The organism is Moritella sp. F3 (assembly GCF_015082335.1).
GTDB lineage: Bacteria > Pseudomonadota > Gammaproteobacteria > Enterobacterales > Moritellaceae > Moritella.
This window is the reverse complement of the sequence record NZ_BLRL01000003.1, coordinates 1-57671: the sequence shown is the minus strand read 5'-3', so window position 1 is coordinate 57671 and position 57671 is coordinate 1. Positions and strand designations below refer to the sequence as shown.

General features: G+C 41.0%; 51 protein-coding genes and 7 tRNA genes (1 of these 58 running past the window's edge). 18 read left to right on the top strand and 40 right to left on the bottom strand.

Features of this window, described 5'->3' with window-relative positions; genetic code table 11:
- On the bottom strand, positions 1 to 251 hold the 5' end (the start) of the coding sequence (locus JFU56_RS06540; protein ID WP_198436497.1) for a PP2C family protein-serine/threonine phosphatase. 1009 nt of this gene lie to the left of the window's left edge; only the first 251 of its 1260 coding nucleotides appear in the window; the start codon lies at positions 249 to 251; the stop codon falls past the left edge of the window.
- A gap of 242 nt (positions 252 to 493) precedes the next feature.
- Between JFU56_RS06540 and JFU56_RS06535 the strand changes: the two genes are divergently transcribed.
- Together JFU56_RS06535 and JFU56_RS06530 are read left to right on the top strand one after the other, a co-directional pair.
- The gene (locus JFU56_RS06535; protein WP_198436496.1) at positions 494 to 1495 is read left to right on the top strand and encodes a hypothetical protein; all 1002 of its coding nucleotides are present in this window, start codon (positions 494 to 496) and stop codon (positions 1493 to 1495) included.
- A 223-nt stretch (positions 1496 to 1718) separates the two neighbouring features.
- Positions 1719 to 6581, top strand: coding sequence for a calcium-binding protein (locus JFU56_RS06530; RefSeq protein ID WP_198436495.1), 4863 nt, complete (start codon positions 1719 to 1721; stop codon positions 6579 to 6581).
- Between the two features lie 92 nt (positions 6582 to 6673).
- Here JFU56_RS06530 and JFU56_RS06525 read toward each other — a convergent pair whose 3' ends face one another.
- From JFU56_RS06525 to JFU56_RS06515, 3 genes are all read right to left on the bottom strand, one after another.
- Positions 6674 to 7510: a hypothetical protein gene (locus tag JFU56_RS06525; protein ID WP_198436494.1), complete on the bottom strand. Its 837-nt coding sequence runs from the start codon at positions 7508 to 7510 to the stop codon at positions 6674 to 6676.
- Between the two features lie 268 nt (positions 7511 to 7778).
- Entirely contained in the window at positions 7779 to 9074 is a 1296-nt protein-coding gene (locus tag JFU56_RS06520) for an HlyD family type I secretion periplasmic adaptor subunit (RefSeq protein ID WP_198436493.1), read from the bottom strand.
- The gene (locus JFU56_RS06515) at positions 9067 to 10773 is read right to left on the bottom strand and encodes a type I secretion system permease/ATPase (protein ID WP_198436492.1); all 1707 of its coding nucleotides are present in this window, start codon (positions 10771 to 10773) and stop codon (positions 9067 to 9069) included. The genes JFU56_RS06520 and JFU56_RS06515 overlap by 8 nt, the downstream gene beginning before the upstream one ends.
- Positions 10774 to 11010: 237 nt before the next feature.
- Between JFU56_RS06515 and JFU56_RS06510 the strand changes: the two genes are divergently transcribed.
- Entirely contained in the window at positions 11011 to 12750 is a 1740-nt protein-coding gene (locus JFU56_RS06510) for a DUF3131 domain-containing protein (RefSeq protein ID WP_198436491.1), read from the top strand.
- 99 nt (positions 12751 to 12849) lie between these two features.
- The gene (locus JFU56_RS06505; protein ID WP_198436490.1) at positions 12850 to 13656 is read left to right on the top strand and encodes a glycoside hydrolase family 16 protein; all 807 of its coding nucleotides are present in this window, start codon (positions 12850 to 12852) and stop codon (positions 13654 to 13656) included.
- Positions 13657 to 13669: 13 nt separating this feature from the next.
- Here JFU56_RS06505 and JFU56_RS06500 read toward each other — a convergent pair whose 3' ends face one another.
- From JFU56_RS06500 to JFU56_RS06460, 9 genes are all read right to left on the bottom strand, one after another.
- Positions 13670 to 14527: a hypothetical protein gene (locus JFU56_RS06500; RefSeq protein WP_198436489.1), complete on the bottom strand. Its 858-nt coding sequence runs from the start codon at positions 14525 to 14527 to the stop codon at positions 13670 to 13672.
- 158 nt (positions 14528 to 14685) lie between these two features.
- Positions 14686 to 16110: a YfcC family protein gene (locus tag JFU56_RS06495; protein ID WP_198436488.1), complete on the bottom strand. Its 1425-nt coding sequence runs from the start codon at positions 16108 to 16110 to the stop codon at positions 14686 to 14688.
- 243 nt (positions 16111 to 16353) lie between these two features.
- Positions 16354 to 16689, bottom strand: a complete 336-nt coding sequence (locus tag JFU56_RS06490) for a hypothetical protein (RefSeq protein ID WP_198436487.1) — start codon at positions 16687 to 16689, stop codon at positions 16354 to 16356.
- Positions 16690 to 16831: 142 nt separating this feature from the next.
- Positions 16832 to 16908, bottom strand: a tRNA-Pro gene (locus JFU56_RS06485).
- Positions 16909 to 16912: 4 nt separating this feature from the next.
- Positions 16913 to 16997 (bottom strand) — tRNA-Leu (locus JFU56_RS06480).
- A gap of 71 nt (positions 16998 to 17068) precedes the next feature.
- Positions 17069 to 17144 (bottom strand) — tRNA-His (locus JFU56_RS06475).
- Between the two features lie 48 nt (positions 17145 to 17192).
- A tRNA-Arg gene (locus JFU56_RS06470) sits at positions 17193 to 17269 on the bottom strand.
- Between the two features lies 1 nt (position 17270).
- Positions 17271 to 17347 (bottom strand) — tRNA-Pro (locus JFU56_RS06465).
- Between the two features lie 227 nt (positions 17348 to 17574).
- Complete coding sequence (locus JFU56_RS06460) at positions 17575 to 18168, bottom strand: NUDIX domain-containing protein (RefSeq protein WP_198436486.1); 594 nt, start codon at positions 18166 to 18168, stop codon at positions 17575 to 17577.
- A gap of 154 nt (positions 18169 to 18322) precedes the next feature.
- On the opposite strand from JFU56_RS06460, the gene folD reads away from it, so the two are divergent.
- Positions 18323 to 19180 carry a bifunctional methylenetetrahydrofolate dehydrogenase/methenyltetrahydrofolate cyclohydrolase FolD gene (gene folD, locus JFU56_RS06455; RefSeq protein WP_198436485.1) on the top strand — a complete coding sequence of 286 codons (858 nt, stop codon included), beginning with the start codon at positions 18323 to 18325 and terminating at the stop codon, positions 19178 to 19180.
- Positions 19181 to 19317: 137 nt separating this feature from the next.
- Here folD and JFU56_RS06450 read toward each other — a convergent pair whose 3' ends face one another.
- Both JFU56_RS06450 and cysS read right to left on the bottom strand, forming a co-directional pair.
- Entirely contained in the window at positions 19318 to 19791 is a 474-nt protein-coding gene (locus tag JFU56_RS06450) for an FKBP-type peptidyl-prolyl cis-trans isomerase (RefSeq protein WP_198436484.1), read from the bottom strand.
- A 110-nt stretch (positions 19792 to 19901) separates the two neighbouring features.
- Entirely contained in the window at positions 19902 to 21305 is a 1404-nt protein-coding gene (gene cysS / locus JFU56_RS06445; RefSeq protein ID WP_198436483.1) for a cysteine--tRNA ligase, read from the bottom strand.
- Between the two features lie 246 nt (positions 21306 to 21551).
- On the opposite strand from cysS, the gene JFU56_RS06440 reads away from it, so the two are divergent.
- Positions 21552 to 22049, top strand: a complete 498-nt coding sequence (locus tag JFU56_RS06440) for a peptidylprolyl isomerase (protein WP_198436482.1) — start codon at positions 21552 to 21554, stop codon at positions 22047 to 22049.
- Positions 22050 to 22127: 78 nt separating this feature from the next.
- Positions 22128 to 22862, top strand: coding sequence for a UDP-2,3-diacylglucosamine diphosphatase (locus JFU56_RS06435; protein WP_198436481.1), 735 nt, complete (start codon positions 22128 to 22130; stop codon positions 22860 to 22862).
- Positions 22863 to 23005: 143 nt separating this feature from the next.
- On the opposite strand, the gene purF is transcribed toward JFU56_RS06435, so the two are convergent.
- The 10 genes from purF to fabB form a co-directional block, all read right to left on the bottom strand.
- Positions 23006 to 24517, bottom strand: a complete 1512-nt coding sequence (gene purF / locus JFU56_RS06430; RefSeq protein WP_198436480.1) for an amidophosphoribosyltransferase — start codon at positions 24515 to 24517, stop codon at positions 23006 to 23008.
- 58 nt (positions 24518 to 24575) lie between these two features.
- A complete protein-coding gene (locus tag JFU56_RS06425; RefSeq protein ID WP_198436479.1) occupies positions 24576 to 25085 on the bottom strand; it encodes a CvpA family protein in 510 nt (169 codons plus the stop codon).
- A 104-nt stretch (positions 25086 to 25189) separates the two neighbouring features.
- A complete protein-coding gene (locus JFU56_RS06420; protein WP_198436478.1) occupies positions 25190 to 25795 on the bottom strand; it encodes an SPOR domain-containing protein in 606 nt (201 codons plus the stop codon).
- Between the two features lie 6 nt (positions 25796 to 25801).
- On the bottom strand, positions 25802 to 27127 hold the full coding sequence (folC, locus tag JFU56_RS06415) for a bifunctional tetrahydrofolate synthase/dihydrofolate synthase (RefSeq protein ID WP_198436477.1): 1326 nt from the start codon (positions 27125 to 27127) through the stop codon (positions 25802 to 25804).
- Between the two features lie 23 nt (positions 27128 to 27150).
- A complete protein-coding gene (accD, locus tag JFU56_RS06410; protein WP_198436476.1) occupies positions 27151 to 28107 on the bottom strand; it encodes an acetyl-CoA carboxylase, carboxyltransferase subunit beta in 957 nt (318 codons plus the stop codon).
- Positions 28108 to 28452: 345 nt separating this feature from the next.
- A complete protein-coding gene (gene truA, locus JFU56_RS06405) occupies positions 28453 to 29244 on the bottom strand; it encodes a tRNA pseudouridine(38-40) synthase TruA (protein WP_198436475.1) in 792 nt (263 codons plus the stop codon).
- A 209-nt stretch (positions 29245 to 29453) separates the two neighbouring features.
- Entirely contained in the window at positions 29454 to 31871 is a 2418-nt protein-coding gene (locus tag JFU56_RS06400; RefSeq protein WP_198436474.1) for a FimV/HubP family polar landmark protein, read from the bottom strand.
- 281 nt (positions 31872 to 32152) lie between these two features.
- A complete protein-coding gene (locus JFU56_RS06395; RefSeq protein ID WP_198436473.1) occupies positions 32153 to 33169 on the bottom strand; it encodes an aspartate-semialdehyde dehydrogenase in 1017 nt (338 codons plus the stop codon).
- Between the two features lie 17 nt (positions 33170 to 33186).
- A complete protein-coding gene (locus JFU56_RS06390; RefSeq protein ID WP_198436472.1) occupies positions 33187 to 34305 on the bottom strand; it encodes a 4-phosphoerythronate dehydrogenase in 1119 nt (372 codons plus the stop codon).
- Between the two features lie 149 nt (positions 34306 to 34454).
- A complete protein-coding gene (gene fabB, locus JFU56_RS06385; protein WP_198436471.1) occupies positions 34455 to 35672 on the bottom strand; it encodes a beta-ketoacyl-ACP synthase I in 1218 nt (405 codons plus the stop codon).
- 463 nt (positions 35673 to 36135) lie between these two features.
- Between fabB and JFU56_RS06380 the strand changes: the two genes are divergently transcribed.
- Together JFU56_RS06380 and JFU56_RS06375 are read left to right on the top strand one after the other, a co-directional pair.
- Positions 36136 to 37023 carry a PhnD/SsuA/transferrin family substrate-binding protein gene (locus tag JFU56_RS06380; protein ID WP_198436470.1) on the top strand — a complete coding sequence of 296 codons (888 nt, stop codon included), beginning with the start codon at positions 36136 to 36138 and terminating at the stop codon, positions 37021 to 37023.
- The gene (locus tag JFU56_RS06375; protein ID WP_198436469.1) at positions 37020 to 38846 is read left to right on the top strand and encodes an ATP-binding protein; all 1827 of its coding nucleotides are present in this window, start codon (positions 37020 to 37022) and stop codon (positions 38844 to 38846) included. The genes JFU56_RS06380 and JFU56_RS06375 overlap by 4 nt, the downstream gene beginning before the upstream one ends.
- Before the next feature lie 20 nt (positions 38847 to 38866).
- Here the strand turns inward: JFU56_RS06375 and nagZ are convergent, their stop codons facing one another.
- The 10 genes from nagZ to seqA all read right to left on the bottom strand — a co-directional run bounded on the left by nagZ (position 38867) and on the right by seqA (position 47131).
- Positions 38867 to 39880 carry a beta-N-acetylhexosaminidase gene (nagZ, locus tag JFU56_RS06370; RefSeq protein WP_198436468.1) on the bottom strand — a complete coding sequence of 338 codons (1014 nt, stop codon included), beginning with the start codon at positions 39878 to 39880 and terminating at the stop codon, positions 38867 to 38869.
- A gap of 21 nt (positions 39881 to 39901) precedes the next feature.
- Positions 39902 to 40822 (bottom strand): phosphotransferase, encoded by a 921-nt coding sequence (locus JFU56_RS06365; protein WP_198436467.1) that lies wholly within the window; start codon positions 40820 to 40822, stop codon positions 39902 to 39904.
- Positions 40823 to 40846: 24 nt separating this feature from the next.
- Positions 40847 to 41368 (bottom strand): penicillin-binding protein activator LpoB, encoded by a 522-nt coding sequence (locus JFU56_RS06360; protein WP_198436466.1) that lies wholly within the window; start codon positions 41366 to 41368, stop codon positions 40847 to 40849.
- Between the two features lie 177 nt (positions 41369 to 41545).
- Entirely contained in the window at positions 41546 to 41899 is a 354-nt protein-coding gene (gene hinT, locus JFU56_RS06355) for a purine nucleoside phosphoramidase (RefSeq protein ID WP_198436465.1), read from the bottom strand.
- 130 nt (positions 41900 to 42029) lie between these two features.
- On the bottom strand, positions 42030 to 42902 hold the full coding sequence (locus JFU56_RS06350; protein ID WP_198436464.1) for a 6-carboxytetrahydropterin synthase: 873 nt from the start codon (positions 42900 to 42902) through the stop codon (positions 42030 to 42032).
- A 117-nt stretch (positions 42903 to 43019) separates the two neighbouring features.
- Positions 43020 to 43412 carry a DUF2750 domain-containing protein gene (locus tag JFU56_RS06345; protein ID WP_198436463.1) on the bottom strand — a complete coding sequence of 131 codons (393 nt, stop codon included), beginning with the start codon at positions 43410 to 43412 and terminating at the stop codon, positions 43020 to 43022.
- A 197-nt stretch (positions 43413 to 43609) separates the two neighbouring features.
- A complete protein-coding gene (locus JFU56_RS06340) occupies positions 43610 to 44551 on the bottom strand; it encodes a 1-aminocyclopropane-1-carboxylate deaminase/D-cysteine desulfhydrase (RefSeq protein ID WP_198436462.1) in 942 nt (313 codons plus the stop codon).
- A gap of 26 nt (positions 44552 to 44577) precedes the next feature.
- Entirely contained in the window at positions 44578 to 45378 is an 801-nt protein-coding gene (locus JFU56_RS06335; RefSeq protein WP_198436461.1) for an ABC transporter ATP-binding protein, read from the bottom strand.
- Positions 45379 to 45386: 8 nt separating this feature from the next.
- Positions 45387 to 46406, bottom strand: a complete 1020-nt coding sequence (btuC, locus tag JFU56_RS06330; RefSeq protein WP_198436460.1) for a vitamin B12 ABC transporter permease BtuC — start codon at positions 46404 to 46406, stop codon at positions 45387 to 45389.
- Between the two features lie 98 nt (positions 46407 to 46504).
- Positions 46505 to 47131, bottom strand: a complete 627-nt coding sequence (gene seqA, locus JFU56_RS06325; protein WP_198436459.1) for a replication initiation negative regulator SeqA — start codon at positions 47129 to 47131, stop codon at positions 46505 to 46507.
- A 170-nt stretch (positions 47132 to 47301) separates the two neighbouring features.
- On the opposite strand from seqA, the gene JFU56_RS06320 reads away from it, so the two are divergent.
- The 5 genes from JFU56_RS06320 (at position 47302) to fur (ending at position 50007) form a co-directional block, all read left to right on the top strand.
- Positions 47302 to 48069 carry an alpha/beta fold hydrolase gene (locus JFU56_RS06320; RefSeq protein WP_198436458.1) on the top strand — a complete coding sequence of 256 codons (768 nt, stop codon included), beginning with the start codon at positions 47302 to 47304 and terminating at the stop codon, positions 48067 to 48069.
- A 70-nt stretch (positions 48070 to 48139) separates the two neighbouring features.
- Complete coding sequence (locus JFU56_RS06315) at positions 48140 to 48355, top strand: DUF2788 domain-containing protein (protein ID WP_019440968.1); 216 nt, start codon at positions 48140 to 48142, stop codon at positions 48353 to 48355.
- A gap of 36 nt (positions 48356 to 48391) precedes the next feature.
- Positions 48392 to 48664, top strand: coding sequence for a LexA regulated protein (ybfE, locus tag JFU56_RS06310; protein ID WP_198436457.1), 273 nt, complete (start codon positions 48392 to 48394; stop codon positions 48662 to 48664).
- A 32-nt stretch (positions 48665 to 48696) separates the two neighbouring features.
- Positions 48697 to 49224: a flavodoxin FldA gene (gene fldA / locus JFU56_RS06305; protein ID WP_198436456.1), complete on the top strand. Its 528-nt coding sequence runs from the start codon at positions 48697 to 48699 to the stop codon at positions 49222 to 49224.
- 357 nt (positions 49225 to 49581) lie between these two features.
- Complete coding sequence (gene fur / locus JFU56_RS06300) at positions 49582 to 50007, top strand: ferric iron uptake transcriptional regulator (protein ID WP_198436455.1); 426 nt, start codon at positions 49582 to 49584, stop codon at positions 50005 to 50007.
- Positions 50008 to 50134: 127 nt separating this feature from the next.
- Here fur and glnS read toward each other — a convergent pair whose 3' ends face one another.
- Positions 50135 to 51778, bottom strand: coding sequence for a glutamine--tRNA ligase (glnS, locus tag JFU56_RS06295; RefSeq protein WP_198436454.1), 1644 nt, complete (start codon positions 51776 to 51778; stop codon positions 50135 to 50137).
- Between the two features lie 220 nt (positions 51779 to 51998).
- Between glnS and JFU56_RS06290 the strand changes: the two genes are divergently transcribed.
- Positions 51999 to 52379 (top strand): type IV pilin protein, encoded by a 381-nt coding sequence (locus JFU56_RS06290; protein WP_198436453.1) that lies wholly within the window; start codon positions 51999 to 52001, stop codon positions 52377 to 52379.
- Between the two features lie 86 nt (positions 52380 to 52465).
- Here JFU56_RS06290 and rfaH read toward each other — a convergent pair whose 3' ends face one another.
- On the bottom strand, positions 52466 to 52984 hold the full coding sequence (gene rfaH, locus JFU56_RS06285; protein WP_198436452.1) for a transcription/translation regulatory transformer protein RfaH: 519 nt from the start codon (positions 52982 to 52984) through the stop codon (positions 52466 to 52468).
- A 331-nt stretch (positions 52985 to 53315) separates the two neighbouring features.
- Here rfaH and JFU56_RS06280 point away from each other — a divergent pair, with 331 nt between their 5' ends.
- The 3 genes from JFU56_RS06280 to JFU56_RS06270 all read left to right on the top strand — a co-directional run bounded on the left by JFU56_RS06280 (position 53316) and on the right by JFU56_RS06270 (position 56135).
- Positions 53316 to 54761, top strand: coding sequence for a peptide MFS transporter (locus JFU56_RS06280; RefSeq protein ID WP_198436451.1), 1446 nt, complete (start codon positions 53316 to 53318; stop codon positions 54759 to 54761).
- Positions 54762 to 54907: 146 nt separating this feature from the next.
- A complete protein-coding gene (locus JFU56_RS06275) occupies positions 54908 to 55453 on the top strand; it encodes a septation protein A (protein ID WP_198436450.1) in 546 nt (181 codons plus the stop codon).
- 292 nt (positions 55454 to 55745) lie between these two features.
- Entirely contained in the window at positions 55746 to 56135 is a 390-nt protein-coding gene (locus JFU56_RS06270; RefSeq protein WP_198436449.1) for a ComEA family DNA-binding protein, read from the top strand.
- Positions 56136 to 56261: 126 nt separating this feature from the next.
- Here JFU56_RS06270 and nadA read toward each other — a convergent pair whose 3' ends face one another.
- The 3 genes from nadA to JFU56_RS06255 all read right to left on the bottom strand — a co-directional run bounded on the left by nadA (position 56262) and on the right by JFU56_RS06255 (position 57671).
- Complete coding sequence (gene nadA, locus JFU56_RS06265) at positions 56262 to 57269, bottom strand: quinolinate synthase NadA (protein WP_198436856.1); 1008 nt, start codon at positions 57267 to 57269, stop codon at positions 56262 to 56264.
- A gap of 168 nt (positions 57270 to 57437) precedes the next feature.
- A tRNA-Lys gene (locus JFU56_RS06260) sits at positions 57438 to 57513 on the bottom strand.
- An 82-nt stretch (positions 57514 to 57595) separates the two neighbouring features.
- A tRNA-Val gene (locus tag JFU56_RS06255) sits at positions 57596 to 57671 on the bottom strand.

Below are 57671 nucleotides of genomic sequence, written 5' to 3'. Positions count from 1 at the left end.
CCTGATAATAATACGAAAAATATATAGCGATCGTAATCAGCAGACTTAAGCCTACTGCAAAGCTCAATACCATTCATATTTGGCATCATCCAATCACTCAATACGAATTGGATTTGCGGATTTTCAGCAAGAGTAGCTAATGCTTCAACCCCATCCATTGCGGTCATTACATGGTAACCACGTTTAATCAGGATTTGCTTCCAAACTAATAGCATGGTGCGGTTATCGTCAACTAACAGTATGTTTTTCATTGATAAACGGACCATCCTAACAAGCTAAAATAAATTAAAAATAAAACGTATTTCTATACCAAAAGTAATAATATCTAGTACATATTCTCAGTCTAGTTAAGCAGCTAATAGCTGCAGACAATTAGCACCAAAGTTTGATCTACGCCACAAAGATTTATGTTACGGATAAGATTAACTTGATGTTATTACTCAATTAATAAGAGGATAGGAACCTCTTTTGGAATTAAGCATGACACTTACAAATGCAAAAACGGTTAGCTCTCCTCACTTTCATCAGCTTTACCGCATATTCGACGGGCTATCAGACTGAGTCATCAAAACGAGCACCAGCTGCATCGTCCCCCAGTATTAGCCAGTCTGCGACATCAAGTTCCAGTAGCGAGGCGAGTAAAGAGGAAGACGAGTTAGACCTCATATGGCGTGGTGTAAGCAACTCATTCGCCTTACCTTTTGACTCATGGGCTTATCAAGAAGGCACTAACAATGACAGTTTGTTTCATGGTTTAAGCGGTAATGTCGCGCTTAACTTTCCATTGCTAAAAACAGAATCAGCTAACCTACCTGTCGATGTACAATCTGGGCCAACAAACACCAATGCAACCGCGACCTTGTCATTAAAATACAGTATTCTGGGTAATTGGTTTGTCTCAGGTACTGTGTATTATTACTTAGATCAAGACCAGCAACAGCCTTGGAATCCTGACTTTACTTACGTCTTTGGCTATAGTGATTGGCGCCCCTATACAGTCAGTCTTATGTATGCCAATTATGGTGGTAACCGCTTTAAATCAACACCAGGGCAAGCAGTGACGAATTTCGATCAGGGCACCTGGTCATTAGGCTGGAAGTTCCCGATCACCAAACCTTTTGTCAATTGGCTATCCTTTACTGATGAGGGGGCTATCGGCTGCCAAGCTAATTATAATTACACCAAAGAATTTTTTGACCTTGCTTCAACCAGTTACCAAGCTGACCATCAAACCATAAGCCTAGGCTGTAAGTACGCGATTATTGGTAATTGGTATGTGAATGCAACTGCGTTTTATTATTTTGATAGTGCACAAAAACAACCCTGGAATCCTGATTTCACCTATGGTTTTGGCTATTTTGATTGGCACCCAGGCACTATCACACTGCAATATAATAACTATTCAGGTAACCGATGGAATTCATCTGATCGTGCAGAAGGAACGGGCCGGTTTATTGACGGGGCAATTTCCATTTCATATTCATTTAGCTTCTAAATCCCAATTTTGTCTTCAATTCTTCAATTCTTCAATTCTTCAATTCTTCAATTCTTCAATTCTTCAATAGGATATTAGGACTATATTTTATATGCCTCACACTTTGCCTCTTACATTAAAAATATTCGCTACGATAGAATAATCCCTAACTATGTTTAGTAATGATGAGCAAATTTATATACCACATTGAGTAGATATTATTGAACAAATAGTAGGAGTTCATATGCAAGGAACAAATAGCGATGATGAAGTTGTTGGTACATCTGCGGATGACAGTATCAACGTACTAGCCGGTAATGATAACGTGGCAGCCAACGAAGGTGATGATTTTGTTACTGGTGGTGAGGGTAATGATAACCTAGCCGGTGGCGAAGGTAATGATACGATTTTTGGTGACATAGATTACGCATCTCTTGCCCCAGTAGAACCAAATTCAAATGATACTTGGGGTAATTCACAATCCATTTATAGCTTTACAGCGCCCACTGATAACACAGAACCAGTTGAAGAAATTAATCACAGTGTGCGGCTCGGTAATTACGTTGTTAATGATAGCAGTGCTATCACCGCAAAATTCACCCTAGAGCAACAAAACACATCCGTTTTAGTCAATCTCACCGACAGTGATGGTGCCATCATAACATCAGTTCCTGCAATCGTGAATAATCGTGGTGAACTCGAAATAGATCTGGATGTAACCGCCGCTCAAATAGGTAATGATGAGCTAATCACGTTTAGTATCTCCGAACCCGATGGTACACCAATTACCACTATTGAAAGTGTAGAATTCCTTGCTAATAATATTTATGACGATGCAATTAGTGGTGGTGAAGGTAACGATAGTTTATTTGGCCAACAAGGTTCGGACACTATACATGGCGGCTCTGGAGATGACTTGATTAGTGGTGGTATCAATGATGATAATTTATACGGCGATGACGGCGATGATTTACTACTCGGCGGTAATGGTGATGATACCTTAGATGGCGGCAGCGGAAATGACAGCCTGCTAGGCAGTGACGGTAATGATACGATCTCTGGCGGCGAAGGTAATGATTTACTACTTGGTGAACTCGGAGATGACATACTTTATGGGGGTTCTGGTGACGACACTCTCATCGGTGATGACGGTAGCGACCAACTTTTTGGCGGCATAGGCAATGATAAAGTCTATGGTGGTGCCGACAACGATACTATTTATGGGGGCCTTGGTGATGATGAGATTCAAGGCGACTCCGGTGATGATATTCTCGAGGGGAACGAGGGGAACGATATCATTTTAGGTGGCGCGGGCAACGATATTATTGATGGCGGTGCTGATGATGATTTGCTCCTTGGTGCTGAAGGTAATGATACGTTGCAAGGTGGTGAAGGTGATGACTTAGTATTTGGTGAAGTTGGTGATGATATCGTCATCGGCGGTGCCGGGAATGACCAGGTATATGGCGGCGAAGGTAACGACCAATTAACTGGTGGCGAAGGTAACGATCAGCTCTATGCTGGTACTGGCAATGACATAATTGATGGTGGTGCTGGTGATGATGTCCTTCATGCAAATGAAGGTGATGATGTCATTAACGGTGGTGCTGGTGACGATACCGTTTTTTCTGGCAGTGGTAATGATGTCATCACTACGGGTCTAGGTAATGACACTGTATTTGGTGAAACAGGTCATAACACGATTGATACTGGTGATGGTGACGATACTGTTTATAGCGAAAATGGTGATGATAACATCAACACAGGTACTGGCGATGATACTGTATTCGCTGGTGAAGGTGACAATGTTATTAGCACCGAACTTGGTGACGATACGATATATACAGCATCAGGGGCAGACTACATTGAAAGTGGCGATGGCAACGATATTGTTTATGCCGGAGCTGGCGATAATACGATTGATGCAGCTGATGGTGACGATAAAATATTTACAGAGTCAGGCGATGATAGCATTGAGGCAGGGGCTGGTGATGATGAAGTATACGCTGGCGGCGGTGTTGATATTATCAATGCAGGTACTGGTGATGACACTGTTTATGCCGGGGCTGGTAATGATCAAGTGCAAGGTAATCATGGTAACAACCGGCTCTACGGTGAAGATGGTAATGATGCGCTCACCGCAGGCAGCAATGCCAGTGCCCTATTTGGTGGTCAAGGCGATGACACATTAACGGGATCACAAGAATCAGACCAACTTTTCGGTGGTGCAAACAATGATGCCCTATTCGGCCAAGATGGCGATGACTATCTAGAAGGCAACGGAGGGGATGATAATTTAGAAGGGGGCGAAGGTAACGACACCATTATTGCCGGTAGCGGTGATGATATTCTCGTTGGTGGTACTGGTGATGATGTGCTTGTGGGTGGTACTGGTGATGATACGCTAACTGGTGATGCCGGCGATGATATCTTGGTTGGTGGTGAAGGCAATGATCTCTTAGATGGTGGTGCTGGTATTAGTGCTCTTTATGGGGAAGCTGGTGATGACACTTTAATCAGTGCCGAGCACGACGATGAACTCAGTGGTGGTGCCGGTAACGATATTATCACGGCCAATGCAGGTAACGACACAGTTTATGCCGGTACTGGACACGATGTTATCGATGCTGGTGACGGTGATGATACGATTTACGGTGATGCAGGTAATAATACCATCACGGCAGGCGCTGGTGACGATATGATATTTGGTGGCATTGACCAGGATACCATTGTGGCTGGCGATGGTGACGATACGATTTTTGGTGGCGATGGCAACGATACGCTCAATGCAGGAAGTGGCAATGATCATATCGATGCAGGAGCAGGTGCGGATACCCTACTCGGTGGCGACGGTAATGATGCTTTATTTGGCGGTGCAGGTAACGACACGCTTATTGGTGGTGACGGTTATGACTTCTTAGCTGGCGGTGATGGCGATGATATATTGGTTGATGATGGCCAAGATACGCTTTCAGGGGACGCTGGTAATGATACATTAACAGCGGCAGCAACAGGTAGTCACCACATATACGGCGGGGCTGGTGATGATACATTAATAGGCAGCGCGCAAGCAGATACGCTTCATGGTGGCGAAGATCAAGATACCATTCAATCTGGCGCGGGTGATGATGTGGTTTACGCTGGTTCGGGTGATGATACTGTTAACACCGGATTAGGTGATGATACCGTTTATGGTATGGATGGCAGTAATACTGTTGATCTTGGTGAAGGTAACAATACCTTATTTGGTGGTGCGGGCGCAGATACAGTCATCGCTGGCAGTGGTAACGACCAACTAATGGGTTCTGCAGGTAATGATCATTTATCAGCAGGTGCTGGTGACGATGAACTTGAAGGTGGTGACGGTAGTGATACGCTCATCGGTGATGAAGGTGACGATCTACTCCGCGGTGATGCTGGTAACGATACGCTAAGTGGTGGTGACGGCGCTGACAGACTATTCGCAGGCGCAGGTGATGACACCTTGTTTGGCGGCGCTGGCGCAGATGAACTACATGCCGACAGTGGCAATAACACCCTTTCAGGGGGGGATGATAACGATATCCTCTATGGCGCTGCAGGTAATGACTTATTACAAGGCGATGACGGCGATGACCGATTAGAAGGCTTTGCTGGTAACGATACGTTAGAAGGTGGCGCTGGTGACGATATCTTAACGGCAGGCACTGGTAATAATCAGCTTGATGGCGGAAGTGGCGACGACGTGCTCTCGAGTGAAGATGGTAATGATACGCTTATCGGTGGTGACGGCAACGATACTATCAATGCTGGTGATGGTAATAATAATATTATAGGTGGCTTAGGCAACGATATTATCACCGCGGGCAGTGGCAATGATATTATCTCAGGCGATGAGGGTAATGACATCATTAACGCCGGAAGTGGTGATAACCAAATCACTGGCGATAGTGGTAATGATACCATTACGGCCGGCGATGGTAATGATGCAATTAGTGGCGGTGCTGATAATGATCAAATCACCGTCAGTGGTGGTAATAACCAAATCCATGGTGATAGCGGCAACGATCAAATAAGAACAGGTTCGGGTAGTGATCAGCTATTTGGTGATGACGGTGATGATAAGCTCTACGCAGGTAGTGATGACGATCAGTTAGCAGGTGGAACTGGCAACGATAAGCTCTATGGTCAAAGTGGTAATGACCAACTCTCTGGTGACCTAGGTAACGATTACCTCAGTGGCGGTTCAGGCGACGATGTGTTACTCGGTGGTGAAGGTGATGATTATCTGCGTGGTGATAACAACAATGATATCTTATATGGCGGCGCTGGTAACGATACGCTAAAGGGCGGAAACCAAGATGATATCTTATTTGGTGAAGATGGAAATGATACCTTAGCCGGTGATAGCGGTAATGATCAACTCTTTGGTGAGACTGGTAATGATCAACTCTTCGGTGGGTCTGGAGAGGATCTCTTATCTGGCGATACTGGCGATGATAATCTTGACGGTGGCACTGGTAACGATAACCTTGATGGCGGTACCGGTGACGACCAGTTAACTGGCGGTAGCGGTGATGATATCCTCTTTGGTCAAACCGGGAATGACATCTTAGATGGTGGCACAGGCAGCGATCAACTATTTGCAGGCGCAGGTAATGATACGCTAGTCTTTGATATCACTGAAACAACCAATACCGATGGTTCAACGGTACACTTTAGTGGTGGCGCTGGTTTTGACGTATTAGCCGTTGGCAGTGATTCAGATAGCCAAATTATTGATATGACACAAACAGCCTTCCAAGAAATTGAAGGGGTGGTGGTCAACGCCAGTGACGCCCAACTGAAGATCTCGCTTGATAAAGTGCTACTTAACGACACCGCCGAAGTGAGCAATAGTCAATTTGTTTGTACAGGCGCTAACAAGCTAGATTTAAATGGCTTTAACTGGGAAGTATCAAGTAATAACGTCACGTTAAATGATGACCTACGCGATGCCTACGAAGCAAGTAACATCAATACAGACTCACTCTTTGGTTATACATTTGCCAATGATGAAGGTAAAGAAGTGACAATCTGGAGTGACAGTGAACAAGATAATATTAGCTTTAACGGTGCAGATGTTTAGCTACTCATAAGCAAATAACTCAGTCAGTAAACAAAAGGCGGTGATATTTAATCACCGCCTTTTTATCTCTTAACATTCAGTTTAAATTACACTTAACTATTCAGACATAACTTTCTATTCTTAGCGGTAATCAAGCTGTCATTGGAAATAACATAAAAAAAGTAATCATCATCCATCTCATTAGTCTGAATATAAGTACGGATATGATTTAGAATACTTTTAGCCTCGTTGTAACTATACAAATAGTCCTTGTCACACTCATTAACCACGTCTAAATCGACCTGTAAGCGATCAAACTGACTCATCAGATCATCAACCCGAGTCACATGTGCTGCTTGCTGAGCTTCACTGGCATAGCGTATTTCGAATTCTGCTTTCTGTTTTTCCCACGCTGCCACATCACCAACTTTCGCCAATACCTGCGCCTCTTGCTGCTGTAAACGTGCAGATTCTAAGTTCAATTGGTTACGGATAATAGCCAAACCAGCTTGCTCTGCGATCAAGATTTGTTGCTGCTCGGCAATACTTGATTCTAACTCCTTCTGAAAAGATCGACGTAAATCTTTTATATTTTTATCTTTACGTTTTAACTGTTTACTTTGATACGATGATTGTAACTGTAATTCATCAATCACTTTTTGCTGCGCAGCAAGTTCCTGCTTTTGTATTAAGAGCATTTTTTCCAACGTAACATATTCGGTTGACATTATCTGTTCATCGCCTTGCTGATTAGCTTTCAGTGAATCAATCGACGCTTGCTGCTCAGTAATAATATTGTTTTTAGTGGCGAGTAATGCCACATCATTATGACGCTCTGTATATTGCCATGCGGTCACGCCAACTAAGCCCAATAAAATAGCCACCGCCGTACCAGCAACAATTAGAGCTTGATTCATTGGCATTGATAAACGATTCTGTTTTTGTTTCATCTCGACGCCCCCATTAAGCGATATATAGTTGTTTTGTTTTACACTGCGGACAAAAATATGACTTAATATGAATGCTAGATTGGCAATTTTGACAGATCATATGTTTGCGATCTTTACTTAAATACATACATATCACCCCCACAGGCCCCAGCACATATCCGAGTAAAATACCGGCCACTAAATTACCTTTTTGATAGCCTATATAGGTCGATAACAAGAAAAAAAATAAATAAAACCCTAACCAAAATAACATGCTACATCCTTATAATTATGTTTCTCTAAACGCACGGTTATACGACGTAAATAAAGGCGCGGTAAAGTAATCCCATAACGTCCTTTCTTCCAACAGTATGAGTACTTCCGTTGGCATACCAGGGTACAAATTAATATGAGCAAGCGCCTTTAATTCCGCGCTATTTAATTTTACTTTAATCCGGTAACCTGTTTTACCGTCGTTGTTTTGTGGGATCCGATCTGCGGCAACATACACCACCTCCCCAGTCACAGGCGCTGTATTACGAATACTGTAAGCTGAAAGCCTGACTTTAGCTTTAAGGCCTTGCCTAACCATATCGATATCTTCTGACTTAACGATAGCATCGACAATTAACTCATCCCCTTCAGGTACAATCTCCATCAGCACCGCTCCAGCGTTAACAACACCACCCACACTATGCACATTCAAACCAACAACCGTACCAGCATGTTCACTGCGAATTGTCACCTTAGAACGCGCATCTCGGGCTACATTTAATGCTTGCAATACATCTCTTAGCTCCTTAGATAGACTGTCCATTTTCATTGTATATTGCTGCTTTAGCTCAACGTTTTCAGTTTTAAAATCTTGTTCTAATGACACAACTTGACGGCTCAAGACTTTACTCTCCGAATCAAGCCCCGCTCTTCTGGCAAGCACTTCAGCCTTATTGCGTTGCAGCGCCATCACTCGCGTTTTGGATACATAACCTTTATCTAATAGTCCGGATAACATCTCTAATTCTTGCTCGATTAATACCAATTGGTTATCAACAGCGATAATTTGATATTGAGCGCCTCTAAACTTCTCCTCCAACAAGGTTTTGCGTTGTGAAAATTGCTCAATGCGCAATTCATTATGCAGCTGCTCTTGCTGATACTGTAATTGCTGGCTGGCAATGATATTACTATATTCAATACTCTCGACATCTTGAATAGTGGCGTCGCTCCACGTCACGTTATCGCGTCCATTTAGCGCAGCAGATAATCGATCATGTTGGGCTTGCAAGAATGTTGCACGCTGCTGTAATCGACGAAAATCAGCATCCACTTGACCACTAGCAAGTTCAAGTAACATATCACCCGCTTGTACCTTTTGCCCTTCAAAAACATGTATCGCTTTCACCCAGCCACCATCTAAGTGCTGAATTTTCTTACGTTGAGACTCCACAATAATCGTTCCAGGGGCAATGGCTGCAGAGCTTAAATGCATCGAGGTCGACCAAGTAATAAAACCGCCGATCGTGATAACAATACTAAGGCAACCAGCAATGATAAGCCCACGTGTATCAAATAGTTGTTTATCCATGCTGCGTCACCTTTTTAACGTCACTATCAACGGTAGACACGCCATTCATTGCACCAAGAAACTGCTCACACGTCCCCGCTTTTTCGATCTTGCCGTCTTTAAGAACGACAACCCAATCCATCTGTCTTAAAAATCCAGGTCGATGGCTAATCATCACCACTGTGATGCTATTTTCTTTGCAGTATTGCAGCACAATTGACAGGGCAACTTCACCTTCAGGATCAAGGTTAGAATTAGGTTCATCAAGGACGAGTAATCTGGGATTGGAGAAAATAGCTCTAGCTAAGCCAATACGTTGTTTTTGACCGCCGGACAGCTGTAAACCACCTTCGCCAAGGTAAGTATCGTAGCCTTTTGGTAGTGAAATAATCAGTTCATGAATACAAGCAAGTTGCGCGGCATGAATTATCTTTTCAGCTGGAGCGCTCGAGTAGCGACAAATATTTTCAGCCACAGTACCTGCGAGTAAACCCACTTCTTGTGGTAGAAAACCAATGTGTTCACCGATTTCATTTTCTGGCCATAATGCCATCGCTGCACCATCAATTTTAACTGACCCTACTGATGGTTTGTGGATCCCCATGATTAAAGCGGCAAGCGTTGATTTACCTGAACCGGTATTACCCATGATCGCTAATGCTTGCCCAGCACCGAGTTTAAAATTAATATTTTGTAATACGGCCCGCTGCTGATTAGGAAATTTTAGCCCCACATTTTCTAGTTTCAACTCGCCTTTCGGTACTGGTAAGCTCGTTTTAAGCTCGTCATCCAGCGCACCTTCATTCAATAATTGCAAACGCTTGAACGCATTCCAAGCGCTATACCAGCCTTTCCATCCAGCAACGGCTTGCTCAAAGGGAGATAATAAGCGTCCCATAATAATCGAGCTGGCAATAATAGAGCCAGCACCAAGTTGTTGTTGCAATACCAGCATGACACCGACGGTCAAGATCGCCACTTGTAACAGTGTTCTAAAATAGCGGCTAACTGCTAATAACGGCCCTGTTCTTGCGTTTACTTCCCATTGTAGTGCTAACACTTGTTGGTTTTTATCGTGCCACACTTTACCTATATTATCTGCCATGCCCATCGCTCTTAGCATGGGTGCATTTCTTAAAAAATCATTGAGTTCCATGCTTGTTTTCATGGCTAATTCTTGCGATTGACCGCTAGGTTTACGGGCTGCATACATCATCAGCAATGCTAATACCACAAACACCGCACTGCCAATAAGTGCGACGATACCGAGATAGGGATGTAGCATGAATAGAATAACCAGAAATACCGCAATCCAAGGAATATCAAAAATGGCCGATGTTGAAGGACTAACTAAAAAGTTCCTTAGCTCGGTTAAATCTTGTAAACCTTGTTTGTGAATGCAGTTATGTTTAGATGACTGGCGAATACTGTCGGCAAGTAATAATGGACTGAGCGTCAAATCCAGGTTCAACCCCGTTTTTTGTAACAACAGAGTACGAATATGTTCGATGATAGCTTGGGCTGTTAGTAATATAACCGCGATGGCTAATAAGGCGTATAACGTATCTAAACTAGCACTACTTAAGACACGATCAAACAACTGCAAACTATACAAAGGTAGAGTTAATACCAAGAAATTAATAGCAAGGCTAAATATAACAACGTAAACGAGGTTTTTCTTGCACACACTAAACGCGCTTTGTAGCTCATTTTTCAACAAGATAGATATCCTTAAAAGCGTAAATCCCTGCTAAAAGTATAGTAAAAAAAATACCACATTTTAATTAGATTTAATGTTTTAAGATCAAGCTCACGTTTATGACTGCCCACCGCTAAAGATCGTAGGTAAAACGAAGTCACTATTCTAGTATCGAATGAATAAATCATGTATTACAGGTAATTAAGCACATTATGGCTAATGTAAGAGGTCTGTATATTAACGCTTAACGCAAGAGTGATGATCTTAATAACGCTCTTATCGAGCGTTAGCTTTATTAGCATTGCAGAGCAGTCATCAACCCAGCAAGATAATGTACCTGAAAAATTCAGTTTTTATGGGGGCAGAGCCGTACCCCATGTACCTGTAAGTGATTCACAGACTGAGACAACATCATCTGACTCTAGTGAAAATTCAAACAAGCGCGCTTCACAACGTCGAGCAATACACCCAACGGATGCCGAAGACCTTAATGCTAAGAGCAGCAATATTGAAAACAATAATGCTGAACTTATAGAGACTCAGGTAATCGATAACACAGAACAGCCCAAAAGTTTAACGCGAGTCGAGCCTGAAAGTTCGACGCCGCAAATAACGGAGCAAAAGCAAAGCCAATATCAAAAAAAGTTAAGCGTCAATAATGCCATCAAAATAACGGTTCAATCTCCTGAACACATTATTTTAAAAAACAGCGAAAAAAGAACAGCGACACTTTCTGGCGATACTATACCTTCTGAAAAGATAATAGGCTCTGAAAATATAATCGTCCCCCTCAAACAACTGACTCGAGAAGATCTAATACTCGCCAAAAAAGCACAATATTATATCGAACGTAATTGGAATAAAAATACAGGCTTAATTGACTCCGTACAAGGCTACCATCACGCAACGCTGTGGGACATGGCCAGTGGTATTGGCGCCACTCTCGCGTTAGAAAATCTTAAATTAATCAGCAGTTTTGATGCTTCATCACGACTCAAAAAAACCTTAATAACCCTATTCAAGCTACCTTTATATAACAACGAGTTACCTAATAGAGAATACAATACTCAATCAGGTTTACCGTCAGGTTCTCTAAGTAAAACAGCCTCTAACGGTAACGGTTGGTCGGCATTAGATATTGGCCGATTATTAATTTGGTTAGAAATAACGAAACAATACAAACCAGAATTGACCCCACTCATCACGTTAATTACCAGCAAATGGAAGTTAGAGCGTACTGTGTACAATCAAACTCTCTATGGTGAGCTGAAACAGAAACGCAGCACTTCGTATCGTCAAGAAGGTCGCTTAGGCTATTTACAATATGCAGCGCAAGGTTATCAATTCTCGGGACTTGATGTAGCAGCTGCATTTAAGCGAGATAATACCACCGAGATTATTCAAGAAGGTATACCACTTTATATCGACCAACGTAACCTGCCTTTTTTTACCAGTGACAGTTATGTGCTCCAAGCTATCGAACTAGGCAGCCCTGTTGTGTGGTGGAACCAATTAGAGAACGTTTATCAATTACATAAAGCTCATCATTCAGACACAAAGGTACTGCGGATATTTGCTGAAGATGCAATGAACAAAGCACCATGGTTTTCTTATAATAATATTAATATCTATGGTAAATCATGGTTAAGTACCAATACCCGAGGCAAATCGGTTGGTAATCCTCAGGTATTTAGTAATAAAGTCGCCTTTGCTTTTAGTGTGCTTTTTGATGATGATTTTAGCCAACAACTCGCGAAGCAAGTGCTTTCTAATAGCTTATCTCAGCGCGCAATACCGACAGGGTTATATCAAGACAACTCGACCAACACCGCTTACAACATTAATACTAACTCATTAATATTAGTTGCATTATGGTTTAAATCTCGTAATAACATGCCGATTTATCAACCTACAGATAATCGCTTGAATAACATAGTGAATAAGATTGTTAATGAAAGCAGTAATAGCGACTTAACAGTATTAACAGAAAATAAATAATCGCCAATAAAATGCGGGCTCAACGAGTGAGCGACGGCCAAAGAAGTTAACCACTGCTATACTTTTTTTGTATCCCCCCAACACGCTTATTGGAACCCCATGTCCCTGCCTCTTTTCAAACGCCAAAAACTGCCTTTAGCACTCTTGCTTTGTAGCGCTACACTGCCAATATCGGGCCTTGCCAAAGATGCTGATTTTACTGATCCGCTTACTGAACTTAACTCTGCATTGTGGTGGAAATCAGACGGCTGGAGTAATGGTTTTCCTTTCACCAATAGTTGGGAGGGTGAAGCAATTAGCTTTAGTGATGCAGGCATGGTGCTTAGCTTGGCACCAACAAATTATGCTGATACTGGCTACCCTTATCAGTCCGGAGAACTACGTAGCCAAGAATTTTATGGTTATGGTTGTTTTGAAATTGAAATGAAACCAGTGGCTAAATCAGGGGTTGTTTCTTCGTTTTTCCTCTTTGCAGGTCCGTATGATAAACCGGCGAAAGGTAATGGCAAACATAACGAAATTGATATTGAATTTTTAGGTAAAGATACCAGCATGGTACAAATTAATTTTTGGACCAATGACGACCGTTATGAGTTGGCGCACGAACATATTATTCCACTGGGCTTTGATGCTGCCGAAGATTTCCATCGCTATGGTATTGAATGGCGGAGAAAGTCAATTTCTTGGTACGTTGATGGCCAACTCGTACATAATGTTAAACATGATGCTAGCGACCCCATCCCACAAGTATCAAGCAGTAAACTGCGAGTGATGGCTAACTTATGGGCAACCGATAATCGTATTTCTGATTGGGCTGGTTATTTTGAACCAGGTGACTTCCCTATCACCGCTCATTACCGTAACGCTAGCTTTAAGAGCCGCTCTACTTGTAAAAGCGATGAGTAATTATATCATCGGTCTATAAGATGATTTTACTAAAAACGAGTTGTTTAAGCATAAGTAGAAAGCCAATTGGTAATAAGATTGTTTTAAGTAAAAATAATGCCATGAGCTCCATAAAGCTAATAATGGAATCTTCGATACTTTGCTGCATATAAGCAACTTTGTCTGTTTCTGCTTTTAGTTTGTTTGTGGCATTTTCCCAACTGGCTTTCATTGAATCAACAAAGCCCTGATCTGCTTTAGCTGCTAATTCCCCATCGCCATCTTGAACGCCTTTAACTAATGCAGTTACACCTTCAATTTGGCTAGATTGTCGTTGGATTTGCTCATCAATAAACAGCTTATCCACCATAATATTAAGCCCAAGCGATAAAACGACCGCAAAGCGTATTAATACAATAACTTTAAATGCTGACAGTGCTACTTTTTTGTATTGCTTAGCACCTCTAATCCACATAGTGATGAGCAACGCAAAAGACGCAAGTATTAACAAAATATTCGCTAATTTAGATGCCATCATCATTAACAGGATTTTTTGTAAGGCTAATGAGCCTACAGCTAATGTCATCACCCAAGTAAACTTGTTGATCAAGTCGCTTACTGGGTTGAGCATTTCACCTACATCAATCGATGCTACACCCACAGAGAGTTCAGTGCTTTTAACAACCGATATAACAGCATCGAGCGTACGTGCCACAGCGAAACTAGCGCCAGCAGCAACAATTGACTCATCTACCATGGTATGCGCTTTTTCATCTGCGACACGAACAAGACCTAAAACAGTGATCGCAATAATTAAAGCTGTAATAAGCCACTTAACAGGCAAGTTATGGGTCGATTCAGGGGTTGTTGTCGCTATATCTAAATTATTCATGCTGTTCCTATAATACGAAGACCATGCCTTTGCACGATCGAGCAAGGCTGATAATCTTCCCATAACTAAAGGCTCTTAGCTAGCGACAAGCGTGTGTTTGGCATTTAATAACGTGATTGCTAATCACGCCTCCATCATCGAAATCAAACCTGCCTTTACTAAAAAGGCCCTAGCTCAATATACTGTGCAATCACAACCGCAATCAACATACACACAGTCCAGAATAAAAACAGTGGCAAGAAGAACTGTACCCATTTGCTATAAGGTACTTTAGCTAATGCTAATACAGCAAGTAAACCACCGTTAGTAGGATAAATGTAATTAGAAATACCATCACCAAGCTGTGAAGCAAGTGCAGCCACTTGACGCGTAATACCCGCAATATCCGCTAATGGAATAATGATTGGCATGGTAATCACCGCTTGGCCACTGCCTGATGGAATGAATAAATTAATCACACTTTGAGCAATGTAAATTGAGCCTGCTGCCAGTAACTTATTACTTTGTGAAATGAAACCCGCTAAAAAATGAATAATGGTATCAACAATTTGCGCATCTTCCATCACCACTAATACTGAACGTGCAAAGAAGATGATCAATACTGCAACCATCACATCCGCACAACCCTTTGTCCACGATTCACAGATTTGATTTGGAGATAAACCACCGACAAGACCCGGTAAGATAGCCATCGCCACAAACGTCGCTGCAATTTCAGTGAAACCAAAGCTCAGCTTTAATGTACCAAAGATCATGAAACCGAATAACGCTAAAAATGTAATACCACCTAGCTTCTCTCTTAGCGATAGCGCTTTGATTTCACCAGCTTCTTCAACTTGGTAATTCATGCCATGCAATAAGCTCTTGCTTGGGTCTTTCTTCACTTTATTTGCATAGCGTAAAACAAAAATCATCGCCGTACCCAGCATGAATACAGCGCAGATAAAGCGATACCACATACCTGAATATAATGGTAACTCAGCAATACTGTGAGCAATACCGGTGAAGAATGGATTTGCCAATGCAGCAGCAAAACCCGCACAACTAGCCAGTAGTACAACGCCTAATGCCGTCATCGCATCATAGCCAAGACGAATACAGATAGGGATCATCAAGGTAATGAAAATAACGTCCAACTCACGCATACCCGTGAATGTCACGTTTAACGCAATCGCAATCATCACCACAGGGGCAATAACCACCAAACCTTTATCTTTTAGCTTATCGGTTAATGCGAATACTGATGCGTCTAACAGACCCATATGTTTGATAACACCAAAGGCACCACCAACAAAGAACACCACACCCATGACGCCAGATGCCGCTTTAAAGCCTTTGTAAAATGATTCAAAGAAGCTAAAAATGGTCGCGGGATTATTTTCTAACAAGGTATAAGACGCAGGGTCAATGACAGTACGGCCATCAACGACAATACGCGTGAACTCGCCTGCAGGAACAAAGTAAGTTGCGAATGCCGCAATAATAATCATCACAACGAGTGATAAGAACGGATGATTAACTTCTTGTTTTAGATCTTTGTTTAGATCAGTGTCGTTACCTTGAGGCAGGGTTATTTCTTTCATGGATAGCCTTTTATTATTCATTCAGTGAGTAATAAACAATAAAACTAACGACAACGACAGCTAATCCATGCACTCGACGTTATAATCATTTTCATTGCGTTCTTGGAATAAAAAAAGCATTGATTAACGCGATGTTAATCAATGCTTTACCTGGTAATAAGATGTATTTTTGAGTTATTAACAACTAATAGATTTACGTTATTAACAGCTATTAGTTAAAAATCAAACCTACACCATTAGTAATTACAGTGCAGCTGCTTCTACTTCAGCCACAAGCGCGTTTAATTGCGCGATAGTGTCTTTTAGTTCAGCACGGAAATCATCAGCAACCGTTGTTGCTGGTAGTGTAAGGTAGATTTCTAGCTGTACAACTAACAATTTCAATAACGCAGAGTAAGTCGCAGTGTTTTGCTCTTCTTCTAGCGCAAGCAATGCAATGTTGATCGCAAAGTGTTTTGTTTCAGGCTGCTCGCTTTTAGCTAGGTGCTTGTTTACTTTCGTTTCTGCGTAATCAACAAATTGTAATTTAGTGTCGATATCATTATTTAGCTTTTCTAAAAATTGTGTATTGTCAGTCATAATACTTTAATCCTTGATAAATAGGCGTTACTTGAACTGCTGACTTAAACCAATAAGCAGCAACTTTTAAAAAACAGTATAACGAAAAAAGCCTGCTCAATGAGCAGGCTTTTTCGAATTCCAATTACTTGGAATAAATAAGTGGTCGGTGATAGAGGATTCGAACCTCTGACCCCCTGGTCCCAAACCAGGTGCGCTACCAAGCTGCGCTAATCACCGAACATGGTGCGGAAGGAGAGACTTGAACTCTCACACCTTGCGATACTAGAACCTAAATCTAGCGCGTCTACCAATTCCGCCACTTCCGCACTAACTTACAACTTATCAGCAGGTAATACTGACAAGGGTCGATAACGTCACCTTAATGAGTTATCAAATATGGGGCGACTGAAGGGGATTGAACCCTCGACAACCGGAATCACAATCCGGGGCTCTACCAACTGAGCTACAACCGCCACAAACTTTTACATCAACCCGTTTTAGTAAACGAATCAACTTTAATATGGTGACCCCTATAGGATTCGAACCTATGGCCTACGGCTTAGAAGGCCGTTGCTCTATCCAACTGAGCTAAGGAGTCGTGGTCGGTGATAGAGGATTCGAACCTCTGACCCCCTGGTCCCAAACCAGGTGCGCTACCAAGCTGCGCTAATCACCGAATGTTGGAGGCAATGCCTTGTCAACGAAGTGGATATTACAGAGTTGGGCTGTTCGCGTCAATGGTTTCTTGAAGCCAACAAATAACTGCCTAATAGTTATACACTGAACGAGCTTATAATAACAATATGCATAATTTGGCTGCTAATTGCAGATTAATTATAAAATAGGAACGCAAATCAATAATAAAGCAGGTCTTAAATAACCCGCTTACGCTTCTCTCAATATTTATACTAACTCTGCAACCACAGTCTCAGACCAAGATTCTAACTTTAACTGGGCTAATTCATCAGGTGTTAAGAAACCCGCTAGATTCAATGCATCTTCTTTACTGGTAATAACTAAGTCTGCATGTACTTCAGCAACTAATACGATACCTAAATGCACTTCATCCACTGGCGTTACGTCTTTAGACAAATAGCCGATTGTCGTCATCCCCAAAAAGTCAGTTTCTGTTAAACCTAGCTCTTCGTGTAATTCACGATACATACCAGTGCGTAAAGTATCTGTTAATTGGAATACACCTTTTGCATCATAGACAGCGTCAACCGCGTCAACATGACCGCCAATACCGATACTGAATAAGTTATGTAGACGTGATTCACCACCTGATTTAGAACGCTCATAAGCTAAATACTTATCTCCCTGTTTTACAACTACATACGGAATAAGCTGGCGGAATTTAGGATTCGTTTCTAACAGTGCACGCTGCATAATTACAACGTCTTTACTTTCGATATTCACAGCCGAGCTGTCAATTAAACGGGTTGAGGGTGCTGCTACGTCTGCAAAAACGGAAATAATATGCTCTTGATGTTTCACTGTTATCGACCTAAATAATTCAAAGCATCTTTATAACTAAATAGACCCTCTTTGTCACCCTAATTAGATTATTATTTATTTTAAGAGTTGCTGACAAAGTCACATTTTAGTGCGAAAATAGCGCAACTTTCTAACCAAGAGATTAAACAACTCAATGACTGCTCAAATCATTAATGGAAAAAATATTTCTCAGCAAGTTCGCCAGAAAGTTGCTGATGAAGTGGCTACGCGTACTGCACAAGGATTACGCGCCCCGGGTCTTGCTGTGATTTTAGTGGGTGCCGATCCGGCATCACAAGTATATGTTGGGAGCAAACGTCGTGCCTGTGAAGAAGTAGGCTTCGTTTCTAAATCTTATGATCTTGAAAAAGATAGCTCGCAAGAAGCGTTATTAGCGCTAATTGATGAGCTAAACGCAGATACCACGATTGACGGAATATTAGTGCAACTGCCTTTACCTGCGCATATTGATACAACCCTAGTGTTGGAACATATTCGCCCAGACAAAGACGTTGATGGTTTCCACCCGTACAACGTTGGTCGTTTATCACAACGTATTCCTGCATTACGTCCTTGCACACCGAAAGGTATTATTACGCTACTTGAATCAACAGGTGTTGACCTACACGGTCTTGACGCTGTTGTTGTTGGCGCGTCTAATATTGTTGGTCGTCCAATGACGCTTGAATTATTACTTGCAGGTTGTACAACGACTACATGTCATCGCTTCACCCTAAACCTAGAAGAGCATGTTCGCCGTGCCGATTTAGTTGTGGTTGCAGTGGGTCGCCCTAACTTTATCCCAGGTGAATGGATCAAGAAAGGCGCTATGGTTGTCGATGTGGGTATTAACCGTTTAGAGAATGGCAAACTTGTTGGTGATGTTGGCTTTGAAGTAGCAAAAGAAAACGCTTCTTTCATTACCCCTGTACCAGGTGGTGTTGGTCCAATGACAGTTGCAAGCTTGATTGAAAATACACTAATATCTTGCCGTGATTACCATTCAAAGTAATCGATAGGTAGTAGATAATTTATAATACGTAATCATTGATCTCGAGTTATAAATTATCTCGCATTATAAATAAAAGCCGCATCACCTTTAGATCATGCGGCTTTTTTGTAAGCTCGATTTATTTAAAATTAAACGGCTTATTTAAAGCTTAAAAGCTCGACTTCAAAAATCAGCGTTGAACCGGCTTGGATACTACCTGCACCACGGTTACCATACGCTAAACGGCTTGGAATAAAGAAACGACGTTTCTCACCCACTACCATCAACTGCACACCTTCAGTCCAGCCTGGGATCACCTGGTTCAAACCAAATGTAATTGGCTCACCGCGTTGTACAGAGCTATCAAACACACTGCCATCTAATAAAGTGCCGTGGTAATGCACAGTTACTTTAGAACGACCGGTTGGGTGTTCTGTGCCTGTACCTTCTGTTAGTACCACAGATTGTAAGCCTGAATCCGTTGCTTCAACGCCTTCTTTTTCTAAGTTTGCTGCTAAAAACAATTTACCCGCTTCAATGTTCTCTGCCGCTTGTTTCTTGTTGCCGCCCATACGCTGCATAACAAAGAAAATTAACGCACAACCTATAATAACCGAAATAATTTTAAACATGATAAATCCCTATCTAATAAAAAATGCCAATAACCGCAGAGATTAGACTCGGGTTATTAGCATTCAAAGTTAATTCAACTCTTGTGATGACATTAGCTTACAACGCCAACTTATTTTCGACGCCAAGTCGTACCGTTCGCGCCATCTTCTAAAACAATACCCAATGCATTCAACTTGTCACGTGCGTCATCCGCCATGCCCCAGTCTTTGCTTGCTCGTGCATCATTACGTTGTTTAATTAACGCTTCGATTTCTGCAGCTTCATCATCTTCACCTGCATCACCTTGTAAGAAAGCTTCAGGTGCTTGTGACAACAGACCAAGTACATTACCAAATGCAACTAACTGCGCCGCTAATTCACCAGCACGTTTCGCATCAATTTCTTTAATACGGTTAATTTCTTTCGCTAGTTCAAACAATACAGGGAATGCTTCAGGTGTGTTGAAGTCATCATCCATTGCTGCTTTAAACGTTTCAACATACGCTTCACAACCCGGTACAACGCCATCTACATATTCAGTCACATCAGCAATTGTCACATCACGTAATGCTGTATATAGACGCTCCAAGCTTGAACGCGCTTGTTTTAAATTATCTTCAGAGTAGTTTAACTGGCTACGATAGTGTCCTGAAAGTAGGAAGTAACGTACCGATTCACCATCGTATTCTTCTAATACATCACGGATAGTGAAGAAGTTATTCAGTGATTTCGACATTTTAACTTTGTCGATTTGTACCATACCTGAATGCATCCACGTATTTACGTACTCACCATTGTGTGCGCAGCATGATTGCGCCACTTCATTTTCGTGATGCGGGAACATTAAATCAGAACCACCACCGTGAATATCAAATACTTCACCCAGTAGCTTATTGTTCATTGCTGAACATTCAATATGCCAACCTGGACGGCCTTCACCCCACGGAGAAACCCAGCTTGGTTCACCAGGTTTAGCCATTTTCCATAATACAAAATCCATTGGATTACGTTTGTTTGATTCAACTTCAACACGCGCGCCTGCTTGTAGCATGTCTAAGTCTTGACCACTTAATTTACCGTAGTCAGCAAACGTCTTCACTTCAAACAATACATCACCACTATCAGCAACGTAGGCATGGCCTTTAGCTACTAACTTTTCAATGATTTCGATAATATCAGGCATGTGGCCCGTTACCGTCGGCTCGATATCAGGGCGGATCATATGCAGTGCATCAAAATCTTCATGCATTGCTTGGGTAAAACGAGTGGTTAACTGGTCGCAAGTTTCACCGTTTTCATTAGCGCGTTTAATGATCTTGTCATCAACATCGGTAATGTTACGAATAAATTTAACGGCATAACCGCGATGGCGAAGATAACGCACCACAGTATCAAACGCGACAAAAGTACGACCATGACCAATGTGACAGTAATCGTAGATAGTCACGCCACATACGTACATACCGATTTCACCTTCGGTGATAGGTTTAAATTGTTCTTTTTGGCGAGTCAGAGTGTTGTAAATCTTCAGCATCGAATAATGATCCTTGCGCAAACAGTAAAATGCAATTAATTGACTGATTTTACCATTCGCACTAATGATTACTAGCTTTGCAGCAGCATAAAACGACGAAATTTAGCTCAGCAACTAAAAAAGTGTATAAATCAGCCAAATGGAAGGATAATTATAGCCACAGACCTTCCTTGTGGAGGTTAAGGCTTTTCGATCGCGGGGCTTTAGGATAGAATTTAGCAGTTAATTAACCAAAGGATCATTAAAATGATAACTCTACATACAGATTTCGGTGACATCAAAATCGCACTTAACTTTGAAAGTGCACCAAAAACAGCAGCTAACTTCCTAGAGTACGCAAAAAGCGGTTTCTATGAAGGTACTATCTTTCACCGTGTAATCGATGGTTTCATGGTTCAAGGTGGCGGCATGCTTCCTGGTATGGAAGAGAAACGTTCAAATGAATGTATCGAAAATGAAGCAGACAACGGTCTGTCGAATAAATTAGGTACATTAGCAATGGCACGTACTTCTGATCCGCATTCAGCAAGTTCACAATTCTTCATCAACGTAAAAGACAACAACTTCCTAGACTTCTCAAGCAAGACGTCACAAGGTTGGGGCTACTGTGTATTTGCTGAAGTTGTTGAAGGCATGGACGTAGTTGAGAAAATGAAAAAAGTTGCTACAGGCAACAAACGTGGCCACGGTGACGTGCCACTAGAAGATATCGTAATTACTAAAGTAACTGTAGAAGAAGCTTAATCGCTCACTCAGTTGACTAAAATAAATACACTGCTTCGGTAGTGTATTTTTTTATTCACGACAAGGAAGCACACCAACATGACTACTTTATTTATTTCAGATCTACACCTTGATGACCGTCGCCCGCAAATTACCGAGTTGTTTTTGCATTTTCTTGCTACCGAGGCACGCCAAGCTGACGCACTCTATATTTTAGGCGATCTATTTGAATTTTGGTCTGGTGATGATATTAGCAATCCCCTTAATGACAGTGTGCAAGATGGGCTTAAAGCTTTAACTGCAAGCGGCGTAAAATGTTTCTTAGTAAAAGGGAACAGAGACTTCTTAGTAAGCAAACGCTTTGCTAAACGAACAGGCATGACGATCCTTGGTGATTACACTGCGATAAATCTCGATGGTCAGAATGTATTAATTGCCCACGGCGATACTTTTTGTACCCTTGATGAAAAATACCAGGCGTTTAGAACCGCCGTTAATATTCCATGGCGCCAAAAGCTATTTACTGCGCTGCCAATCTTCGTACGTGAAGCAATTGCCGATAAGATACGCGGCAAGAGTAAAGCCGGTAACCAGCAAAAAAGCATGAACATTATGGATGTGACTGAATCAGAAGTGATCAGTAAAATGCTTGAGTTTAAATGCGACACGTTAATCCACGGCCATACTCACAAACCCTACATACACGACGTAGCCCTTTCAGCTAACAAACAGGGTAAACGTATTGTGCTTGGTGACTGGTTTGATCAAGGTAGTGTATTAGTATGGAATGAAGGAAAATACGATTTGCAACAACGTGCCTTTTTAGCTAAATAACTGACAAAGCTAAATTGCCATATCGCGACATTAATCATCGCGAAATACGTCAAATCAAGATCAAAAAAGGAGCATTACGCTCCTTTTACGATCTATTTATGATTAAAACAAAAAATCACACAATTTGATTCACACTAAGCTTATTAGCCTTCGTTGTGAATTTCTAAATTAGCAATTTCTTCTTTTTCTTTGTCCGTTTTAGCACCATCACTACGAACATCGTTAAGACGCTGTAAATACGCCTCATCAATATCGCCAGTCACATACTCTCCACTAAACACAGAAGTTTCAAACTTTTTAATGTCTGGGTTGCATTTTGAAACTGCACTAATCAAGTCATCTAAGTCTTGAAAAATAAGTGCATCGGCACCAATCATCGTGGCAATTTCATCAACATTTCGGCCATGTGCAATGAGCTCTTCAGTACTCGGCATATCAATACCGTAAACGTTAGGATAACGCACTTCTGGTGCAGCTGATGCTAAATAAACATTTTTAGCGCCTGCTTCACGAGCCATTTCAATGATCTGTTCTGACGTGGTACCACGTACAATTGAATCATCAACTAACAAAACGTTCTTACCAACAAATTCTGACGAAATTGCGTTTAGTTTACGACGTACAGACTTACGACGTAGCGTTTGTCCTGGCATAATAAACGTACGGCCAATATAACGATTTTTCACAAAACCTTGGCGGTATGGTAATTCCAATACTTTAGCGATTTCTAACGCACTATCACATGATGTTTCCGGAATTGGGATCACAACATCAATATCAATGTCAGCCCATTCGCGTTTAATCTTATGACCTAGTTTCTCACCCATAGCAAGACGTGATTCATAAACCGATACCTTGTCTATTGTTGAATCTGGACGAGCGAAATAAACGAACTCAAATATGCATGGGTTATGCTGTGCATTTTCAGCGCAGTGCGCGCTAAATAATTCACCTTCATCGGTAATATAAACAGCTTCACCCGGTTCAATATCACGAACAAAATCAAAACCAACCGCATCAAGTGCAACTGATTCTGAAGCAACCATGTACTCTTTATGACCGTCTTCAGTGCGCATACCTAATACTAACGGGCGAATACCATTAGGATCACGAAAAGCAACAAGGCCATGATTAATAATCAAAGATACCACAGCGTAAGCACCAAGCGCTTGCTTGTGTACCGCTTTAACAGCAGTGAAAATATCCTCTGCAGTTAAATGTAAACTTGGGCATTTATCTAATTCATGCGCCATAACATTAAGTAATACTTCTGAATCAGACGTGGTATTAATGTGACGACGGGCTTTATGAAATTGATCTTCTTTTAATTGTGCAGCGTTGGTTAGATTCCCGTTATGAGCAAGGGAAATACCGAACGGAGAGTTAACATAGAAAGGTTGAGCCTCAGCGGCGCTCGAGCTTCCTGCTGTCGGATATCGAACGTGGCCGATACCAATATTACCTTTCAAACGTTGCATATGTTTAGCTTCGAATACATCGCTCACTAAACCATTTGCTTTACGCTGCCTAAAGTTTCCATCACTTAAGGTTACAATCCCTGCAGCATCCTGTCCACGATGCTGTAATACTGTTAATGCGTCATAGATAGACTGATTAACAGGGGTTGTAGAAACAATGCCAACAATTCCACACATAACCTAAATCCTCGTTTACTGTGCTTTCGATAAAATGCTATTTATAACGTTTCGCTTGTCATAAACCCTGCATGTTGTCCCATGCAGAAGCTTGATGTTCAAAAAACCATTTAATGAGTGGTTTCAACTCAGCGATTAGTGGCGAGCCCTGCCACCAAGCCGTTTCCGGAAAACTGGTGAATAACTGTAGAAATAACAGTAATACGCACACCACTAATACTCCTCGGGCAATACCAAAGCATACGCCGAGTAATCTATCCGTACCAGATAAGCCAGTTTTATCAACAAGCTGACCAAGTATGTAATTGAGCAAAGCCCCTAAAATAAGGGTCGAAATAAATAATAACGCTATCGCCACGCCATTTTTCACTAACTGTTCACTGAATGCGGCACTAAACGCATCAAAGTTTTCTAAGTAAGCAGCAATATCTTGATAATAAAAGCGAGATATAAAGAAAGCACAGAACCAAGTGCAAAGAGAGAACGCTTCCTTGACAAAACCACGTACTAAACTTATTACTGAAGATAAACCAACAATCCCTATTATCAGGTAATCAATCCACGCCATGTTTTGCTCTTCTCATTTTGAAATTCGCGCCATTGTAACAACTAAAATACAAGATTGATAATAGTTATAAACAAAAAAAGCCGACATAAATGTCGGCTTTTTAATTACTTGTCTCGAGGGTCAAACTTTTCAATAACACCCTTTAGACCCGTGATTTTTTGTAATTTTGGCAATAAACTTTTTAGTTCATCTTTATCGGTATTGGGGCCGACATAGAGCCTATTTAACTGCCCTGCTTGCTTATAGCGTGGCAGTCGGTAGGCATCAAAACCAGACTTTCTGATCTTTTTAACCAAATCATCCACTGCGGCTGAGTTTTTGAATGTACCTAAACGTATATTCCAGCTATTGCCGACAGGTGGTATAGCTTTTACAGTAGCGGCTGGTTTGACCAACGGCACCAATTTTGGCGCTTTAGTCATCGGCTTTGATGTGACTTTCTGCTCGTTACTTGCAGTGGTTAAATTAACTGTCGGCGCAGGCTCAACCAGTAATTCATCATCAGCTAACTGGCTATCAAATGAAGGTTTTTCTAAAGAGTCAAAGTTAACGGGATCAGCAAGTTCTACAAGCGCAGGCCGTAAAGGAATACTCGCCGTATTCTCACGATAGGTTATCTTCTGACCATCAAGTAAGTCAGGTAGAAAGATAATACCAATCGCCACTAAAATAATAGTGCCGACCAAGCGATGTTGAAATTTCGATGCCACGTTTATTTAACCACTTATATGTTGGGTAATTTCCGCTACGGTAAAGAATGAGCCGAAACCAATAATAATGTCATTACAATCAGCACTTTGGTTTGCCGATTGCCAAGCTTGCGCTATTGTATCATGACTCATAGGCTGCTGCCTAAGGCTATCATGGCTTTTACTGCTCAACAGCATTGCATCAGCTAATCCTTGCTCGATTTGCTGGCACGGCGCGGCGCGCTCACCTTGCAGTGGGGCAAGGTGCCAACAGTCAACAACATCAGTCAACGCAGCTAAACTGGCAGCAATATCTTTATCTTTTAGCATACCAACAACGGCGATAACCTTAACTGGCGCTCCGGCTTGTTGTTTTAAGCGATTAAGCTGTGTAGCCAAGTAACGTGCTGATTCAGGGTTATGTGCGACATCTAAATATTGCTGAGGCGCTGTGCCTAAGTGCTGCATGCGTCCAGGTAATCTTGCGTTAGCAACACCACTGCGAATCGCATGTTCAGGTACAGCTAAACCTAGTGCTTGCACAGCAGCAATGGCCGTCGCTGCATTTTGTAACGGTAACTGTGGAATGACCAAATCAGTAAAGGACAATGCTGACGCTTGTGGTTTCGCATCTGTATCTAATTGCCAACTCCAGCTGTTCTCAGCTTGATGATAATGGTAATCATGATTGACTGCAATTAAGTCAGCGCCAATTTCATGAGCATATTCAGCAATCGTTACTGGCGGATTAATAACACCACAGATAGCTTTTTTACCATGACGGAAAATACCCGATTTTTCCCGAGCAATAACGGCTTTATCGGTGCCTAACCAGTCTGCATGATCAATATCAATCGTCGTCACCACAGCAACATCAGCCGAGACAATATTTGACGCGTCTAAACGTCCACCTAAACCGACCTCCAAGATCACAACATCTAATGCCGCATCTTGAAATAATTTCAATGCAGATAATGTCGTAAACTCAAAATAAGTGAGTGTGGTATCGCTACGGCCTGACTCTATAAAAGCAAAAGAATCAGCGTGTGCTTGTGCTGTCAGCATTTTACCGTTAACGCGAACACGTTCTCGGTAATCTTGAATATGTGGAGAGCTAGTAACACCAACATTGAAACCCGCATCAAGCAAAATACGCTCTAAGAAGGCGCAAGTAGAACCTTTACCATTGGTGCCAGCAACTGTAATTACTTTAGCATCGAATGTCGTTAATGCTAAATCAGCAGCAACGCGGCCGATACGCCCTAAGCCCATTTCAATATTAACGGGATGAATACTTTCCAAATAGCAAAGCCAGTCTGCAAGAGACTGGCTTTTATTAATACTGTTCAACATCGGTAATAGTTACTCGCTAGTGTTTACTTGTTAATGCTTTGAGTGTCACTTGGCGTTTTAATTTCATCGGCTGCTGGAACAACACTTGGTGTCGCTTCAGTACTTGCTGCTTCAGTTGCGATGTTATCAGACGTTTCCAAGTTCATCATTTTCGCTAATAAGCCTGCAAGTTTATCACGCATTTCACGACGGTCTACAATCATATCGATTGCGCCTTTTTCTAGCAAGAACTCACTACGCTGGAAACCTTCAGGTAATTTTTCACGTACCGTTTGTTCGATTACACGTGGGCCAGCAAAACCGATAAGTGCTTTGGGCTCAGCTAAGTTAAGATCACCTAGCATAGCAAGACTCGCAGAGACACCGCCCATTGTTGGATCAGTCATCACAGAGATATAAGGTAAGCCTTTCTTTGACAATTTAGCCAGTGCAGCACTTGTTTTTGCCATTTGCATTAACGAGAATAACGCTTCTTGCATACGCGCGCCGCCACTTGCAGAAAAGCAAATTAGCGCACGATTTTCAGCCATACATACATTAATTGCGGCAACAAAACGAGCACCAACAACCGTTGCCATTGAACCACCCATAAATGAGAATTCAAATGCACAGACTGCAACAGGGATACCTTTAATTGTGCCTTTTTCGACAACTAATGCATCTTTTTCATTAGTTGCTTTTTGTGCACTCGCTAAACGGTCTTTATATTTTTTGCTATCACGGAATTTTAATTTATCACTTGGTTCAAATTCAGCACCGATTTCAATACGGCCTTCTTTATCAAGTAATTTATTTAAGCGTTCACGAGCATTTACTCGCATGTGGTGATCACACTTAGGACAAACGCCTAGATTACGCTCGAGTTCTGCATGATATAACACCTGGTCACAAGATCCACATTTAGTCCAAACGCCTTCCGGAATGTTACGACGTGCCGTTGCGCTCTTGCTTTTTGGTAGTATTTTTTCAATCCAGCTCATGAACCCTACTTATAATTTATTCTAATTAATTGAAGTATATGGAGTTAAATGCGTTGTTAATTGGAGCAGAAATTAGCATCCCGATACAATTAACAGAAATTAATGCGTTAAGTCGATGATTACCAAACTTAACAATACTCCACATTTCTCGTGTAGCACAATTAAATCACAGATTTTCCAATAAGTTTATATAAAACTGGTCATACCCTTGTAACTTGCTAGCAAAATCCCATAAAAATAAATAAAGCGAAATAAAATTGAATCATTTATAACGCTTTTTTTTACAGCTTAATTATACTTACTGCCTTGGAGTTACTTTGGTTTTATTATAATTAAAGCAAAGAGTTAAAACTGTTCAGGTAAGAACAATGGACCAACAGCTGGGCGCGGTAGGTTAAACTGACTTGGGTAATCGACTTCAACCATATACAAGCCTTCAGCTTTACTGGTTGCAGCAGCAACAGAGCGATCTTTTCCGGCTAATAACTCAGCAATCCAAGATACGGGCTTGTTACCTTTACCGACTTCCATTAATGAACCCGCTAGGTTTCTCACCATATGGTGTAAAAACGCATTTGCTTTAACATCAATAATGATGAACGCATTTTGACGTATCACTTTAATATGATGCATGGTTTTAATTGGGCTTTTGGCCTGACAATGTTTCGCGCGGAAAGAAGTAAAATCATGTTCACCAATCAATTGCTGCGCAGCCTCATGCATCAATTCAGCATTAATGTCACCGTAATAATGGCTAACGCCTGAACTTAAAATTGCTGGTCGTAATTGATTATTAAAAATAATATAACGGTAGCGTCTCGCTGTCGCGCTAAAACGAGCATGGAATTCTTCATCGACTTCTTGCGCCCAACGCACCGCAATATCATCCGGTAGATTGGCATTAACACCTAATGTCCAAGCGACATCTTGGCGTACTGCATCAGTATCGAAATGAATTACTTGACCGGTACCATGTACCCCAGAGTCAGTACGTCCTGCACAATGTACGATCACAGGGTGGTTAGCGACACGAGATAAAGCCTCTTCCAGCTTTTGTTGTACACTAATTACGTCTTTTTGACGCTGCCAACCGTAATATTTACTACCGTCATATTCTATACCAAGTGCAATTCGCATTTTTCTTCCAACTTTAAACTTTCATTAATTTCTTAAAACAAAAAGCGGTGACTTTCGTCACCGCTTTACTAAATATTACACAATAAATTTATTATGTTTTACAACATAGCTGTATCCGTCGATTATACCGTTTCAAGTTACAACTTAAAAGTAACTAACGCGCGATACGCTAACGATTAACTCACGTTAGCCTCACGATAATCAAATGATCATAGTCGGCTCAGCAATTTATTAACTTCAGCCTGCTGTCCAGCATCGCCAACACCCGCCAAGGGCTCTAATATTGATTTAGCGCCGTCTTTATCTTCAATCTCAAGATAAGCACGTGCAAGGTCTAATTGAGCGCCAAAACGATTCGTTTCATCATCAATATCAATCGCATTATTATCTAAGAGTGAATTACTGTATTGATCAAGCCCCACGTCGAGTTTCACTTGATCATAAGGTTCATCTTCGATGTTCGCTGGTTGTTGTCCTGCTTCATTTAATAACTTGTCGATATCAATAAACTCTTCAGCTTTCGCCGCTTCAACATCAATTGGCACTTGCTCGCTAGGCGCTTCACTAAATGCATTAGGGCTATACTCCGCCATCATAGCTTCGATATCATCCAGTGGTACATCTGCATTATTTGATGGCGATGCCGGTGCAGGAGTTGAAATAGAATTAGCACTCTCAGCGCCATCCAGCTCTGCTAACATTTCATCGACAGTCTGGCCGTGAGCCTGTGGCAAATCATCCTTCGCTGGTTCAGCCAACCCGGCGCTGGCTAAAATACTATCAATATCGTCTACATCGACATCAAGATCTTCGCTTGAACGTGCCGTTTCAACTGTTGCTGATGGAGTGCTATCCCCGCCCATTTCAGCCAACAAACTATCGATATCATCCATATCGACAGTTTCTTGATTAGCGACATTCTCAGCTTCAGATTGCGCAATCGCATCTAAGCCAGCTTCAGCTAACAGGTTATCTATATCGTCCATATCAACGGCTTCATTCTGCGTAGCAGCTTGAGGCTTATTATCAGGTTCGTCAGCCGCTTGATTAATAGCGTCTAATTCAGCTTCAGCCAAGAGACTGTCAATATCATCCATATTAACAAATTCATCCGCCGCAGAGCTCTGAGGTTGTTCATGAGTCGCCATATTGGCTTCAGCAAGAATACTATCAATATCATCCATATTGACAAATTCATCGTTAACCACAGGCTCTTGAGCTGTGTTTTCTGCTGTCACGTCGCCATCGTCAAGCGCGTTCAAATCAAAATCAGGTGTTTGTGAATTACCTAATTTAAATTTCTCTAATAAAGTATCAACTTCAGCTAAATCTTCATCTAAAGTATTCGCGCTGTGTGCTGGCTGGTCAGGTATCAAGCTTGGTTCATCAAGCTCTTCACGCCAACTTAAATCGGGCGCTATGCTATCATTTTCAAAGCTGGTGCTTTCATCATCCAGTGTTAGGTCTATATCACTAAAATCATTATCGTCCAAGTTTAAGTCTGGCATGATAGGCGCTTGTTCAACCACTTCTGGCATAATTGGTGCTGCGACTTGAGTAACGATTGCTGCTGGAGCATGGCTTACAATATCTGTAAGTTCCGCTTCCATTTGTAAGTTGAAATTAGGTTCGTCTAAATCTGGTGCTGCAAATGAGTTGATCTCATCAGATCCCATTGTAGACGGTGCCGACTGCGGTGTATCAGGCGCTGCAGTGTGGCTTGTCGCAGTTTCAGCAAGCGTTTCCGTACTAAGGTAATCACTGAGCTCATCAACTGTATTGTCAGTCTCAAACATCAAATTATCTTCAATGTTATTCTTTTGATCACTTCTATTTTTCAGCCATAGACCGAGCCAAACTAAACTCAATAATGAGAATACACCTGAAATACCACCAGCTAACCACCAATTATTATGCGTTTCGGCTTCTAGTATTGCGGCTTGTTCTGCTTTTTCAATTACACCTTGTTGCTCAGTAATCTGTGATTGTTGTTGTTCAATGAGCGCTTTTAAGTCTGCTTTTAATTGGTTATCGATTGCCATTTGCTCTTTAAGTTCAGCTAATTCCATACGGATTATTTCGAGCTGTAGCTTAAGACGGCGATTCGTTTCACTTGATAACAAAAGATGTTCATTGCTTTCGGTTAGCTCACCTTGCAGTAAAGCAAGTTTATCTTGCTTCGTTTGCCTCTTAGTCCCCGTCTTAGGCTTTGAAGCTGTAGGCTTGCTGGTAGAAACAGGTTCTGATTTCGATGCCGATTTACTCGTCAATAAACGCTTTAAATCTGAGCCATCAGTCGCTTGTATTTCAGCTGCGCTGGGGATCTTAAGCAGGCTACCATCAATCATTTTATTGATGTTACCGTTTAAAAATGCGTGCGGGTTAAGCGCTAAAATTGCCGCCATGGTTTTATATAAACTGAGGCTATTGTTCGGCCTTGTCGCTGTAGCAACAGACCATAACGTATCAGCTTTGACAATAGGGCCATAGCTATTAGGCGATGACGGAGTATGAACTTCAGGACCTTTTAACTGAAGCACAAATCCATTTGCATTGGCAGTCATGCCGGCCAAAGGCAGCAGCAAAAATAAAACAACCCATTTTAACTTAGTTAAACCCGATATCATTGCCAACCCTTACTATGAAACAATTCCAATACACTTAAACTCAATACACTTAAATCCAATATACCATATCCAAAATTCCAATATACACATGAATTTACAGCTATCTTACACTTTACTATTTTAATGATTAATTTTTGTAAAAAAAATTTGATATCTGAAACTATGATATGAATCCGAAAAATAAAATCAAATAAAAAAATAGCACCCTAGATTGGGTGCTATTTATGCTACTAAATAGATTTATAACTTGGTGACGTTTCAGCACCAGCAAGTTATAAACATTATAGGTAATCTTTAATCAGTAGCTCGGCAATTTGTACACTGTTTGTTGCAGCACCCTTACGGATATTATCGCCTACAACCCACATGTTAATACCACTTTCATGTGAAATATCTTCACGAATACGACCAACAAATACTTCATCATGACCTGCTGAGTCTGAAACCGGTGTTGGGTAGTCTTCTTCATTTTCAATCAGTTTAACACCAGGGGCATGGCGCATCAGTGAACGCACTTCTTCAGCACTAATTGGCGTACGCGTTTCTAAGTGGATCGCTTCAGAGTGACCATAGAATACCGGTACACGTACAGCAGTTGGGTTCACCATGATGTATTCATCACCAAAAATCTTCTGCGTTTCCCACACCATTTTCATTTCTTCTTTGGTGTAGCCGTTTTCAGTAAACACATCAATCTGCGGGATCACGTTAAACGCGATCTGCTTTGGATATACTTTAGTTTCAACTTCACGCGCATTAAGTAAACTTGCAGTTTGACCCGCTAGTTCATCGATTGCACTTTTACCAGAGCCAGATACAGCCTGGTATGTTGCTACGTTAATACGCTTAATACCCGCAGCATCGTGAATTGGCTTTAATGCTACAAGCATTTGAATTGTTGAGCAATTTGGATTCGCGATAATGCCACGGTTGGTATACTGAGCAATCGCTTCTGGATTTACTTCTGGCACAACTAATGGAATATCAGCGTCATAACGGAAGTGTGATGTATTATCAATGACAACAACACCCGATTCTGCTGCGATTGGCGCCCATTTCTCTGATACAGAACCACCAGCAGAGAACAAACCGATTTGAACTTGTGTCCAATCGAATGTCTCAACATCTAATACTTCAACTTGTTTATTATTGAAGGTAATTTTACCACCAGCACTACGGCTGCTTGCTAATGGATAAATATTACCAATTGGAAATTCACGTTCCTGTAAGATTTCCAACATCATTTGCCCTACGGCACCTGTTGCTCCTAGTACTGCAACATCATATAGTTGACTCATCAACGACTCCTAAAAAATTATTTGGCAAACCCAAGTTGATATAACGACTCTACCGCATAATGTGAGTCATTTACTAGCCTCAATGAGGAAAATTCTCTTCTTTCTAAGTAATTTTTACGCATTTCATCAAAACTACCCGCTTTCATTATGTTTTTTCTAAAAATAGCGTCATCTCGGCGCACATCGTATACCAAATGGACCAAACTTTTAGCGAATGTTTGATCTGCATGTTGATTAACATCAATACGGCTCACTGCTGGAACAGGCAAGATATCGCTGATACTGCGATCTGCTTGTTGACCTAGTAATTGCGCATAAGCTTGGTAAATCATCTCTGTTCCACGCGCTTTACCTTCAAGGCTATAACCAGCGATATGTGGTGTTGCTATCGCAGCGTAAGGGATAAGCTCTAGCAATGGCGTTGGTTCATTTTCCCAGACATCCAATACGAGTGTCATGCCATGCCCTGCTTGCTTTAATTCCAGTAATGCCTGATTATCAATTACATCACCACGACCGCTATTCACGAGGATAGCGTCTTGCGCGATACCAGCCAGTAAGTCAGCGGTTAACAGATGCTTGGTCTGGTTAGCACCAGTTTTGACCAATGGCACATGTAAACAAATAATATCCGCTTGTAATGCTTGCTCTAAACTTACAAAACCAGTCAGGTCTTCTTGATCTACCCGCGGTGGATCGCATAACATCACGTCAGCACCAAGTGCTGTCAGTCGACTAACAGTTTGCGCGCCAGTATTACCAACACCAATAACGGCTACCGATTTATCTGCCAGTGTGAAACTTTGTTGCTCAGCTAACACCAGTAATGCGCTACATACATAATCACCGACAGATACGGCATTGCAACCTGGTGCATTGGTGTAGGTAATACTACGTTGTTGCAAGAGAGCTTGGTCTAAATGATCGATACCAATCGTTGCAGTACCAACAAATGCAAGTTTGTTGGCCTGCGCAAGTAGCGCTTCGTTAACTTGGGTGACAGAGCGCACCATCAAGGCATCGACATCTTTTAGATCTTCAGCGCTAATTGTACGGCCTGATAAAGGCACAACTTCACCAAACTGTGAGAACAATTCAGTTGCGTAAGGCATATTTTCATCAACGACTATCTTCATTTAATTCTTCTCTTAATAAGACAACTGATGCCATTTTGCGCGTTGTGAAGGTAAAAAAAAAGCCCATTTATCAATAATCTGATAAATGGGCTTATATTGTTCTTTTCACCGTAGAAAACGAATTACGTCTTCCTTAGCGAGTCGACATACTATTTAGTGAATTTACTAAATACTAATGTCGCATTCGTACCGCCGAAACCAAAGCTGTTCGACATTACGTTTGTTAGCTCTGCATCAATTGCTTTACCAGCAACAATATCTAGACCAACCGCTTTTTCGTCAAGGTCTTGGATGTTTGCACTTGCTGCAATGAAGCTGTTTTCCATCATGATTAATGAGTAGATTGCTTCATGTACACCAGCCGCGCCTAGCGCATGACCAGTCAATGCTTTCGTTGCACTGATTTTAGGTGACTTGTGACCAAATACCGCTTGAATCGCTTCAAGTTCTTTTGTGTCACCTACAGGTGTAGATGTACCATGGGTATTCAGGTAATCAATCTCACCCGTTACTGTTTCAAGTGCTTGCTGCATACAACGTACAGCGCCTTCACCTGATGGTGCAACCATGTCATAGCCATCTGATGTTGCACCATAACCAGTGATTTCAGCATAGATAGTTGCGCCACGAGCAAGTGCATGCTCAAGCTCTTCAACAACAACCATACCGCCACCGCCAGAGATAACGAAACCATCACGGTTCGCATCATATGTACGTGAAGCTTGTTCAGGCGTTTCGTTATATTTAGTCGATAATGCACCCATTGCATCGAACTCTAATGCTAGCGTCCAATCAATTTCTTCGCCGCCACCAGCAAAGACTACATCTTGTTTGCCCAGTTGAATTTGTTCTACAGCATGACCAATACAATGTGCACTTGTTGCGCATGCAGAGGTAATTGAATAGCTTGGGCCTTTAATTTTAAACGGTGTAGCCAGACAAGCAGAGATAGTGCTCGACATAGTACGAGTCACCATATAAGGGCCTACACGTTTCACACTTTTATTACGCGCGATATCAACAGAATCAACAACGTTCTTTGATGATGCACCACCTGAACCTGCGATTAGGCCAGTACGTACGTTAGATACTTGTTCTTCTGTTAAACCTGAATCATCAATCGCTTCTTGCATAGCAATATAACTAAAAGCGGCTGCATCACCCATGAAACGCATTGCTTTACGATCAATGATTTCTTTAGGATCAAGATTAACAGTACCGCAGACATGGCTACGTAAGTTCTGTTCAGCAAATTGTGGTGAAAATTCGATACCACTAGTGCCTGCTTTTAGTGACTCACATACTTCTGCTTTATTGTTACCGATACTTGATACAATACCGATACCTGTTATAACCGCTCTTTTCATGATATTCCCTAATATAAAATTATTACGTTATTCTTACTTATTTTTTAACGTGATCTGGTCTGCTTTCCCTATAATCGGATAAGATTATGACCGTTTTATTAATTTTGAGCCTATGGATGGATTATTTTTTCCATCCTCAAAACGTATTGGCTCCGTCACTGGAGCCCAACAAGACTCGTTGTTCTATCTAATTTCATTATAGCAAAGTCTTGATTAACCAGTATCCCATTGCTATTCGTTATTGTCACCGCTTAAAAATTGCGTGTGATCAAATCATCTGCATTTATGGTTACTTTTACAGCTAAAACAGCCATGACAAGCCCTTAACAGGGGCGAATAAAATGTAAAGTTGGCAATTTAAATCAATGTAAACAATCATTAATACTGGTTACATTGACTAGATTTATTAATTATTGTGACCGTTACTACATCAATTTCAACGATATTGTCTAAGGAATAGGATATGACAGCGCAACTTTTTACTCGTTCACAGGATGTTTCACGTTTACTCATATTTCTCATTACGGCGTTACTAAGCTTTACCAGTCGTGCTGAAATTAACTTAATCTTTGGGCTCTATACATCCGATAAACCGACGACAATGGTGACTAAATTTAGGCCTTTTATTAACACCCTCGAAGCACAAATGACCCATAAACTAAAACAGCCTGTTCGTATAAAAATGCACATATCCAGTAACTATAATGATGGTGTTCTCGCATTAACTAATGGCAAAGTTGATTTTTCCCGTTTAGGTCCAGCATCGTATATTACAGCTAAAAATCTCAATGCCGATTTAACACTGCTTGCTATCGAGGCTAAAAAAGGGAAAAAGCGCTTTCACGGTATCATAGCCGTACAAACAGATAGCCCGATAACAAAAACGGAGCAATTAGTTGGTAAGCGATTCGCATTTGGCTCTGAACAATCAACGATCGGCCGCTACCTATCTCAGTCTTATCTTGCAGACCATCATGTTTTAGCCTCTGATTTAGCTAAATATGATTATTTAAACAGGCATGATGCTGTCGGAACGTCCGTCGCTGCAGGACGTTATGATGCAGGCGCGTTAAAAGAAGGCACGTTTAATAAGCTACGCAGTAAAGGGGTTTTATTACGTGAAATAGCACGATTCCCCAATGTAACGAAACCTTGGGTGGCAAAATCAGGATTGGACGCTGACATTGCTCAAGCTTTATCTGCATTGTTAATCGCGAGTAATGAATCAAATGCACTGTACAAAAATTCATTCAGTAAAAATGGATTTCTGGCCGGTGATGACAGTGACTACGACATCATTCGTCAATCAATGAACGATAAACGATTTTTTGCAAAGAACCCGACTAAATGACAAAATTCGTAAGGCATTTACCGCTCTGGTCCAAGATTCTCCTAATCACCTTATGTATTACCCTCATAACAAGTTTGGCTGCCGGAGAATTAGCTCGTCGCGTTGAATATAATTACTTAACCAAAAATCTAAACTCACAAATACAGCAAACGTTAAATATTTTATCTGCCACAACCATCGATAGCGTGATAACAGAAGATATTCCGTTACTTGAAACTATCATGTTACAAATATCATCGCATTATCCGAATATCGAATTCTTAGCGATTTATAATGAATCACATAGAGTATTAGTCACTTGGGGGACTTTACCCACTAAAGGAAGCCCACAGCATCAAGTTTTTCAGCAACCAGTGAGCTTTGAGGGTGAAACATTTGGTTATATGAAAATAGCCGTCAGCACTGCGAGTTTACGAGATGATATAACAGACCACGTAAACTTAATACGCCTGCTTATGGCCTTAATATTATTATGCTTAGCCCTCACAATTTCATTATTACTGTATTCATCAGTACTCAAGCCGATCACCAACATCAATAATCGATTATTACGCCTATCACAACAGCATCAAGCCGATGAGCAGATCACATTGGTATCCACGAACGAACTAGATCGTTTAAATGAATCAGTTGATCTTATTCAAGAATTTACTCACAAGCAAAAACAGCGTGAGCAACAATTACGCGAGGCAAAAGAGCAAGCGATTAATGCCAACACCACAAAATCAACTTTTCTAGCCACCATGAGTCATGAAATAAGAAATCCAATGCATGCGATTTTAGGCGCATTGTCGCTAATCAATAAGCGAGGCATGAATGCAGAGCAACAAGGCTTTATCGATACAGGTCTAAAATCTGCCAATATTTTACTTAGTTTATTAAACAACATCCTCGATATATCAAAGATCGAAGCTGGAAAATTACAACTCGAGCATCACCCTTTTAATATTCAGGAAGTTTTGCAGGGTGTCGCCAGCGTCCTTGAGCCACTCGCACAGAAAAAAAACATTGCTTTAAATCACTCGAGCAATATTGACACACCTCTATGGTTACTCGGTGATGAGTATCGGTTAACGCAAATACTCATTAACTTGACCAATAATGCCATAAAATTCACCCAGCAAGGTCAAGTCAATGTGATGATGAAAGCAATGGCAGGGCAACAATATACGCAAGTATATTTCACCGTAAAAGATACTGGCATTGGTATCCCAGAGCATAAACTAAATCATATTTTTGATGATTTTGTACAATCGGATAGCTCTTTTTCACGAGAATACGGCGGTTCAGGTTTAGGACTTGCAATCTCAAAACAACTGCTCACCCTGATGGGAGGGAGGATTACTGTAACAAGCCAATTAGATGAAGGCAGTGAGTTTACTGTTACGCTAACCCTGGAAAATACAGAGGCTCCAGTAAATGCGAAACTGACACTACAAACAGCCTCTAAAGAACCCCCAGCGCGCCTACTTTTAGTTGAAGATAATAAAGCTAATCAGTTTGTGACCAAAACTATTTTGCAACGTGCTGGTTATGTCGTTGATGTGGCAGGAAATGGTTTACTTGCTATTGCGGCCTGTGAGAAACAACGTTATCAATTAATATTAATGGACTTACAGATGCCAGAAATGGATGGTTTTGATGCGACGAAAGGCATACGCCAGCCCAATAATATAAACCGACACACTCCCATTGTGGCGATGACAGCCAACGCCACAATCGAAGATAGACAGAATACCCTCGCGGTCGGGATGAATGACTTTTTAATGAAACCAGTCCGCGAGGACCTGTTAGTGCAGAAGATCCAGCGCTGGCTAAATTAAGGGGTCAACGGTGAGTGCCATTAGCTAAATTGATGATTAAACTTAGCAACTGAATCTGCGGTTTCTTGCCACAAGCGGCTCATTTTTAACTCATCTAATGAAAAATCACTGCGGTGTTTAAGGTTGAAATCATCAGTCGCTAGATTATTATCTAAGCCATCCAACAAGGCTGCAACGCCGGTACGATCATTACACGCGAGCAATAGATTACAGCCAGCCCACATCGCTTGTTCAGCACGCTCTAAATAATTACCTGCAACACTGGCACCATGCATAGATAAATCATCAGAAAAAATAGCCCCTTTAAAGCCTAACTCTTGTCTTAATATGGTTTGTAACCAATATTGAGAAAAACCAGCCGCTTTGCTATCTACTTGCTGATAAATCACATGTGCAGGCATAATCGCATCAAGTTGCGAGTCAGCAATAAGTGCCTTAAATGGTAATAGATCCGTTGCAGTGATCTCCGCTAAACTACGCTCATCTATCGGCAATGCAATATGTGAATCGGCTAATACACTGCCATGCCCAGGGAAATGTTTACCTGTGGTTTTCATACCGGCTTTATGCATACCAATACACAGCTGTGTTGACAAATCAGTCACCCAACTCGGATCAGCATGGAACGAACGATCGCCAATCACCTGGCTACCACGCTCTAGGTCCAACACTGGTGCAAAGCTTAAATCAATATCAAACGCAAGTAGCTCCGCAGCTAACATCCAGCCACATTGCTGAGTGAACTGTTTTGCACTATCACGATCATCGGCATAAAGTTCCGCTATTTTACCCATTGCCGGTATACGCGTGAACTGTTCACGAAAACGCTGTACCCGACCTCCTTCATGATCAACGGAGATCACGATAGGTGCTCCAGCAGCTTTACGAATTGATTTAATTAACGCTGCTAACTGAGCATGATCACCATAGTTACGGGTAAATAAGATCAGCCCACCAGTTAGTGGGTGCGCTAAGATATCTTTATCTTCTGCAGTCAGTTCATAACCGTTCACGTCTACTATTACTGGTCCCACGTTAATTCCTCAGTTAATTCATTAATTGGCTAAATTTTCACTTATTAATCGACTAATCTTATCTGCGATAGCACGTTCAGATTGCTGCCATAACGTTAAATAAGTCGTCTCTTTATCTTGTTGGTACATCACAATGCACCACAACAGTGTCATCATCTCCACGACAACCGCCATCCTATCTATCTGTGCAGGCGTGACTTGCGTCGGGATTTGTGTCAGAAATTGTTCTGTGGGGTGATGCTTGTTGTAATATTGATTGTAATATTTTAAAAACAGCGCTTGCTGCTCAGCTTGCCACGCAAAAGTCTGAAATAAAGTGGCGATGTCAAAATCACCATGTCCCGCAGCTGCAAACTCCCAGTCCAACAAATATAACTTAGTCTGCGCACCTTCAATAAAATTCAATGGGTTCATATCATGGTGACAAAAAACCAATCTATTGCGAGGTAAATGCTGTTGGATCAAATTAATCACAAATGCCAACTGCTGCTCTAACTGCTCCGTTTTAAATTCACCATCGACAGTTTGATAATAGTGCTGCAAACGTTCTGTCATATCCAGATGATGATTAGGCAGGGGCTGTTGATGAAGCGTAGCGACTAATTGCGCTACTTTTTCAATATTTTCATCTCTGCATTGCGCACTAGGCCCCCAATGTTGACCTGCTATCCAATCACAAATCATGCCCTGCTTATGCTCGACAATTATTTTCGGCGCTAAATCGATGCTCGCCGCCTGCGCTTGTGCGGAAAATTCGTGTGCAACATTGTTATCCATCGTACTGTATGCCGCTGATAACTGCCGTACAAAATAACAATAATCCACGCCATCACGCTGAAATTCCAGCCGATAATTATAATTACTTAGACCACCTAACACTGGCGTTAAAGAAAATTCTTCCGGGCAAAATTCAGTAATAAATTCAGGAGTATTTTTAATCATATAGTCAAAATCAGACAGTAAGGATCATAATGAGATCTCGCGACTGACCTGTGCTTCAACCGTATTGAAACGATTATTGATCAGTTCCAGTGTTAGCGTATGTGTCTTAAGCGGGTTATTTGCAGTATCATTTATCGTGTCATCCACTGCCGAGATACGAATGGCAAGTGAATAACTCAATACTACCGTTTTAACTATCGACTCTTGAGATTGCTCAGTTAAAACCTGAATATCAAACCAACCGGGTTTAGCCAGCGTTTCAGCACTCGCACGTTGTAATTCTTGATGGGTGATCGGCAGCGATGCGACACTATCCGGATAGCGAATGTATAAACGCTCGTTATGTTTAAAAGCCTCCTGCACAAAAAAAGGTTGTTGTAGCAGTAGTCCATTTAACGCGCGCACTTGGGTAGTTAAGGGGTGTTCTTCGATCGTCTCAAGCTGCATTGTCAGCATTTTTTGCTGCGATTGATGCTGTAAAGGGCCTGTGCAGGCGGTTATGAATAATGCACTAAGCAGATACGATAGTATGAGGACCCATTTCATTTATACTCTCCCAACATGCGGTGCCTGTTCTATGGCTGTTACTTATTCGATAGCGTTTATAAGTAAGAACACTGTTTATTAATAGTCATATCGTCATCAAAAAACGCTACAGTAGCAATAGGATAAGCGTTCATCTACACAGTCAGAGTCCGCTTATCTCACGCTATTATTCTTTTACTATTTTACCGTAACCATCGCGCCAAGTTGCTCGCCACCGACCAAGTGCATGTGTAAATGGTAAACTTCTTGCCCGCCGTGTTTGTTGCAGTTAACGATAAGACGGTAACCATTTTCAGCGATACCCTCTTGCTCTGCAATTTTACGTGCAACTGTGAATAAACGCCCTAGCGCTAACTCATCTTCTTCGCATACGTCATTGCTCGTCGGGATCAGTTTATTAGGGATAATTAATACATGCGTTGATGCTTTTGGGCTAATATCACGAAATGCGGTCACTAACTCATCTTGATAAAGGATATCAGCGGGGATCTCTTTATTAATGATCTTACGAAAAATCGTTTCTTCTGCCATTTTTAGCTCCATTACAAAATTAAGTCTTTTGATAATAACAAAAAAGCCCACTACCCGCTACAATATGAGTGTAGTGGTAACGGGCTTATTATTTAACTTTAACAGTGCATAAAGTAACAGCTAAGTGCAATTAAGCAGAAGCAATAGCACCTTTACCAACACCTTCGTAAGCAAATACAGTCAAAGTGTCAGAGCAGTCTTTTGCTAATGTATCAGCAATATACTGGGCAATATTCTCAACCGTGGTTTCGGTCGGCATGATTTCGACAATTGACTTACCGATCGCAAGCTGGAACTCACCTTGCGGAGCTTGATACTTGAAGCAATAATGCTCAGGTGTTAATGCCGCCATACCAGTACGAGATAATGAAAGTTCTGAAGCCGACACCATATCGCAATGCTCAGCAAGATAGATATCTTTCCAACGCTCAGCCCAGCTTAGTTCAAGTGCGCTATCACGCTCGTCGTTACGTAATATCTCGATCGTTGAACGATGACCGTGAGCAATACGCTGGCAATTACCTAGGTGTTTACGTAAGCCATGACTGTAGCAATATTCTGCCCCATCAATTTTTTCTTCACGTAATTTCACGTCTAGTTTTTTAACATTGTTTGGTAGACGCAGCATTAGTTGCTCAGTCAAATATGTCTCTAAACTAGCCAGGGTAATTTGCTCTGTTGGGATCAATGCAAATGCTTGATCAGGGCAAGCTAGGTGAATTGATTCACTGTGTTCACGCCAAGCATCAACATAAGTAAAAGCACCGTCACTCATCACATCACAAAATTTTGCATGTGCAGGGATAATCAACTTATGATCGACTAATTCATCCACTGTCGACTTAATCAGTTTTTTCACAATACCAAAATCAAGGATCATGCTTTGTTCATTTAAGTCACCATGCAGAACGATATCCACTAACCAACTCTGGCCAATAATGCCACGTGAATAATCCAATACTGAAGAATCAATAACAGTAAGATCTTTGACGAATAATTTCATCTAAATAATGTCCTTTATACTAACTAAAATGGGTAAAGCGATTTACTTGGTATTGTTTAAGGCTATGTTGAATAGTCTTATTTAATAACCTGATTTAATCATACGATTGTATCGATACTATTTTTGCGCGTCGTATTCATCTTTAAATGAAGCGATAAGCTCTTCACTATCAACAACAACTACTTCTTGGCCAGCTTTAGGAAATACTGAGATAACAACACCATCTGCAGCAAGACCTGGTAACCAGTTGTTACGCCAAGCAGCCATTTCGATTTTAAGCGGTTGGCACGCAGCCCAATCGCCTTGGATCCACTCACTTGCAAATTCAGCATGTGGCCAAACTGGAATACTTCTTTCGCCTTCCACTTCGCTAACAACAAAACCGTTTTCGTCCGCTAATGTCCATACTTCTTCAGACTTAACTGCGCGAAAGATGAAATAATTAAAACGCGCTTCAGGTGATTTTTCAACTGCTTCAGCAGTTTGCTTGTCATGGATTTTAAATGTCATAATCTTCTCTCAAGAAACCGCCGTTTGCAGTCTCAAATAATGTTTATAATAAAGCAGCAGCGGATTGTACGCTGCACAATAATAAATACCAAGTATAAATAGTAAAAGTCAGTATGACTACTTGTCACGGTCATGCTGATAAGCATTCACTTTTCAGGTTCGTAAGCATCGCCACGTGGGTATCAGCTAATACCGTTTTATTTTACAAATGACAGTTTACGTAAATAACGCGGTAACATGGTTTCATTACCCTGTAATCCACCTTGGTGTATATAAAGAATGGGGCGATTATCGCTACTTTCAAGCCCTGCAGCAGAATGCTCATTAGCGAGGATAAACTCACGCTGTAAACATAACCAGGCTAGTGGGTCGTAGAGTAGATCAAATTCAATGTCAGTGGTTTTTTTTAGCTGTGCCCAAATATGATAAAACGGCAGGTAAAGCTTACCGAAATGATACTTTTTATCGGCCGTCATAATCGTCGGATGTAAAGATTCATTCTCGCACAACCCCAAGAATTGCTGCTTTAAATAACTATCGCCACCCACGCACGCACATGCTTGAACTTCGAAGGGTAAATGCTTTTGCAAAAACAAAGCCGTAGTGCCTGTCCCTGCAGGTAATACGACGCGAATATCCGCGTATGATTTTGATTTCGCCCAGGTGATAATTTCATCTGCAAGCATTTTCAACCCTGTTTCAGCATACTGACAGCGGCCACCTTCAGGAATAAACACCGCGCGTAGACCTTGCTTAATTAACCCTGGTAATACTTGCTGCTCTATATGCTCTATCACTGTCGATTCAGCATCAGCAACAATAATTTGCGCGCCATACTCTAACGCAGCGCGGTAATTACCTTGTGGATTATCAACAAGGTACTGCGGCAGATGATCAACATAATAATGTAATTGGCATTGCTTTAGCTGAGCTAACACAGCTAAAGAATACAAAGAGTTAGCTTGAGCAGAACCATGACCGACAAGAATATCGACTTGGGATAAATCTTGCTGTAAGAAATGATAAAATTTTCTGGCTTTATTACCTGTAAAAGCCACATCCAATAAGTCATCACGTTTAACGTAAACTTGATGCCCCAAGAACTCGACTTCATCGACTGGTGTATTATGTAGTTGCACAGAGGAGTCCTCTTCTTATTACCTAACTAAACTGATGTAGGTAGCGCCGCTGATACAATGAATTGACGTCCATTCACAGCCAACAATTCTGTCTCAACATCATAGACTTGTTTGATTGTGTCAACCGTTAATACTTGATTTGCGTCACCTTGGCCAACCACACGTCCCGTCTTTAATAACAACACTTCAGATGCATGATTAAGCGCAAGATTAAGATCATGAATAGAAGCGATCACCGTAATGCCTTGCTCGGCAAGCTCTGTTAATATTTGTAGCACTTCAATTTGATGCTTTAAATCTAGTCCTGTGAGCGGTTCATCTAACAAGCACAAAATTGATTGTTTATTTAATATCGGGGACACCTGTACCAAGGTCCGTGCAATCAATACCCGCTGCCATTCACCACCAGATAGCTGGTCACAATTACGCGTCACTAATTTCGCTATATCCAAGCGTAATAACAGTTGATTAATAACTAGGCATGCTTGTTCATCTTCTAAGTTGATACCTAAGGGATGTAAACCTAGCGCAATGAATTGATATACCGGAATAGCAAAAGGCGGCGGCGATGCTTGTGGTAGCCATGCACGTTGCAATGCCAACTCTGCGGTTGGATATTCAGTCACACTACGCCCTGCAATCAAGTAGTCACCTTGGCAAGCTTGCGCATGACCAGCAAGAATAGCTAACAAAGTACTTTTACCACTGCCATTTGGTCCCAGTAAAAACAAACAGCCCGCTTGTTCAATCGAAATATTGATATCGTGCAAGCGCTGCTGATAATTAACCTCAGAAAGTGTCAATAAAGCGTTATCGCGTCTACTCATACTCCCCCCTACGCCACTTGCTTGCGCAATAACAAATAGATAAAAAATGGCGCACCGAGACTTGCAGTAATCGCCCCGACGGGTAGTTCAGCCGTCGCAAAGGCACTGCGGGCAATCAGGTCAGCTAATAATAAAAAACTCGCCCCAAGTAATGCCGATGCAGGCACTAAAAAGCGTAACTGACTGGTCACCAATATGCGCAGGATATGCGGGATCACCAGGCCGATGAAACTAATCACTCCAGCCATAGATACCGATACTCCCGTTAACACTGCGACGCATAAAATAAGCTGAATACGTAATTTAGGTACATCGATACCAGACTGAAAAGCGCCCTGTTCACCAAACTGTAAAAGATTCAGCGCATCAATGCGGCGCATGATCCACAAAAAACTCAAGGCTAGAGGTATCACTGCAATATAAATAAGATCTGCGCCATAGGCTAAATTACCCATCATCCAATACAACATCTGGCGCATGCTACTGTCATCTGAAAAATACAACAGCCAAGTCATGATAGCACCCGAAAAGATGCCAATTGCCACACCTAATAACAAGATCTTAGTGGTTGGTAAATTATTCTTGGTTACTTGATAGAGTAAACCGGTAACCAGACTCGCGCCGACAAAAGCTGATAATGGTAAAATGTACTGCTGCAACCCTGCAAATTGTGGTAACAACGAATCAAGTAATACAATTGACAATACCGCAAATAAACTCGCAAACGATGAAATACCGATCACCCCGGGTTCAGCCAGTGAATTAGCCAGTAATACCTGTAAGATGCAGCCTGCAACAGCTAACGCGGCACCGACTAAAATAGCCGTCATAATACGAGGTAGACGTAATTCAAACAGCACTTGTTGTTGTAAAGGCGATAAGCCATTCACTATGTCATCGATAGCAATACTAAAATTACCAGACGCCAGGGAAATAAAGCTAACCACAACCAAAAAGGTGGCTAAAAAGATAAGCGTGGTGCGACTTTTTTGCGTACTAGCACGCTGCAGTTCAAGGAGGTCGATCATAATTGGAATCGGAATTCTGAAGGAAACAGACAAGGTACTTTAAATAATGTCAGCATTACGCTTAAGCACATTTTAAATACCTTGTCAGTAGGCTGTAATTAGATAGATTGACTTACAGCATCAATTAACGCATGGGTATAGCCCATTTCAGCCATTAGCTGCGTAATTATATTACGTTTACGCCCCGTATTGGTATTAGTGATAACCCAATATGGTGTGTTTTCGATATGACGCGGTTTAGTCGTGCTACCCGCGCTTAACAATTCACTTTCAGATTTTGCAAAGTAAATACGTTTACGACCTTTAATATCAGTCGCACTATCAAACTCTTTCGGGTTTTCAGCATACAGCACTGACAAGATCTGAATAAACTTAGTAACCGAAACAGTTGTTTCTTTAAATTTCTTATTTTTAATAAGCTTAGCGATACTGGCTGGCAATGTAGAATGGCTAACAACCTCTACAGCTGTTTCTACCACAATAGGTGCAGATACAGGCGTAGGTTCTTCTTCTACTACTACCGGTGATTTAGTTACCGTTTGCTTAGTCTCACTGTTGGTGTCCACTGCATGCACCTGCGATTCTTCAACATTCGTTAAATCTGCAGAAACATTTGCTGATACATCAAGTAAGCGACGTAAAATATCTGATGCACTTTCGCCAATATCTTTCGTTTGACTAGCAATATAACGATATAGGTCGTCTTCAAGCTCAATCGTTTTCATATTTAACTAGTGAATCCTTGCTTATAAATTTGGTTTAATTATACCTTGTGAATAGATTTCTCTCTATGCTTATAAGCAAAATATTACCTCTATGATGCATTTGTCGACAAATCATACACGACATAGACCTAATTATTGCGGTAGAATCAGCCACAATAACGGAGAGATATATGTTACTTAATCACAAAATATACGGTCAGGGTGTTCCTGTGATCGTTATCCATGGTTTATTTGGCAGTGCGACTAACTTAGGCATGCTCATTAAACAACTAAAAACTGATTATCAAGTCATTGCGGTTGATGTCAGAAACCATGGCTTATCTATGCGCCATAATAGTATGCATTATGATGATATGGCAAATGATATTATTCAGTTAATGGATCATTTAACGATCGAGCAAGCACACATTGTCGGTCATTCGATGGGTGGTAAAATCGCGATGCGCACCGCACTCAACTTTCCAACCCGTGTAAGTAGTTTAGCCGTTGCCGATATTGCCCCAGTTAATTACCCGCCTCGACATGATAATGTATTTGCAGGTCTCAAAAATATCCCTCTTGGCGACATAACGACGCGTAGTGACGCGCAGGCAAAGCTCGCAGAACACGTTGAAGAAGCTGGCGTCCAACAATTCTTACTCAAAGGCTTATATAAGAATGCACAGGGACAATACGATTTTTACTATGCCTTAGACACCATCATTGCCCAGTATAACGCCATTTCTGACTGGCCGGACACAAGTAAACAGTATGATAAGCCAGTACTTTTTATCAAAGGCATGAACTCTGACTATATTACCACTGCACATAAGTCAGCCATTGCGAAATATTTCCCCCATGCCAAAGCAAAATTAGTGCAAGGCACTGGACACTGGCTACATGCCGAAAAACCGATGATATTTAATAAAATAATAGTCGACTTTTTATTTAGTCATTAGTCACATTGTGATATATTCGCACATTCGTATTCTGAGTAAATGCTGTTAAGTAGTTTAGGTGTAAATTGATATGTTGTACGAATACATTGACTTAATTGAAGCTGTAGGCATTAAGCTATTCTTTGTCGCATTGTTTTTCTTAATCGGCATGGCAATTCAAGACGTACTTAAAAAAGGTAACGTGCCTAAATTTGGGCGTATCGCCGTTTGGTTTGTACTCTGCTTTGGTATGGCTGGTTTTGTGTTTAAAGAAATATTGATCACTGTCTGGGAAACTCAGATTTAATTACTCATACTATATAACGGCAATGGCGAAAATAACGTGGCAAAGGAAAGTTTAGATAGAACCACGATTGACCTTTTTGCAGAAGAGAAGCGTGCTGGTAGACCTAAAACTAGCCCACTCTCACGTAAAGAGCAATTGAGACACAGTAAACGTAATCAATTGAGCCGTGATAAAGCGAATGGATTAAAACGTATTGAATTAAAAGTCGAACAAGACTTATTTGATATGTTAAATTTACAAGCAAAAAGTGCTAATATGACTCGCAGTGAATATATACAACAATTATTGCACACTCATGTAGCAAGATAAGTTTAAATTCAAAATATTAGGATAATTTAAGAATGGCTAGCGTAGGCTTATTTTTTGGTAGTGACACTGGTAACACTGAAGTAGTTGCTAAAATGATCCAGAAACAACTGGGTAAACAGCTTGTTGATGTTAAAGACATTGCAAAATCAACAACTGCAGATATTAACGAGTTCAGCCTATTAATTTTAGGTATTCCGACTTGGTATTATGGTGAATCTCAATGTGATTGGGATGATTTCATGCCATCACTAGAAGAAATTGATTTTTCTGACAAGCTTGTTGCAATCTTTGGTTGCGGTGACCAAGAAGATTACGCTGAGTACTTCCTTGATGCAATGGGCACGCTACGTGACGTTGTTGAAGCAAAAGGTGGTACATTAATCGGTGAATGGCCAACTGAAGGTTATGATTTCGAAGCATCGAAAGCATTAACAGATGACAATCACTTCGTTGGTTTAGGTATCGATGAAGATCGCCAACCTGAATTAACTGCAGAGCGTGTTGAAACTTGGGTAAAACAAATCCATAGTGAAATGTGCCTTGCTGAACTAGAAGACTAATCTTTTAGTTTACAAAGTAGGAGATAAAACGAGGTTCTACGCTTGGTTTTATCTTTTACTTTATTTTGACCCTTCCCCTAAATCTGTACAACTCCCCCCTATCTATTTATTCCGATTAATACCCAACTCTTATTAACGACTAACTCCGAATTAGCCCTCAGCCCTCTTTATTAGTAAAAAACGTCTAAACCACACATCAATCTGAATAACTTGGCATAACGCCGTCATTAAACATCGAAATTTATGCATTTAAGTCCCGCTTTAACAAATATGAGGTTTATTGTTTTTGCGTCTCGTCATATAATGGTTAGGAATATAAAGAAAAAATACTCTTCTCTATTTTAAAATGAGTACGTTATGACTGATAGAAAAAGCGCATTAAAAAAAGCAGGGTTAAAAATAACGCTGCCAAGAATTAAAATTTTAGAATTATTACAACTCCCTAGCAGTCAACACACGAGTGCCGAAGACTTATATAAACAATTGCTTAGTAAAGGCGAAGAAATTGGCCTAGCAACAGTATATCGAGTACTTAACCAATTTGATGATGCAGGTATTGTGACACGCCACTATTTCGAAGGCGGTAAATCTGTTTTTGAACTGGCAACACAAGACCATCACGATCATCTTGTGTGCCTTGATTGTGGCCACGTAATTGAATTTCATGATGACTTGATCGAAGATCGTCAACGTGACATTGCAACTGAAAATGGGATGTCATTACAAGCCCACAGTTTATACCTGTATGGCCGCTCATTAGATGGCAAGTGTAAGCACAAATAGTCGCACTCTAAACTGCAGATAAATAAAAAGGAGCCAATCAGCTCCTTTTTTTATACACTTTTTTCGTGCTACATAACGCCAAGAACGTTAAAGAACACCAAGAAATAAATCTCTTGGTGTTCGACACTTAGCCGCGTAAAGATACAGTACGGTTAAACACAAGTTTATCCGCTGTTGAATCTTTATCTGCACAGAAGTAACCTTCACGTTCAAACTGGTATGCGCTTTCAGCTTGCGCTGTCACGAGACCAGGTTCAACTTTAGCTGTTTTAATCACAACTAATGATTCTTCATTTAGTGCTTCTTCTAATGTTTCCACACTTGCAGGATCTTCTATTTTAAATAGACGGTCATAAACACGTACTTCTGCATCAACAGAACCGGTCGCAGATACCCAATGAATAACACCTTTTGCTTTACGACCATCACTTGGGTTTTTGCCTAGTGTTTCATCATCGTAAGTACAGTGGATCTCAGTGATGTTACCTTCGTCATCTTTAACAACGTCGTCAGCTCTAACAATGTAGGCATTACGTAAACGTACTTCTTTACCTAATACTAAACGTTTGTATTTCTTGTTCGCTTCTTCACGGAAATCCGCACGATCAATAAATAGCTCACGGCCGAATGGCAGAGTACGGTTACCCATTTCTAATTTAGGGTGCGCAGGTGCAATTAATTGCTCTGTTTGATCTTCAGGATAGTTAGTAATAACTAATTTAATCGGATCAAGTACTGCCATTGCACGTGGTGCTGAGTTCTCTAAATCTTCACGGATACACGCTTCTAGCATACCCATTTCAATAGTGTTGATCTGCTTAGTTACACCAATACGCTTACAGAATTCACGGATTGACGCAGCGGTGTAACCACGGCGACGTAAACCAGCAATTGTAGGCATACGCGGATCATCCCAACCACTCACGTGATTTTCTGTTACTAATGCATTCAACTTACGCTTAGACATCATCGTATACTCGATGTTCAAACGTGAGAATTCATACTGACGCGGACGGCAATCAATTGAGATATTATCTAATACCCAATCGTACACACGACGGTTGTCTTGGAACTCTAGCGTACAGATAGAATGTGAAATGCCTTCTATCGCATCAGAAATACAGTGAGTAAAATCGTACATTGGGTAAATGCACCATTTGTCACCCGTTTGATGATGATGAGCACGCTTAATACGGTAAATAACTGGATCGCGCATACACATGAACGAAGACGTCATGTCGATTTTAGCGCGTAAGCTACATTCGCCATCAGCAAAGCCGCCATCGCGCATTTTGTTAAATAATGCTAAGTTTTCTTCAACGCTAGTATCGCGGAACGGGCTATTTTTACCCGGCTTATTCAGCGTGCCACGATATTCACGAGTTTCTTCTGCATTTAAGAAACAAACATAGGCTTTGCCCGCTTGAATCAATTCAACAGCGTACTCGAATAACTTATCAAAATAGTTTGATGAATAACGAACGTCGCCATCCCAGTTAAAACCTAACCATTTCACGTCTTCTTGGATCGCGTGAACGTAATCAATGTCTTCTTTTTCTGGATTAGTATCATCAAAACGTAGATTACACTGTCCCTGGTAATCGTCAGCAATACCAAAATTCAAACAAATAGATTTGGCATGACCAATATGCAGAAAGCCATTAGGCTCTGGCGGAAAACGCGTATGCACATTAGTGTGTTTGCCGGAATTTAAATCTTCATCAATAATCTGACGAATAAAGTTCGTTGGGCGTACTTCGGCCTGACTCATTCCTTACCTCAAACAGTAAATTTTTCATAAAATAGTGAGCAATGATCTAACAAAATGCCGTCAGACACAACAACTAAATGCTAACGCAGGTCAGTTAGCCTTGTTCCAGCCCTATTAACCTCAGCTTAAACCTAATCACTATCACAACATCGTCTAAAACATCACCAACCAATGACATCTTACCTAGACTCTAGCCAATGAAATAACAACAGGAAAGAAGATGCAGAAACGATTGATTTCATCGGGGTTTACACTTATTGAATTGCTTATTACGCTTGCGATCATGAGTATTTTAATTGGTGTCAGACTACCAAATTATCAACAGAGTCTATTAACCACATATCGTGATCAAGCTAAGATAAAGTTAACAACCATCAGCTTATTACAAACAGACCACTATAGCCGTCATCAACAATATCTTGAGTTAAACAATTTAGCCATTGATCTCAGCAGTAACAAATATCAATACAGCTTGCAGCTCAACGAAAACAACGGCTACAAAGTGGCAGCAACAGCACGGTATTATCAACGTAATGATAGTGAATGCCAAGAATTGAGTTTAGATCATAACTTAACGCGCTTACCAACAGGTTGCTGGTAATCGCGTTAAGGAAAGCGCCCTGTAACTGAAGAAACCTTATCTACTCTCTTAATATTAGATAAGGCTTAACTTAAGGCTATTTGATGTTAACACAGTGATTTACTTTTAATCTCTGCGTTAGCGATACTCATGGTTGTCACATTATGGATCAAATTTATCAGTAGTACAGAACGTTCGAGTCCATCTTTACACTGATAAATAGCCTCAATGCCTTTAAAAGGACCATCCTGAATAATCACAGATTCACCTTCGTTATATGCCACAACTGCATTTTCCGCTTTATCTCGGCATGCTTGCTTTACTTTCAATTCAGTAACCAATCCACTAGGTACTTTAATATAAGTAGCACCACACTTAACAAAGTCAATCACACCGCGCGTAGAGCGTATGCTATTAAAATTGGCCGTGTCCTTATCTATTTCAACAAACAAATAATTAGGAAAAATGACCACGTCTTTACACGTTAGCTTGTTGCGCACTTTTTTCTCGATTTTCATCGTTGGAAAAAAGCTGTCAATCCCTTGATTTTCAAGATTTGTGAGCGCTCTAAGCTCCTCCTTCCCTTTGCAGTACAACAAGTACCATTCTTTTTTGTTAACAGCCATTTTGACTTGATCATCCGAATCATTATCACCCTATAAGTTTACGTAATAATCACAGAAATTAAAACCTAAATGTAATCTTGTGTAAAGTGCATATATATCAACCATAAACAACCATAAAGATAACACCTACTTAACATTAGGTAGACATTTGATAGACATATATAGAACAAAAGCTCAAATTAGGGTGACTCAGCTCCTACAATCAAGATTTACACTTGTGACCGTCTAACAAAAGGGATATAAAAGAATGAATAGACTGATAAAAGATATATTATCAGCATAAAACTACAAATATAAAAAACAAATACAAAAATACAACACAGGCGATATTATGAATCCTAATAATTCAGATACATTTATGGGTCACCCAAAAGGGTTATTCCTTTTGTTCAGTACAGAAATGATGGAACGCTTTAGCTATTACGGCATGCGTGCAATTCTTGTTCTTTTTCTAGTCTCAGTTACACAAGACCAACAAGCAGCTGCATTATTAACTGATCCAAACTACCAAGCAGGTATGGCAGGCTTAGGTTGGTCTCAAGCTGATGCCCTTTCTCTTTACGGTACCTATACAGGCTTAGTGTACATCACCCCGCTCATTGGTGGCTGGTTAGCAGATAACTTCCTAGGTCAACGTAGAAGTGTGATCATTGGTGGTGTATTAATGGCACTGGGTCAATTCTTATTGTTTGCACCAATTGAAGCATTATCGCTTAGCCCTACCGCTGGCCTTTATTTAGGTCTTGCCTTTATCATCGCTGGTAACGGTATGTTCAAGCCAAACATCTCAACGATGGTCGGTGACTTATATGAAGAAGGTGATAACCGTCGTGATGGCGCATTTACTATCTTCTATATGGGTATTAACTTAGGCGCATTCTTGTCTGGTATTATGGTTGGTGCTGTTGTTGTTTACACAGGTGATTACAAATACGGTTTCTTAATGTCTGGTATCGCCATGGTACTGAGTGTTGTACTACAGAAACTATTTGCTAATAAATACCTCGGTAACATTGGTATTGAAGCTGCAGCTAAAAAAGAACGTGCTGCGAACAATGGTAAGAAACAAACGTTAACCGCAATTGAAGTTGATCGCCTTAAAGTTATCTTAATCTTAGGTCTATTCGTTATCATCTTCTGGGCTGGCTTTGAACAAGCCGGTGGTTTGATGAACCTTTACGCGAATGATTATACTGATCGTATGATTGGTGGTTTTGAAGTACCTGTTGCTTGGTTCCAATCATTAAACCCGTTCTTCATTATTACCTGTGCGCCAATCGTTAGTATGATTTGGGTTAAAATGGGCCCTAAAGAACCGACATCACCTGTTAAATTTGCAATGGCGCTGATGATGCTCGCAATTGGTTTTGTATTCATGATCTTTGCGACACTAGAGCAAGGTGGCGATTTAACGGTTAAGACAAGCATGTACTGGTTAGTGGGTGCCTATTTCTTCCATACGATGGGTGAACTATGTCTTTCTCCAATTGGTCTATCTATGATTACTAAATTAGCACCGCTACGTTTAGCATCACTGATGATGGGCGCTTGGTTTGGCTTTAATGCCATCGCCAATAAAGTGGCAGGCATGATTGGTGCGCAGATTGGTGAAGCTGGTCCAATGGCTATCTTTGGTGGTATCGCGATTGCAGCAGTGATTTCATCACTCATCCTATTTGCATCAGCACGTAAATTAATTTATTGGATGCACGGTGCAGAAGGTCAAGTTGTAACAAAAGAAACGAACAACCAAAAACCTGTTACTGCAACTGCTTAATAAAAATCACCGCTGATTTGAAAATAGAGTAACGATAAATAGTATTTAAAGTAATGTAAAAACAGCCTCATCATGAGGCTGTTTTTTTATATCTGCAGTTTTCATGATAAACTAACTTTCATCGTTAGCCGTGAGCACAAAAATTTATGAAACAATTTAATGAATTTATTCCCCTGATCGTTTTTTTCATCATGTATAAAATGTACGATATTTATGCTGCAACCGCAGCACTAATTGCAGTAACAGCATGCACGCTACTCTTTAGCTGGCTTAAATACCGTAAAGTTGAAAAAATGCAATTGATCACGTTTGCGATGGTGACGGTATTTGGTGGGATCACCCTTTTCACCCAAGATTCCAGTTTCATCAAATGGAAAGTAACGGTTATTTACTGCCTATTTTCAATTGTGCTACTGGTTAGCCAATATGCATTCAAACAGAATCTACTTAAAAAAATGCTCGGCAAAGAGATGGTATTACCTGAATTTGTTTGGTCACGAGTCAATACAGCATGGTCTATTTTCTTCCTTGCACTTGCAGGCTTGAATCATTACATCGCGTTTAACATGTCAGAAGAAATCTGGGTTGATTTCAAAGTGTTTGGCGTATTGGGTATCATGTTAGCCTTTACGATATTAACGGTAGTCTACCTTTATCGCTACATGCCAAAAGAAAACAGTGATAATAAATAATGTGAATAAATAGCACTGCCCGATAACAGGCTATTTCCTACCTGAGTACTGCATTTTATTGAACAATGATTGGTTCATTGAATGCAGTACTTCTTCAAACATCTCCTCCTGATAACGTCCTCAGAATGCCTAATACTTTCCTCATACCGCAAATTTGAGCATGCATATAATTCCTTATTCGCAGATGTGACAACTCGCACAGCGAGGACACTGTTGGACAACAATAAAGCGCATAATGACTACAGTTTGACTCTGTAAGCACATTAATTGTTATCACTATAAAGGAATATAAATGTTTAAAAAAATGAATCGTTTCGCTCTGTATCTTGCCGTTACCACACCTTTACTGGTATTTTCTCATGCTAATGCAGAGCAAATTACAATCCCAGAACCAGCATCCATAAACTTAGCAGTAAATACCTCAACCGAAACAACCGCATTTGATCTCAGCCATTCCGCCAGTTCGGGGAATACACTATTAATGCCAGTCAATATTAATACTGCCAGTGAATCAGAGCTTACCGCACTGCCCGGTATTGGCGCTTATAAAGCCGCAAAGATAATACAGTGGCGAGACCACAATGGTGAATTCATCACCACGACAGATTTAGCGAGTGTCAAAGGTATAGGACAAGCAACGATCACTAAGTTGGCAGGTAAAATCAGTGTGACTGACTTATAATATTACTGTAGGTATATGCTACGCTTATAAAAATATAATACTGTTATAGACATAAAAAAACCTGAAGCAAAGGCATTCAGGTTTTTTATTATTAACGATTAACAAGTAGTCATTAACGTTAAATGCTTAGTTTGATACGTTAAAATTTAACATACGCTCTAATGGAATAAGCGCTTTAACGCGAATATCTTCATCAACAAAAACTTCATGACCGTCATCATTAACTAATGAGTCTTCTATCGCTTTAAGGCCATTCATGCCCATCCAAGGACACATTGCACAGCTACGACAGCTTGCGCCATTACCACCGGTTGGTGCTGCAATCATTTCTTTTTCTGGACAGGCTTGCTGCATCTTAAAGAAGATACCCTTGTCCGTTGCCACAATCAGTTTTTGTTGTGGTAATTCTTTCGCCGCTTTAATCAGTTGGCTAGTAGAGCCAACCGCATCAGCAAGGTCAATCACATCAGCTGGAGATTCAGGATGAACAAGTACCGCCGCTTCTGGGTTTTCTGCTTTTAGACGCTTTAATGCTGACGCTTTAAATTCATCATGCACGATACAAGCGCCCTGCCAGCGAACCATTTTCGCACCAGTTTGCTTTTCAATCCAGGCACCCAAATGACGATCTGGACCCCAAATTAATTTTTTACCTTCGCTATCAAGATGATCAACAACATCTAATGCAATACTCGATGTTACCACCCAGTCAGCACGCGCTTTAACAGCTGCTGATGTATTAGCATAAACGACAACTGTATGGTCAGGGTGCGCATCACAAAATGCAGAGAACTCTTCCACTGGACAGCCGAGATCCAATGAACAAGTTGCATCTAATGCCGGCATAATAATACGTTTACTAGGCGCTAAGATCTTTGCTGTTTCACCCATGAAGCGAACACCAGCAATAATAAGTGTTTTAGCTGGGTGGTTATTACCAAAACGAGCCATTTCCAAAGAGTCAGCGACACAACCGCCAGTCTCTTCTGCAAGTGCTTGAATTTCAGGATCGGTATAATAGTGGGCAATTAATACAGCGTCTTTTTCTTTTAAAAGCTGTTTAATACGTGCTTTATAATCCAGCTTTTCTTGTGCTGATAACGGAACTGGTTTTTGCGGGAATGGATATTCCATTTCTACTACATTAGGGATCATAGCTAATTACTCAGTGCTCAAAAAATTAATCTTTGCGTATTATACATGGCATTGTCATGAAAACGTAATTTAGCGTGAACTTTTTTCAGCACATACAAAAAAGCCTCGCTAATAGCGAGGCTTTTTTGTATATCTTATAAAGATAATTGGTGGGCTGTGAAGGATTTGAACCTTCGACCAATTGATTAAAAGTCAACTGCTCTACCAACTGAGCTAACAGCCCTTTACTTTAACTGCTTCTATTAAGGATTCCTTAAATAGAAGTCTTATTGCTTATGTCCGAAGACATTCACCACAATAAAAAGTGGTGGGTCCTACTGGGCTTGAACCAGTGACCCTCGCCTTGTAAGGGCGATGCTCTCCCAACTGAGCTAAGGACCC

What these genes read in the sequence shown, in the direction of transcription:
- JFU56_RS06365 (WP_198436467.1), bottom strand. Translation starts at nt 40,822, where the DNA reads ATGATTAAAAATACTCCTGAATTTATTACTGAATTTTGCCCGGAAGAA.
- JFU56_RS06290 (WP_198436453.1), top strand. Translation starts at nt 51,999, where the DNA reads ATGCAGAAACGATTGATTTCATCGGGGTTTACACTTATTGAATTGCTT.
- seqA (WP_198436459.1), bottom strand. Translation starts at nt 47,131, where the DNA reads ATGAAAACGATTGAGCTTGAAGACGACCTATATCGTTATATTGCTAGT.
- hinT (WP_198436465.1), bottom strand. Translation starts at nt 41,899, where the DNA reads ATGGCAGAAGAAACGATTTTTCGTAAGATCATTAATAAAGAGATCCCC.
- JFU56_RS06505 (WP_198436490.1), top strand. Translation starts at nt 12,850, where the DNA reads ATGTCCCTGCCTCTTTTCAAACGCCAAAAACTGCCTTTAGCACTCTTG.
- truA (WP_198436475.1), bottom strand. Translation starts at nt 29,244, where the DNA reads ATGCGAATTGCACTTGGTATAGAATATGACGGTAGTAAATATTACGGT.
- JFU56_RS06280 (WP_198436451.1), top strand. Translation starts at nt 53,316, where the DNA reads ATGAATCCTAATAATTCAGATACATTTATGGGTCACCCAAAAGGGTTA.
- JFU56_RS06270 (WP_198436449.1), top strand. Translation starts at nt 55,746, where the DNA reads ATGTTTAAAAAAATGAATCGTTTCGCTCTGTATCTTGCCGTTACCACA.
- JFU56_RS06525 (WP_198436494.1), bottom strand. Translation starts at nt 7,510, where the DNA reads ATGAAACAAAAACAGAATCGTTTATCAATGCCAATGAATCAAGCTCTA.
- JFU56_RS06425 (WP_198436479.1), bottom strand. Translation starts at nt 25,085, where the DNA reads ATGGCGTGGATTGATTACCTGATAATAGGGATTGTTGGTTTATCTTCA.
- JFU56_RS06275 (WP_198436450.1), top strand. Translation starts at nt 54,908, where the DNA reads ATGAAACAATTTAATGAATTTATTCCCCTGATCGTTTTTTTCATCATG.
- fur (WP_198436455.1), top strand. Translation starts at nt 49,582, where the DNA reads ATGACTGATAGAAAAAGCGCATTAAAAAAAGCAGGGTTAAAAATAACG.
- folD (WP_198436485.1), top strand. Translation starts at nt 18,323, where the DNA reads ATGACTGCTCAAATCATTAATGGAAAAAATATTTCTCAGCAAGTTCGC.
- JFU56_RS06380 (WP_198436470.1), top strand. Translation starts at nt 36,136, where the DNA reads ATGACAGCGCAACTTTTTACTCGTTCACAGGATGTTTCACGTTTACTC.
- JFU56_RS06320 (WP_198436458.1), top strand. Translation starts at nt 47,302, where the DNA reads ATGTTACTTAATCACAAAATATACGGTCAGGGTGTTCCTGTGATCGTT.
- JFU56_RS06360 (WP_198436466.1), bottom strand. Translation starts at nt 41,368, where the DNA reads ATGAAATGGGTCCTCATACTATCGTATCTGCTTAGTGCATTATTCATA.
- nadA (WP_198436856.1), bottom strand. Translation starts at nt 57,269, where the DNA reads ATGGAATATCCATTCCCGCAAAAACCAGTTCCGTTATCAGCACAAGAA.
- JFU56_RS06510 (WP_198436491.1), top strand. Translation starts at nt 11,011, where the DNA reads ATGATCTTAATAACGCTCTTATCGAGCGTTAGCTTTATTAGCATTGCA.
- JFU56_RS06450 (WP_198436484.1), bottom strand. Translation starts at nt 19,791, where the DNA reads ATGTTTAAAATTATTTCGGTTATTATAGGTTGTGCGTTAATTTTCTTT.
- JFU56_RS06495 (WP_198436488.1), bottom strand. Translation starts at nt 16,110, where the DNA reads ATGAAAGAAATAACCCTGCCTCAAGGTAACGACACTGATCTAAACAAA.
- JFU56_RS06520 (WP_198436493.1), bottom strand. Translation starts at nt 9,074, where the DNA reads ATGGATAAACAACTATTTGATACACGTGGGCTTATCATTGCTGGTTGC.
- JFU56_RS06490 (WP_198436487.1), bottom strand. Translation starts at nt 16,689, where the DNA reads ATGACTGACAATACACAATTTTTAGAAAAGCTAAATAATGATATCGAC.
- fldA (WP_198436456.1), top strand. Translation starts at nt 48,697, where the DNA reads ATGGCTAGCGTAGGCTTATTTTTTGGTAGTGACACTGGTAACACTGAA.
- rfaH (WP_198436452.1), bottom strand. Translation starts at nt 52,984, where the DNA reads ATGGCTGTTAACAAAAAAGAATGGTACTTGTTGTACTGCAAAGGGAAG.
- JFU56_RS06335 (WP_198436461.1), bottom strand. Translation starts at nt 45,378, where the DNA reads ATGAGTAGACGCGATAACGCTTTATTGACACTTTCTGAGGTTAATTAT.
- JFU56_RS06435 (WP_198436481.1), top strand. Translation starts at nt 22,128, where the DNA reads ATGACTACTTTATTTATTTCAGATCTACACCTTGATGACCGTCGCCCG.
- JFU56_RS06535 (WP_198436496.1), top strand. Translation starts at nt 494, where the DNA reads ATGCAAAAACGGTTAGCTCTCCTCACTTTCATCAGCTTTACCGCATAT.
- JFU56_RS06530 (WP_198436495.1), top strand. Translation starts at nt 1,719, where the DNA reads ATGCAAGGAACAAATAGCGATGATGAAGTTGTTGGTACATCTGCGGAT.
- JFU56_RS06315 (WP_019440968.1), top strand. Translation starts at nt 48,140, where the DNA reads ATGTTGTACGAATACATTGACTTAATTGAAGCTGTAGGCATTAAGCTA.
- JFU56_RS06500 (WP_198436489.1), bottom strand. Translation starts at nt 14,527, where the DNA reads ATGAATAATTTAGATATAGCGACAACAACCCCTGAATCGACCCATAAC.
- folC (WP_198436477.1), bottom strand. Translation starts at nt 27,127, where the DNA reads ATGTTGAACAGTATTAATAAAAGCCAGTCTCTTGCAGACTGGCTTTGC.
- purF (WP_198436480.1), bottom strand. Translation starts at nt 24,517, where the DNA reads ATGTGTGGAATTGTTGGCATTGTTTCTACAACCCCTGTTAATCAGTCT.
- accD (WP_198436476.1), bottom strand. Translation starts at nt 28,107, where the DNA reads ATGAGCTGGATTGAAAAAATACTACCAAAAAGCAAGAGCGCAACGGCA.
- glnS (WP_198436454.1), bottom strand. Translation starts at nt 51,778, where the DNA reads ATGAGTCAGGCCGAAGTACGCCCAACGAACTTTATTCGTCAGATTATT.
- JFU56_RS06390 (WP_198436472.1), bottom strand. Translation starts at nt 34,305, where the DNA reads ATGAAGATAGTCGTTGATGAAAATATGCCTTACGCAACTGAATTGTTC.
- cysS (WP_198436483.1), bottom strand. Translation starts at nt 21,305, where the DNA reads ATGCTGAAGATTTACAACACTCTGACTCGCCAAAAAGAACAATTTAAA.
- JFU56_RS06350 (WP_198436464.1), bottom strand. Translation starts at nt 42,902, where the DNA reads ATGAAATTATTCGTCAAAGATCTTACTGTTATTGATTCTTCAGTATTG.
- JFU56_RS06400 (WP_198436474.1), bottom strand. Translation starts at nt 31,871, where the DNA reads ATGATATCGGGTTTAACTAAGTTAAAATGGGTTGTTTTATTTTTGCTG.
- JFU56_RS06375 (WP_198436469.1), top strand. Translation starts at nt 37,020, where the DNA reads ATGACAAAATTCGTAAGGCATTTACCGCTCTGGTCCAAGATTCTCCTA.
- JFU56_RS06440 (WP_198436482.1), top strand. Translation starts at nt 21,552, where the DNA reads ATGATAACTCTACATACAGATTTCGGTGACATCAAAATCGCACTTAAC.
- btuC (WP_198436460.1), bottom strand. Translation starts at nt 46,406, where the DNA reads ATGATCGACCTCCTTGAACTGCAGCGTGCTAGTACGCAAAAAAGTCGC.
- JFU56_RS06395 (WP_198436473.1), bottom strand. Translation starts at nt 33,169, where the DNA reads ATGAGTCAACTATATGATGTTGCAGTACTAGGAGCAACAGGTGCCGTA.
- JFU56_RS06345 (WP_198436463.1), bottom strand. Translation starts at nt 43,412, where the DNA reads ATGACATTTAAAATCCATGACAAGCAAACTGCTGAAGCAGTTGAAAAA.
- fabB (WP_198436471.1), bottom strand. Translation starts at nt 35,672, where the DNA reads ATGAAAAGAGCGGTTATAACAGGTATCGGTATTGTATCAAGTATCGGT.